Annotated in this window: 66 protein-coding genes (2 of these 66 only partly in view); 27 read left to right on the forward strand and 39 right to left on the reverse strand. The window is 33.9% G+C overall.

From position 1 onward, the window contains the following. The 4 genes from IEW45_RS00475 to IEW45_RS00490 form a co-directional block, all read left to right on the forward strand. A protein-coding gene (locus IEW45_RS00475) for a PhoH family protein (protein ID WP_188619256.1) crosses the window boundary here: on the forward strand, positions 1–49 show its 3' end. Its footprint begins 896 nt before the window's first position; only the last 49 of its 945 coding nucleotides appear in the window; its start codon lies beyond the left edge, outside the window; it ends in the stop codon at positions 47–49. A gap of 4 nt (positions 50–53) precedes the next feature. Continuing rightward, positions 54–497 (forward strand): hypothetical protein, encoded by a 444-nt coding sequence (locus IEW45_RS00480; RefSeq protein ID WP_188619257.1) that lies wholly within the window; start codon positions 54–56, stop codon positions 495–497. Between the two features lie 41 nt (positions 498–538). Next, entirely contained in the window at positions 539–1,486 is a 948-nt protein-coding gene (locus tag IEW45_RS00485) for a phosphoribosylaminoimidazolesuccinocarboxamide synthase (protein ID WP_188619258.1), read from the forward strand. 265 nt (positions 1,487–1,751) lie between these two features. After that, positions 1,752–2,141, forward strand: coding sequence for an ankyrin repeat domain-containing protein (locus IEW45_RS00490; protein WP_188619259.1), 390 nt, complete (start codon positions 1,752–1,754; stop codon positions 2,139–2,141). A gap of 80 nt (positions 2,142–2,221) precedes the next feature. Here the strand turns inward: IEW45_RS00490 and IEW45_RS00495 are convergent, their stop codons facing one another. Then, complete coding sequence (locus tag IEW45_RS00495) at positions 2,222–3,313, reverse strand: M42 family metallopeptidase (RefSeq protein ID WP_188619260.1); 1,092 nt, start codon at positions 3,311–3,313, stop codon at positions 2,222–2,224. Positions 3,314–3,397: 84 nt separating this feature from the next. On the opposite strand from IEW45_RS00495, the gene IEW45_RS00500 reads away from it, so the two are divergent. After that, complete coding sequence (locus IEW45_RS00500) at positions 3,398–4,060, forward strand: DUF4294 domain-containing protein (protein ID WP_188619261.1); 663 nt, start codon at positions 3,398–3,400, stop codon at positions 4,058–4,060. Positions 4,061–4,260: 200 nt separating this feature from the next. Next, positions 4,261–6,468 carry a T9SS type A sorting domain-containing protein gene (locus tag IEW45_RS00505; RefSeq protein ID WP_188619262.1) on the forward strand — a complete coding sequence of 736 codons (2,208 nt, stop codon included), beginning with the start codon at positions 4,261–4,263 and terminating at the stop codon, positions 6,466–6,468. A 59-nt stretch (positions 6,469–6,527) separates the two neighbouring features. Here the strand turns inward: IEW45_RS00505 and IEW45_RS00510 are convergent, their stop codons facing one another. From IEW45_RS00510 to rlmD, 3 genes are read right to left on the reverse strand one after another with little or no spacing between them, the layout of a single operon-like run. Then, complete coding sequence (locus IEW45_RS00510) at positions 6,528–7,289, reverse strand: DUF6048 family protein (RefSeq protein ID WP_188619263.1); 762 nt, start codon at positions 7,287–7,289, stop codon at positions 6,528–6,530. Next, on the reverse strand, positions 7,261–7,788 hold the full coding sequence (locus tag IEW45_RS00515) for a DUF6452 family protein (RefSeq protein ID WP_188619264.1): 528 nt from the start codon (positions 7,786–7,788) through the stop codon (positions 7,261–7,263). Before IEW45_RS00515 ends, IEW45_RS00510 begins: the two co-directional genes overlap by 29 nt. 36 nt (positions 7,789–7,824) lie before the next feature. After that, positions 7,825–9,237: a 23S rRNA (uracil(1939)-C(5))-methyltransferase RlmD gene (gene rlmD / locus IEW45_RS00520; RefSeq protein ID WP_188619265.1), complete on the reverse strand. Its 1,413-nt coding sequence runs from the start codon at positions 9,235–9,237 to the stop codon at positions 7,825–7,827. Positions 9,238–9,309: 72 nt separating this feature from the next. On the opposite strand from rlmD, the gene IEW45_RS00525 reads away from it, so the two are divergent. From IEW45_RS00525 to IEW45_RS00560, 8 genes are all read left to right on the forward strand, one after another. Next, positions 9,310–9,861, forward strand: coding sequence for a DUF1697 domain-containing protein (locus IEW45_RS00525; RefSeq protein WP_188619266.1), 552 nt, complete (start codon positions 9,310–9,312; stop codon positions 9,859–9,861). 94 nt (positions 9,862–9,955) lie between these two features. Continuing rightward, complete coding sequence (locus IEW45_RS00530) at positions 9,956–10,372, forward strand: OsmC family peroxiredoxin (protein WP_188619267.1); 417 nt, start codon at positions 9,956–9,958, stop codon at positions 10,370–10,372. Between the two features lie 123 nt (positions 10,373–10,495). Then, complete coding sequence (locus IEW45_RS00535) at positions 10,496–11,458, forward strand: helix-turn-helix transcriptional regulator (RefSeq protein WP_188619268.1); 963 nt, start codon at positions 10,496–10,498, stop codon at positions 11,456–11,458. Positions 11,459–11,521: 63 nt separating this feature from the next. Then, positions 11,522–12,019: a DinB family protein gene (locus IEW45_RS00540; protein WP_188619269.1), complete on the forward strand. Its 498-nt coding sequence runs from the start codon at positions 11,522–11,524 to the stop codon at positions 12,017–12,019. A gap of 183 nt (positions 12,020–12,202) precedes the next feature. Then, positions 12,203–13,447, forward strand: a complete 1,245-nt coding sequence (gene rocD / locus IEW45_RS00545; protein WP_188619270.1) for an ornithine--oxo-acid transaminase — start codon at positions 12,203–12,205, stop codon at positions 13,445–13,447. Between the two features lie 48 nt (positions 13,448–13,495). After that, on the forward strand, positions 13,496–13,960 hold the full coding sequence (locus tag IEW45_RS00550) for a hypothetical protein (RefSeq protein WP_188619271.1): 465 nt from the start codon (positions 13,496–13,498) through the stop codon (positions 13,958–13,960). 91 nt (positions 13,961–14,051) lie between these two features. Next, a complete protein-coding gene (locus IEW45_RS00555; protein ID WP_188619272.1) occupies positions 14,052–14,237 on the forward strand; it encodes a hypothetical protein in 186 nt (61 codons plus the stop codon). Then, complete coding sequence (locus IEW45_RS00560; protein ID WP_188619273.1) at positions 14,218–14,787, forward strand: DUF8465 domain-containing protein; 570 nt, start codon at positions 14,218–14,220, stop codon at positions 14,785–14,787. Before IEW45_RS00555 ends, IEW45_RS00560 begins: the two co-directional genes overlap by 20 nt. A 54-nt stretch (positions 14,788–14,841) precedes the next feature. Here the strand turns inward: IEW45_RS00560 and IEW45_RS00565 are convergent, their stop codons facing one another. Then, positions 14,842–15,870, reverse strand: coding sequence for a hypothetical protein (locus tag IEW45_RS00565; protein WP_188619274.1), 1,029 nt, complete (start codon positions 15,868–15,870; stop codon positions 14,842–14,844). A 110-nt stretch (positions 15,871–15,980) separates the two neighbouring features. On the opposite strand from IEW45_RS00565, the gene IEW45_RS00570 reads away from it, so the two are divergent. Then, the gene (locus IEW45_RS00570) at positions 15,981–17,126 is read left to right on the forward strand and encodes a cysteine desulfurase family protein (protein WP_188619275.1); all 1,146 of its coding nucleotides are present in this window, start codon (positions 15,981–15,983) and stop codon (positions 17,124–17,126) included. Positions 17,127–17,208: 82 nt separating this feature from the next. Here IEW45_RS00570 and IEW45_RS00575 read toward each other — a convergent pair whose 3' ends face one another. From IEW45_RS00575 to lpdA, 4 genes are all read right to left on the reverse strand, one after another. Then, positions 17,209–17,892, reverse strand: a complete 684-nt coding sequence (locus tag IEW45_RS00575) for an OmpW/AlkL family protein (protein WP_188619276.1) — start codon at positions 17,890–17,892, stop codon at positions 17,209–17,211. Positions 17,893–18,041: 149 nt separating this feature from the next. After that, positions 18,042–18,836 carry a hypothetical protein gene (locus tag IEW45_RS00580; RefSeq protein ID WP_188619277.1) on the reverse strand — a complete coding sequence of 265 codons (795 nt, stop codon included), beginning with the start codon at positions 18,834–18,836 and terminating at the stop codon, positions 18,042–18,044. Then, on the reverse strand, positions 18,833–19,363 hold the full coding sequence (locus IEW45_RS00585; RefSeq protein WP_188619278.1) for a glycine-rich domain-containing protein: 531 nt from the start codon (positions 19,361–19,363) through the stop codon (positions 18,833–18,835). The genes IEW45_RS00580 and IEW45_RS00585 overlap by 4 nt, the downstream gene beginning before the upstream one ends. Before the next feature lie 105 nt (positions 19,364–19,468). Then, complete coding sequence (gene lpdA, locus IEW45_RS00590; protein WP_188619279.1) at positions 19,469–20,857, reverse strand: dihydrolipoyl dehydrogenase; 1,389 nt, start codon at positions 20,855–20,857, stop codon at positions 19,469–19,471. 157 nt (positions 20,858–21,014) lie between these two features. On the opposite strand from lpdA, the gene IEW45_RS00595 reads away from it, so the two are divergent. Then, the gene (locus IEW45_RS00595; RefSeq protein ID WP_188619280.1) at positions 21,015–21,515 is read left to right on the forward strand and encodes a hypothetical protein; all 501 of its coding nucleotides are present in this window, start codon (positions 21,015–21,017) and stop codon (positions 21,513–21,515) included. Here the strand turns inward: IEW45_RS00595 and IEW45_RS00600 are convergent. The 4 genes from IEW45_RS00600 to IEW45_RS00615 all read right to left on the reverse strand — a co-directional run bounded on the left by IEW45_RS00600 (position 21,502) and on the right by IEW45_RS00615 (position 25,281). Beyond that, positions 21,502–21,771, reverse strand: coding sequence for a hypothetical protein (locus IEW45_RS00600; RefSeq protein ID WP_188619281.1), 270 nt, complete (start codon positions 21,769–21,771; stop codon positions 21,502–21,504). The two genes, IEW45_RS00595 and IEW45_RS00600, sit on opposite strands and share 14 nt — an antisense overlap. 2 nt (positions 21,772–21,773) lie before the next feature. Next, positions 21,774–23,537, reverse strand: coding sequence for an ABC transporter ATP-binding protein (locus IEW45_RS00605; protein WP_188619282.1), 1,764 nt, complete (start codon positions 23,535–23,537; stop codon positions 21,774–21,776). A 13-nt stretch (positions 23,538–23,550) separates the two neighbouring features. Then, a complete protein-coding gene (gene truA / locus IEW45_RS00610; RefSeq protein WP_188619283.1) occupies positions 23,551–24,285 on the reverse strand; it encodes a tRNA pseudouridine(38-40) synthase TruA in 735 nt (244 codons plus the stop codon). 87 nt (positions 24,286–24,372) lie between these two features. After that, complete coding sequence (locus IEW45_RS00615) at positions 24,373–25,281, reverse strand: hypothetical protein (protein WP_188619284.1); 909 nt, start codon at positions 25,279–25,281, stop codon at positions 24,373–24,375. An 82-nt stretch (positions 25,282–25,363) separates the two neighbouring features. On the opposite strand from IEW45_RS00615, the gene IEW45_RS00620 reads away from it, so the two are divergent. Beyond that, entirely contained in the window at positions 25,364–25,864 is a 501-nt protein-coding gene (locus IEW45_RS00620) for a metallophosphoesterase family protein (RefSeq protein ID WP_188619285.1), read from the forward strand. On the opposite strand, the gene IEW45_RS00625 is transcribed toward IEW45_RS00620, so the two are convergent. The 3 genes from IEW45_RS00625 to IEW45_RS00635 form a co-directional block, all read right to left on the reverse strand. Then, the gene (locus tag IEW45_RS00625; RefSeq protein ID WP_188619286.1) at positions 25,861–26,481 is read right to left on the reverse strand and encodes a hypothetical protein; all 621 of its coding nucleotides are present in this window, start codon (positions 26,479–26,481) and stop codon (positions 25,861–25,863) included. The genes IEW45_RS00620 and IEW45_RS00625 overlap by 4 nt on opposite strands. 2 nt (positions 26,482–26,483) lie before the next feature. Beyond that, positions 26,484–27,191 carry a hypothetical protein gene (locus tag IEW45_RS00630; RefSeq protein WP_188619287.1) on the reverse strand — a complete coding sequence of 236 codons (708 nt, stop codon included), beginning with the start codon at positions 27,189–27,191 and terminating at the stop codon, positions 26,484–26,486. Between the two features lie 116 nt (positions 27,192–27,307). Next, positions 27,308–27,721, reverse strand: coding sequence for a DUF4293 domain-containing protein (locus tag IEW45_RS00635; RefSeq protein WP_188619288.1), 414 nt, complete (start codon positions 27,719–27,721; stop codon positions 27,308–27,310). Between the two features lie 198 nt (positions 27,722–27,919). Here IEW45_RS00635 and rho point away from each other — a divergent pair, with 198 nt between their 5' ends. Continuing rightward, on the forward strand, positions 27,920–29,686 hold the full coding sequence (rho, locus tag IEW45_RS00640; protein WP_188619289.1) for a transcription termination factor Rho: 1,767 nt from the start codon (positions 27,920–27,922) through the stop codon (positions 29,684–29,686). A gap of 76 nt (positions 29,687–29,762) precedes the next feature. Here the strand turns inward: rho and IEW45_RS00645 are convergent, their stop codons facing one another. From IEW45_RS00645 to IEW45_RS00695, 11 genes are all read right to left on the reverse strand, one after another. Continuing rightward, complete coding sequence (locus IEW45_RS00645; protein WP_188619290.1) at positions 29,763–30,446, reverse strand: hypothetical protein; 684 nt, start codon at positions 30,444–30,446, stop codon at positions 29,763–29,765. Between the two features lie 186 nt (positions 30,447–30,632). Continuing rightward, positions 30,633–30,800: a hypothetical protein gene (locus IEW45_RS00650; protein WP_188619291.1), complete on the reverse strand. Its 168-nt coding sequence runs from the start codon at positions 30,798–30,800 to the stop codon at positions 30,633–30,635. Between the two features lie 236 nt (positions 30,801–31,036). Next, complete coding sequence (locus tag IEW45_RS00655) at positions 31,037–31,399, reverse strand: hypothetical protein (protein WP_188619292.1); 363 nt, start codon at positions 31,397–31,399, stop codon at positions 31,037–31,039. 31 nt (positions 31,400–31,430) lie between these two features. Beyond that, on the reverse strand, positions 31,431–33,428 hold the full coding sequence (locus IEW45_RS00660; protein WP_188619293.1) for a Shedu immune nuclease family protein: 1,998 nt from the start codon (positions 33,426–33,428) through the stop codon (positions 31,431–31,433). A 37-nt stretch (positions 33,429–33,465) separates the two neighbouring features. Continuing rightward, on the reverse strand, positions 33,466–33,975 hold the full coding sequence (locus tag IEW45_RS00665; protein ID WP_188619294.1) for a hypothetical protein: 510 nt from the start codon (positions 33,973–33,975) through the stop codon (positions 33,466–33,468). A gap of 427 nt (positions 33,976–34,402) precedes the next feature. Next, a complete protein-coding gene (locus IEW45_RS00670; RefSeq protein WP_188619295.1) occupies positions 34,403–34,867 on the reverse strand; it encodes a hypothetical protein in 465 nt (154 codons plus the stop codon). Between the two features lie 9 nt (positions 34,868–34,876). Then, positions 34,877–35,083 (reverse strand): hypothetical protein, encoded by a 207-nt coding sequence (locus IEW45_RS00675; protein WP_188619296.1) that lies wholly within the window; start codon positions 35,081–35,083, stop codon positions 34,877–34,879. 151 nt (positions 35,084–35,234) lie between these two features. Then, the gene (locus tag IEW45_RS00680; RefSeq protein ID WP_188619297.1) at positions 35,235–36,104 is read right to left on the reverse strand and encodes a hypothetical protein; all 870 of its coding nucleotides are present in this window, start codon (positions 36,102–36,104) and stop codon (positions 35,235–35,237) included. A 7-nt stretch (positions 36,105–36,111) separates the two neighbouring features. Further along, positions 36,112–36,585: an SH3 domain-containing protein gene (locus IEW45_RS00685; RefSeq protein WP_188619298.1), complete on the reverse strand. Its 474-nt coding sequence runs from the start codon at positions 36,583–36,585 to the stop codon at positions 36,112–36,114. 134 nt (positions 36,586–36,719) lie between these two features. After that, positions 36,720–36,986 carry a hypothetical protein gene (locus tag IEW45_RS00690; protein WP_188619299.1) on the reverse strand — a complete coding sequence of 89 codons (267 nt, stop codon included), beginning with the start codon at positions 36,984–36,986 and terminating at the stop codon, positions 36,720–36,722. Between the two features lie 11 nt (positions 36,987–36,997). Beyond that, entirely contained in the window at positions 36,998–37,573 is a 576-nt protein-coding gene (locus IEW45_RS00695) for a hypothetical protein (protein ID WP_188619300.1), read from the reverse strand. 117 nt (positions 37,574–37,690) lie between these two features. Here IEW45_RS00695 and IEW45_RS00700 point away from each other — a divergent pair, with 117 nt between their 5' ends. Both IEW45_RS00700 and IEW45_RS00705 read left to right on the forward strand, forming a co-directional pair. Continuing rightward, complete coding sequence (locus tag IEW45_RS00700) at positions 37,691–37,939, forward strand: helix-turn-helix domain-containing protein (protein ID WP_188619301.1); 249 nt, start codon at positions 37,691–37,693, stop codon at positions 37,937–37,939. A 2-nt stretch (positions 37,940–37,941) separates the two neighbouring features. Further along, positions 37,942–38,178: a hypothetical protein gene (locus tag IEW45_RS00705; protein WP_188619302.1), complete on the forward strand. Its 237-nt coding sequence runs from the start codon at positions 37,942–37,944 to the stop codon at positions 38,176–38,178. Here IEW45_RS00705 and IEW45_RS00710 read toward each other — a convergent pair. Next, entirely contained in the window at positions 38,175–38,426 is a 252-nt protein-coding gene (locus tag IEW45_RS00710; protein ID WP_188619303.1) for a hypothetical protein, read from the reverse strand. The two genes, IEW45_RS00705 and IEW45_RS00710, sit on opposite strands and share 4 nt — an antisense overlap. Before the next feature lie 172 nt (positions 38,427–38,598). Here IEW45_RS00710 and IEW45_RS00715 point away from each other — a divergent pair, with 172 nt between their 5' ends. Beyond that, on the forward strand, positions 38,599–39,537 hold the full coding sequence (locus tag IEW45_RS00715; protein WP_188619304.1) for an IS1595 family transposase: 939 nt from the start codon (positions 38,599–38,601) through the stop codon (positions 39,535–39,537). Next, positions 39,531–39,773 (forward strand): hypothetical protein, encoded by a 243-nt coding sequence (locus IEW45_RS00720; protein WP_188619305.1) that lies wholly within the window; start codon positions 39,531–39,533, stop codon positions 39,771–39,773. Before IEW45_RS00715 ends, IEW45_RS00720 begins: the two co-directional genes overlap by 7 nt. A gap of 108 nt (positions 39,774–39,881) precedes the next feature. Here the strand turns inward: IEW45_RS00720 and IEW45_RS00725 are convergent, their stop codons facing one another. The 5 genes from IEW45_RS00725 to recG all read right to left on the reverse strand — a co-directional run bounded on the left by IEW45_RS00725 (position 39,882) and on the right by recG (position 45,410). Beyond that, positions 39,882–40,748: a bestrophin family protein gene (locus IEW45_RS00725; protein ID WP_188619306.1), complete on the reverse strand. Its 867-nt coding sequence runs from the start codon at positions 40,746–40,748 to the stop codon at positions 39,882–39,884. A 54-nt stretch (positions 40,749–40,802) separates the two neighbouring features. Next, a complete protein-coding gene (locus tag IEW45_RS00730) occupies positions 40,803–41,711 on the reverse strand; it encodes a mechanosensitive ion channel family protein (protein WP_188619307.1) in 909 nt (302 codons plus the stop codon). A gap of 177 nt (positions 41,712–41,888) precedes the next feature. Further along, positions 41,889–42,680: a glucose 1-dehydrogenase gene (locus tag IEW45_RS00735; RefSeq protein WP_188619308.1), complete on the reverse strand. Its 792-nt coding sequence runs from the start codon at positions 42,678–42,680 to the stop codon at positions 41,889–41,891. Between the two features lie 127 nt (positions 42,681–42,807). Then, entirely contained in the window at positions 42,808–43,221 is a 414-nt protein-coding gene (locus IEW45_RS00740) for a lipocalin family protein (protein WP_188619309.1), read from the reverse strand. An 89-nt stretch (positions 43,222–43,310) separates the two neighbouring features. Then, on the reverse strand, positions 43,311–45,410 hold the full coding sequence (recG, locus tag IEW45_RS00745) for an ATP-dependent DNA helicase RecG (RefSeq protein WP_188619310.1): 2,100 nt from the start codon (positions 45,408–45,410) through the stop codon (positions 43,311–43,313). Positions 45,411–45,531: 121 nt separating this feature from the next. Between recG and IEW45_RS00750 the strand changes: the two genes are divergently transcribed. Together IEW45_RS00750 and IEW45_RS00755 are read left to right on the forward strand one after the other, a co-directional pair. After that, positions 45,532–46,812, forward strand: a complete 1,281-nt coding sequence (locus IEW45_RS00750) for a hypothetical protein (RefSeq protein ID WP_188619311.1) — start codon at positions 45,532–45,534, stop codon at positions 46,810–46,812. Positions 46,813–46,825: 13 nt separating this feature from the next. Then, on the forward strand, positions 46,826–48,940 hold the full coding sequence (locus IEW45_RS00755) for a M1 family metallopeptidase (protein WP_188619312.1): 2,115 nt from the start codon (positions 46,826–46,828) through the stop codon (positions 48,938–48,940). A 77-nt stretch (positions 48,941–49,017) separates the two neighbouring features. On the opposite strand, the gene IEW45_RS00760 is transcribed toward IEW45_RS00755, so the two are convergent. Continuing rightward, positions 49,018–49,542, reverse strand: coding sequence for a DUF7935 family protein (locus tag IEW45_RS00760; protein WP_188619313.1), 525 nt, complete (start codon positions 49,540–49,542; stop codon positions 49,018–49,020). A 143-nt stretch (positions 49,543–49,685) separates the two neighbouring features. Here IEW45_RS00760 and IEW45_RS00765 point away from each other — a divergent pair, with 143 nt between their 5' ends. Beyond that, complete coding sequence (locus IEW45_RS00765) at positions 49,686–50,078, forward strand: ribosomal maturation YjgA family protein (RefSeq protein ID WP_188619314.1); 393 nt, start codon at positions 49,686–49,688, stop codon at positions 50,076–50,078. 52 nt (positions 50,079–50,130) lie between these two features. Further along, positions 50,131–52,464 (forward strand): ATP-dependent helicase, encoded by a 2,334-nt coding sequence (locus tag IEW45_RS00770; protein ID WP_505692156.1) that lies wholly within the window; start codon positions 50,131–50,133, stop codon positions 52,462–52,464. Positions 52,465–52,475: 11 nt separating this feature from the next. Here IEW45_RS00770 and IEW45_RS00775 read toward each other — a convergent pair whose 3' ends face one another. From IEW45_RS00775 to IEW45_RS00790, 4 genes are all read right to left on the reverse strand, one after another. Then, positions 52,476–53,012 carry a hypothetical protein gene (locus tag IEW45_RS00775; protein WP_188619316.1) on the reverse strand — a complete coding sequence of 179 codons (537 nt, stop codon included), beginning with the start codon at positions 53,010–53,012 and terminating at the stop codon, positions 52,476–52,478. A gap of 6 nt (positions 53,013–53,018) precedes the next feature. Next, entirely contained in the window at positions 53,019–53,678 is a 660-nt protein-coding gene (locus IEW45_RS00780; RefSeq protein WP_188619317.1) for a hypothetical protein, read from the reverse strand. Positions 53,679–53,861: 183 nt separating this feature from the next. After that, the gene (locus IEW45_RS00785; protein WP_188619318.1) at positions 53,862–54,365 is read right to left on the reverse strand and encodes a PRC-barrel domain-containing protein; all 504 of its coding nucleotides are present in this window, start codon (positions 54,363–54,365) and stop codon (positions 53,862–53,864) included. Positions 54,366–54,381: 16 nt separating this feature from the next. After that, on the reverse strand, positions 54,382–54,999 hold the full coding sequence (locus IEW45_RS00790; protein ID WP_188619319.1) for a hypothetical protein: 618 nt from the start codon (positions 54,997–54,999) through the stop codon (positions 54,382–54,384). 223 nt (positions 55,000–55,222) lie between these two features. Here IEW45_RS00790 and IEW45_RS00795 point away from each other — a divergent pair, with 223 nt between their 5' ends. Next, positions 55,223–55,843, forward strand: a complete 621-nt coding sequence (locus IEW45_RS00795) for an L-threonylcarbamoyladenylate synthase (RefSeq protein ID WP_188619320.1) — start codon at positions 55,223–55,225, stop codon at positions 55,841–55,843. Between the two features lie 86 nt (positions 55,844–55,929). Here IEW45_RS00795 and IEW45_RS00800 read toward each other — a convergent pair whose 3' ends face one another. Next, a protein-coding gene (locus IEW45_RS00800; protein ID WP_188619321.1) for a D-2-hydroxyacid dehydrogenase crosses the window boundary here: on the reverse strand, positions 55,930–56,713 show its 3' portion. Its footprint extends 167 nt past the window's final position; 784 of the gene's 951 nt are visible here — the last part of the coding sequence; the start codon falls outside the window, past its right edge; the stop codon is at positions 55,930–55,932.

The raw sequence follows: 56,713 nt of genomic DNA on the forward strand, positions 1-56,713 counted from the left end.
TGTTAAAAGGGTTATAGCAGCATATAAGAGTATAGAAAACCACGATTAAAAATATGGGTAAAAGAACTCTTAGGTTTATTGTTTTTTCTATAGCTGCGATTGCATTATTCTTTCTTTTATTAAAGTTTGCTTATAAAAATAATCCCGGTTTATTTGCTATTAACAAGACTATAGGATGGGCATGGACGGTCTCAGGCTTTGTGCTTCCTGTTATATCTTTTTCTTTTATAAGCTTTATAATAGGTTATTTTTTATTATTTGCTTTAAAAGCTAAATTTAACCTACGCTTTTTCTGGTATAATCTTTTGTTTTTATTGGGAAGTATAGCTCTTTTTGTAATGATTAGTATGAAGGTTTTTTTAAGTTCAATGTCTTTAACTTATATAATTTCTTTTGTATTGAGTTTTATAACTTTATTACTCATGTGTATTAACATAGGTATTTCAATAGTAAATTTTATAGCTGATAAAAGAAATAATAAAAGAAGCATTCAATAACTTTCTTATTTTTGCGGTTTAACTAACAACACAACAACTACATGAACACGATAACCAGTACAGATTTTAATTTTCCGGGGCAAAAATCCGTTTACAGAGGTAAAGTAAGAGAGGTTTATAATATAAACGACGAACTTTTAGTAATGGTGGCTACTGACAGACTTTCAGCTTTTGATGTTATTATGCCAAAAGGAATACCTTATAAAGGACAAATATTAAACCAGATAGCTACTAAATTTATGCGTTTAACGGAGGATATAGTACCTAACTGGTTAATAGATACTCCTGACCCAAATGTAGCGGTAGGGCACTTGTGTGAGCCTTTTAAAGTAGAAATGGTTATACGTGGTTACCTTTCGGGGCATGCTGCCAGAGAATATGCTGCGGGTAAAAGAGTACTATGTGGTGTTGAACTACCTGATGGAATGAAGGAGAACGACAAGTTCCCTGCGCCAATAATTACACCTACTACAAAAGCCGATAGTGGTGAGCACGATATGGATATTTCTCGTGAGGATATTATTAAAAAAGGAGTAGTAACTGAAGAGGATTATAAAATACTGGAAAAATATACCAGAGATTTATTTAACAGAGGTACTGAAATAGCAGCATCAAGAGGTTTAATACTGGTTGATACTAAATATGAGTTTGGTAAAACAAAAGATGGTAAAATTGTATTGATTGATGAAATACATACTCCTGATTCATCTCGTTATTTTTATGCTGATGGTTACGAACAACGCCAGAATAGAGGAGAAGCTCAAAAACAGCTTAGTAAAGAGTTTGTAAGACAATGGCTTATAGCTAATGGCTTTCAGGGGAAAGAAGGGCAGCAGATACCTGAAATGAATGAAGAGTATATTAATAGTGTTTCGGAACGATATATTGAGTTATATGAAAATATAATAGGGGAAAAATTCTCTAAAGCAGATATATCTGACATACACAGCAGAATTGAAAAAAATGTTTTAGCATTTTTAAATAAGTAATTCTGATAAAAAATAGTTTTAAAAAAGCCTCTTATTTTAATAAGAGGCTTTTTTTATGTAAATCATTGTAACTACTATTGCTAAGGTTGATTTTGCAGTTTCGGAAAGCTAGTTAAAAATGTTAAGTATTTGTTAAAATTATGTTTTACAGTAACGTTTAGTACTTTGTATGCGTCTATTGTAATAGACAGTCTAATCAACTGTTTTTTAATTTCCTAACTAGAATATTTAACTAAATATATAAATCAATCAAATCAAAATCATCATGAAAAAAACGATCGTTTATTTAAGTTTAGCTTTAGTAACTTTAAGTAGTGCTACTTTCGCATCAACAACAAATTTAGAAACACCTCAAGCTGTTTCTGCTGTAAATTATCTAAAAGTAACCCCTTTAGCTCAGGCTATTTGTAAAGGAGATATGGTTGCTGTTAAAAAGTTTATAGAATATGGTGTTGATGTAAATGAAAAATCAAACGGTGTAACGCCACTTATGCTGGCTGCCCGTTATAACAACGTAGAGGCAATTAAATTGCTTATAGAAAACGGTGCAAGACTGAAAACCGAAGATAAAAACGGCTATACTGCGGTTAAGTATGCGGAAATGTCTAACGCTACAGAAGCACAGGCATACTTGCAAAAAGCACTTGATGCATAGTAGAACAGAATAAAAAACTCCAAGTAAATAAAAAAGCACCTTAGTTAAGGTGCTTTTTTATTATATATCAATTTACTTTTTTACTTGAAGTAAGAGAAATCTTCTCCGTTTTCTATAGTAAGTAATGATTCATAAATTAATTTAATAACGTTTTCTACATCATCACGGTGTACCATTTCTACAGTAGTGTGCATATAACGTAACGGTAGCGATATAAGTGCAGAAGCCACGCCGCCATTGCTGTAAGCAAAAGCATCAGTATCAGTACCTGTAACACGAGATGAAGCTAACCTTTGAAAAGGTATTTCATTTTTAGTTGCCGTATCTAAAATATGCTCACGCAGGTTGTTTTGTACTGCCGGTGCATACGTTACAACAGGACCTTTGCCTATGTGTGTTTCCCCTTCCATACGCTTATCAATCATAGGCGTGGTAGTATCATGGCATACATCAGTAACTATAGCTACATTAGGTTTTATAGTGTCGGTAATCATTTCAGCACCGCGCAAACCTACCTCTTCCTGTACAGAGTTAGTTACATATAGCCCAAAAGGTAATTTCTTTTTGTTTTCGTGTAATAATCGCGCAACTTCGGCAATCATAAAACCGCCTATACGGTTATCTATAGCACGGCAAACAAATTTATTTTCATTAAGAATCATAAATTCATCAGGGTAAGTAACTACACAGCCTACGTGCGCACCAAGTGCTTCAACCTCTTCTTTATTAGTGCAACCTACATCAATAAAAATATTTTCCAGTTTAGCCTGTTCTTCTTTACCACCTTTATTACGGGTATGTATTGCCGGCCAGCCGAATACTCCATTTACAATACCTTTTTTGGTATGGATATTGACACGTTTAGAAGGAGCAATCATGTGGTCTGAACCTCCGTTACGAATAACGTGTAACAAACCGTTTTCTGTAATATAGTTTACATACCATGAAATTTCATCAGAATGTCCCTCTATAACTACCTTGTAAGGAGCATCAGGGTTAATAACACCTACGGCAGTACCATAAGTATCGGTAATAAAAGTATCAACGTATGGTTTTAGGTACTCCATCCATATTTTTTGCCCTTCGGCTTCAAACCCGGTAGGAGAGGAATTATTTAGGTATTTTTCCAGAAATTTAAGTGAATTGTCGTTTAAAACAGTTTTTGAAGACATATTTTGTTGTATTTTTCAGCTAAAATATAAATTTGAAAACAGAGTTATGTATAAATGTATAATTTTGGTGTAAATTTTTTACATATGAAAAAATGTTTTCTATTCTTTTTGCTGTTATTTTTCAGCCTTTCGGGTATTGCTCAGGAGGTTGTAAAGGATACTGTAAAAAATACTGTTGAAAATGACTCTGTTGTTTTTAATATGCAAATGGAGGAAATAGTAATTACTAATGTAAAGGACACTATTTCTAAAGAAGAGCGAAGAAAACTTTATATATTAAGAAGAAGAGTTTTAAAGGTATATCCGTATGCTAAAATAGCTGCCGACCGCTTAACGTTACTTAAGCGCAATATGGAAAAACTGAAAACTAAAAAAGAAAAGAAAAGATACGCTAAAATAGTAGAAAAATACCTTGAAGAAGAGTTTGAAGAGCAACTAAAAAACCTTTCGCGTAAAGATGGGCAAATACTCGTAAAACTTATATACAGGCAAACAGGAGAGACCACTTTTGATTTGATTAAAGAACAGAAAAGTGGTTGGAAAGCCTTTTGGTCTAATAAGGTGGCTAAAGTATTTAGCATAGACCTTAAAGAAAAATATGACCCTGCTACAGTGCCTGAGGATTATCTTATAGAAGGTTTTTTATTAAAAGCATTCCAAGAATACAGATTGCCCAGACAAGAACCTGCATTTAAAATTGATTACAGGCAAATAACTAAAGATTGGAGAGAAAAAAATAAGTCTTAGTTTTTTTGTCCTTACATAACTTTTACTACTTATAACAAAAGCCTATAAATACTGACTTTAAAGGTTATTTCTAATAACTTAAATAATCCGCAAAAAATTAATTTAAAAAATACGGTATTTACAGAAATATAAAATTAAGGGTAGGGAATTTCTTTTTTAGATTGTTTCACATACAAACAATCAAATAAATAACTTTAATTATGAAAAAGAAATTACTAACCTTATTAACCATTGTCCTATTTTCAGTTACAGCAGGATATTCACAAGCTACAGCTTATGATGTTCCTGATATTTTTATATGTAATGATGATGTAGATGTAGACTTAACTCAGCAAAACCCTATTGTATTGGGTAATCAAAATCCTGAAGATTTTTATGTAGTTTATTTTCACTCACAAACAAATGCTGAGGAGAATGTAAACCCTATTGATGAACCTACTTCTTATTTTAATGAACTTGAAGTAGAAGAAATTTTTATCAGAGTAACTAACATTGCAGATGGTAGCTATGATATTGCAAGCTTTACTGTAGGCTATATCTTTACAAATGTATCTTATTTCGCTGATTTTAATGTATGTGGAGGAGAATTTACCTTACCACCCTTGTCAGACGGTAATTATTACACGCAACCCGGAGGGCAAGGTACAATGCTTTCTGCAGGAGATGTACTGTCTACATCTCAAACAGTGTACATTTACAACCAGAATGAAGAAGTACCAAGCTGTACAGCTGAATCTGATTTTGATGTAATAATGACAAACTTAGTGGAAATAGACCCTGTACCGCCACTTGAAGCATGTGATGAAGATTTAGATGGCTATGCTGTTTTTGATTTGAACTTAGTTATTAATCAGGTGTACGATTTTTTATCAAATCAACCAATGGATTTCTATGTGTCTATTCATGAAAGTGAAGCAGATGCAGCAGAAGGGGTAAGCCCATTACCACCGGGACAGTTCCAAGCGTATACTAATACAGCACCTTACCAGCAAACACTTTATTTGAGAATATATGCAGCAGGAGGTGAGTGTTATCAAATTATGCCTTTTACTATAGTAGCGTCTGATTGTGAAAATACATTTTTAACAGGTACAGTTATGTATGATGTTGATGATAACGGATGTGATAACAACGATATACCGGCTACAGGATTAACAGTGGTGTGTACCAACAACGGATACTCATATTACAGTGTTGTAGATAATAACGGTAATTATGCTTTTAACTATATACCTGCAGGACAAACTACAGTAGCTGTAGCACCTGATCCTTATGTTGATTTCATTTCATCGCCTTCAGAATATAATATTACTACTCCCTCAACAGAAGATGGGTTAGATTTCTGCCTGCTTGCTGAAGATGTTAATGATGTATTAGTATGGTTAATGCCAACATCAGCAGCATTACCTGGTTTTGAGACTACTTATACTTTAATATATGCAAATTATGGTACTCTGCCATCAAGCGGTGTTATATCGTTAAACTTTGATGATACTATGCTAACTTTTGATAGTGCAATGCCTGCAATGCAACAAAACGGTAACGTTTTATCAGTAGCGTATAATGATTTACAGCCATTTGCTACAGAATATGCCTACATTACATTTACAGTAATGCAACCGCCAACAGTAAACATGGGAGATATTTTAGATTTTGAAGCTATTATAGATGCTCAGGTGGATGATAACATGGCTAATAATACGTATGAGATAAGCCAGATTGTTACAAATAGTTATGACCCGAATGATATAACAGTGCGTGAGGGAGCTTCCATAACTCCGGAACAGGCAGAAGATTATTTACACTATACTATACGTTTCCAGAATGAAGGAACAGCAAATGCACAAATAGTACGTATAGAAACGCAGCTTGATGCTAATTTAGACTGGGATACATTTATGCCGATGAACTCAAGCCATAGTTATGAAATTGTAAGAGACGAAAATGGTGGGTTAGAGTTTATTTTTGATGGTATAGATTTACCTTATACAGATGCTGATGAAGCGGGTAGCCAAGGTTATATCATTTACAGAATTAAACCAAAAAGTACTGTAGAGTTAGGTGATTCAATGTCAGCAACAGCAGGTATTTATTTTGACTTTAACGAAGCTGTTATGACTAATACTGCAACTACTACAATAGAGGCTGCTGCAAGTGCAGATAAATTTGAAAATAATTTATTCACTGTATACCCTAACCCGGCTTCAGGGAATGTAAATATAGCTGTTAACAACTTTACAGGGGAGGCACAAATAAATGTAACGGATGTGTTGGGTAAAACAGTATTAAACTCAACAATATCAGATGCTAATACAAACATTGATGTATCAAGTTTAAAAACAGGGGTTTACTTTATAACGCTGCAAGCACAAGATAAATCGGCAACTAAAAAAGTTGTAATTAAATAAATAAGAGTTAGTGCCCTAATAAAAAATAGTTTTTGCCTCGGTGTAATGCCGGGGTTTTTTTATTTGTCTTTTTTAGTTTTTGCAGCTTTTTTATAAAGCGGAATAAAGTAAGAAACAGTGTAGTTAAAACCGGCACCAAAGCTACCTGCATAGGTTCGGTTAAAGCCCGGAATATAAAGGTTATCAAAATTATCAGGCTTATTTTCAGAAAGTAAAATGTTTAACCTTACACTAAAACCTATAAATAAATTATCAAATACTTCGGCTTTAATTCCTCCTATAACTTCCACCCAGTGTGCACTCAGGCTGCTATATTCTCTGTCAGGATATATGGTAACGGTTTCAAAATAGCTTTCATTATCTTGTATAGCCCTGTTATCATATATTTCATAAGAGTTGAGGTTTTGGCTAAATGATGATATTCCGTAACGCATACCGGCATATATCATATTTTCCATATCCAGCCAGTTTTCATAAGCATTATAATCAAACCCTATTTTTAGGTAAGAACCCTTAGCAGTAAAGTTTACCTGATTATCATCAATAGTATAATCTTCACTACCAATTTCGCCGGCTACATAAAACTTTTTGGTTAATCGGTAATCCGCAACCAGTTCAATACCACTGTAATCATCTATATAAAACCTTCGGGATAGTTTATTAAGGTCTACACCAACACGTATTCCGTATCTTTCCTTTTTTACAAGTTTTTCAGCGGCTATTGTATCAGTGGTAACAATAGTGTCAGCCTCCTGTGAAAATGCCGAAAAAGCAGTTAGTATAACTATAGTTTTAGTAAAGTATTTTAATATGTGCTGCATTTTCGTTTTCTATATTTTTTTGCAATACTATCACCTCATCAATCCATATATTATTTTCAGATGCATCATCTGTAAGTATAGGGTTAGGATTTTCAGGCTCTTCATCATTTAAATAAAAAAGTGATTTATAACCACAAGCTCTGGACACATAAATTTCATTATGCGTGTATTTAAATTCAATGTAATCAACATTTTCATTAGTTGTGCCACCAACACCACTTGTTACTAAAGTAAATTTCCACTTTGCCATTTCTGCATTAGTGGGTAAGGGAAGGGCAACACTATCAATACTTGTTTTACTTATTTCTTTATCAGAGCCTTCTATAGAAAATTTAAAACTCCCCGGTTTTGGCAGCTCCGGATTTTCTTTGTTATAAAAGGTAACAATCATGTTAGGGGTAGTTGCAGTTCCTTCGGCACAAATATCATCTTTCTCACAACTCCAAAAGTAGCAGGCTATTATACTGGCAAAAAAAGCGGTTACAAGTATCTTTTTCATATATTTTTTTACAGAGGTTAATCTGTTTTCTGATTTTTATCTCTTCTCCAAAAGTACAACATTTTCCACATGGTGTGTTTGCGGGAACATATCTACAGGGCGCACACGTATAACTTTGTACATTTCGTCCATCAGTGCAAGATCTCTTGCTTGTGTAGCCGAGTTACAACTTACATATACTACACGTTTTGGTGCTATGTTTAGTATTTGCGCTACAACATCTTTATGCATACCGTCACGTGGCGGGTCGGTAATAATTACATCAGGCTGACCATGTGTTGCTATGAATTCTTCATTAAACACATCCTTCATGTCTCCTACATAAAACTCGCAGTTGGTAATATTATTACGTTTCGCATTTTCTTTCGCATCTTCAATAGCCTCAGGTACAGCTTCAACACCAACTACCTTTTTAGCTTTTTTCGATACAAATTGTGCAATAGTACCTGTACCGGTATAAAGGTCATAAACCAGTTCTTCTCCTGTTAAGCCTGCAAAATCACGTGTGATTTTATAAAGCTCGTAAGCCTGTGCTGAGTTAGTTTGGTAGAACGATTTGGCATTAATGCTGAATTGTAGTCCTTCCATTTCCTCTAAAATGTAATCCCTGCCTTTGTATAACACCACATCCTGGTCGTATATAGTATCATTAGCTTTTTGGTTTACTACATATTGTAAAGAAGTTATTTGTGGGAATACATCTGCAAGATGGTCTAATAATAGTTCTCGCTGTTCTTTGTTATCATCAAAAAACTGAATAAGCACCATTATTTCTCCTGTAGAAGCAGTACGTAACATTAAGGTACGTAATAAGCCCGAATGTTCTCTTGGGTTGAAAAACTCAAGGTTATGTTTGTTGGCAAAGTCTCTTACCTCATTACGTATAGCATTACTTGGGTCTTCCTGTAACCAGCAGTGAGTTATATCAAGAATTTTATCCCACATACGCGGTATATGGAAACCAAGCGCATTACTGTTATCTATTTCTTTATCGCTGTTTATTTCTTCTTCAGTCATCCAGCGACTGTTAGAGAATGAAAACTCCATTTTATTACGATAGTAAAATTGCTTTTCACTACCTAAAATAGGTTCAAATTCAGGAAGTTCAATTTTACCAATGCGGGTAAGGTTATTAAAAACTTCTCTGTTTTTGTAGAATAGCTGGCGGTCATACTCCATATTTTGCCACTTGCAACCTCCGCAAGAACCAAAATGCTGGCAAACAGGTTCTGTTCTGTACTCCGAATATTTATGAATTTTTGTCGCTCTACCTTCATAGTAAGCTCTTTTTTTCTTCATGGTCTGTATATCTACCACATCGCCCGGTACTACATTTGGTATAAAAATAACCTTTCCGTCGGGTGCTTTAGCAACCGAAACACCTTTGGCTCCGGCATCAATCACCTCAATATTCTCAAACTGGATTTTCTCTCTTCTTTTTCGTCCCATGCGGCAAAAATAAACTATTGCTAATTAAATTTAAATAAATTTGTTAGCAATCGTCATAAATCAAAAACTTATATGAATGTTTATGCAGTTCTTTTTCGCGGAATAAACGTAAGTGGTAAAAATGTTATTAAAATGGAAGCGCTTCGAAACCTTTTGACTGAAGCAGGTTACGAATCGGTAAAAACCTATATACAAAGCGGGAATGTAGTTTTTAAAAGTAAGGAAGAAGATAAGGCTACTCTGGCTAAAAATATAGAGCGGTTAATAAAGGAGCATTATAATTACGACATTATCGTGTTTGTATATAATAAAGCGGATATAGCAAAAGTACTGCAAAACAGCCCGTATGCTACTGCTGACTATAAAGAAGAAGGTGTGAAAAAGTTGTATCTTACTTTCCTTTCTGAAATACCTGCAAAAGAAAATATAGAAAAATTGCACCAAGCACCTATAGGTAATGATGAAATAACGCTTACGGATGATATAGTATACTTTAAATTGGCTACAAAAGCATCAGAGTCTAAACTATCTAACAACCTGATAGAATCTAAACTAAAAGTAAAAGCTACCACTCGTAACTGGAATACTACTATAAAGCTGTTTTCTATGCTTGAAGCCTTATAAACTAAGGTTTTGTTAAAGTTACCTATACAGTTATGGTATTATATTTTGTATTGATTAATTTTAAGTTAGATACAAACAAAAAAACTATAATTATATGAAAAGAAATGCCAAAGCCGTATGGGCAGGTTCCCTAAAAGAGGGAAATGGAGATTTAACTACAGAGAGCAATGTATTAAATAACACACAATACTCTTATAAAACCCGTTTTGAAGATGGTAAGGGAACAAACCCTGAAGAGTTGGTAGCTGCTGCACATGCAGGATGCTTTACAATGCAGTTGACAGCTTATTTAACTGAAGCAGGGTACAGAGTAGCATCATTAGAAACAAAATGTGATATAGATTTCCAGAATGGAAGTGTAGTAGGTTCGCATTTATCTGTAATAGGCAGAGTAGATGATATTTCTACTGAAGCCTTTCAGCAGCATGTAAAAAAAGCAGAACAAAATTGTCCGATGTCAAAATTACTGGACACTAAAATTACATCGAATGCTACTTTAGTAGAAAACTAAAATACAGTTCGTTATATACCTTATTTGAAAGCTCCTGTTTAGGAGCTTTTTTATTTTTTGCATTTTTTCCTGATTATTATATAAAACAAAATGGTTTAAATTTGAGCACAAAACCAGCTTGCCATGAACCGCTTTGACAGGATAACCTCCATATTAATACAACTCCAAACCAAGAAAGTTGTAAAAGCACAAGACCTTGCCGAAAAGTTTGAAGTGAGCTTGCGTACTATTTATCGTGATATCAGAACGCTGGAAGAAGCCGGTATACCCTTGTATGGAGAAGCGGGGGTAGGGTACTCCCTTGTTGATGGTTATAGGTTGCCACCTGTTATGTTTACACCTGAAGAAGCTATGGCTTTTGTAACTGCCGAAAAGTTAATGCAACGGTTTAGCGATGACGGATTACAAAATAATTTTAGTTCGGCAATGGATAAGGTTAAAGCAGTATTGCGAGGTACAGAAAAAGATTTAGTAGAAAACTTAGAAGGCTATATAGAGGTAAAGGAACATAAAAGGGATAACAGACCTCCTGTAAACACACTGGACATGTTGTTAAAATCAATATCCGAAAAGAAGGTTGTAAAACTGGAATATCGTGCTTTTGGTAAAGATGATAATACAGAAAGGCATATAGAGCCTATAGGTATATTTCATGAAAATGATAATTGGTATACTATAGGATATTGTCACCTGCGCGAAAGCTACAGGCAGTTTAGGATAGACAGGGTTAAAAATATACAGCTTACAGACCAAGACCAACAGGAAAGAGAAAGTTTAAAAGAATACCGGTTAAAACAACAGGCTAAACCTGACTGTGAACTAAAAAAAGTTGTTATACGAATTGACAAAGGAGTACTGCGCTTTATACAAGAACGAAGGCATTATTATGGTTTTGTATCCGAAGTGGTATATGATAATTATATTGATATGACATTTTTAACACCTTCTATGGAAGAGGGTATAGCACGTTGGGTACTTATGTTTGGTGATTATGCTGAGGTGCTGGAACCGGACTCACTAAAAGAGCGTATAACGGAGCTTTTAGATAAAATTTCAAAAAAAATGCAGTTATCCAAAACCTACTGACAAAGGGTTGTCACTATCCGTAATTTACTTTGTAGTGTCAAACAATAAAACGAACAGTTAATTATGGATTTAATTACATTACTACAAAAGGAAATGGAAGCAGAGGCTGCTATAACCCGTAAAATGCTTGCAAGAGTACCGGCAGAAAAATTTGACTGGCAACCACACCAAAAAAGTATGAGTTTAAAAGCTTTAGCTACACATATTGCAGAACTCCCGGGATGGGTTCAATCGGCAGTACATGCTAACGGGATAGATTTTGCCGTTATCCCATACAAACCACAGGAAATAGCGAGTACAGGTGAATTACTGGACTTTTTTGAAGAAAAACTAGGCGTGGCACGAGAAGCTTTAAAAACAGCCGATGTAAGTACTTTTAATGAAGAGTGGGTGTTGCGTGATGGTGATAAAGTTTTCCTAACCAGTACAAAGTATGAAATGTTACGTACAACCTTTTGCCAAATAGTGCACCACAGAGCACAATTGGGAGTATATTTCAGATTACTTGATATACCTGTACCAGCCAGTTACGGACCAAGTGCTGACGAACCAAACTTTTAAGTTAAAAACCTTTTACATTGTGTATAAAGCCTCATTTTTATTAAGTGAGGCTTTTTGTTTTGCAATTAATGTAAATTAAACATTAAATAATTTTATTTTTAGTAATTTGCATCAATAAAACAGGATGATTTCTCTCCTTAAGAAGGAATTGTTATTACAAAAACATGAAAAAATAAAATTACAATGTCAGTTTTAGAGAAATTAACTTCAGCAGATGCTATTACCTTAGAAGACAAGTACGGAGCGCATAATTATCACCCGCTACCGGTAGTACTAAGTAAAGGAAAAGGTGTGCATGTATGGGATGTTGAAGGTAAACAGTACTATGATTTTCTTTCAGCATATTCAGCAGTAAATCAAGGACATTGCCACCCAAAAATTGTTGGTGCTATGATGGAGCAGGCACAAACGCTTACTTTAACATCTCGCGCATTTTACAACGACCAGTTAGGCCCATACGAAAAGTATGTAACAGAATATTTTGGTTTTGATAAAGTGCTACCAATGAATACAGGTGCCGAAGCTGTTGAAACAGCGATTAAAATCTGTAGAAAATGGGCTTATGAAAAGAAAGGTATAGAAGAGCATAGCGCTAAGATAGTAGTGTGCGAAAATAACTTCCACGGTAGGACAACTACTATTATTTCTTTCTCTAATGATGAAGATGCAAGAAAAAACTTTGGACCGTATACCCCGGGGTTTATAAAAATACCTTATAACGATGTTGAGGCACTTGAAAAAGTACTAAAAGAAGAAGATAATATTGCAGGTTTTCTTGTAGAACCTATACAGGGTGAAGCAGGTGTATTTGTACCGGATGAGGGTTACCTTGCTAAAACAAAAGCACTTTGTGAAGAGCACGGAGTACTGTTTATAGCAGATGAGGTACAAACCGGTATTGCAAGAACAGGAAAATTACTGGCAGTAAACCATGAAAATGTACAACCGGATATATTAATATTAGGTAAGGCTATTTCAGGGGGAGCATACCCTGTATCGGCAGTTTTAGCTAATAATCATATAATGAATGTTATTAAACCGGGACAACATGGTTCAACCTTTGGTGGTAACCCTGTAGCTGCGGTAGTGGCAGTAGCAGCATTGGATGTTATTAAAGATGAAAACCTTGCAGAGAACGCTGAAACATTAGGACAACTTTTCCGCGATAAAATGAATGAATATATATCAGGTAGCACTATAGTTACCTTGGTTAGAGGTAAAGGTTTATTAAACGCTATTGTTATTAACGATACTGAGGATAGTTCAACGGCTTGGGATATTTGTGTTAAACTAAAAGAAAACGGACTTTTAGCTAAGCCTACGCACGGTAATATTATACGTTTTGCTCCGCCATTAGTAATGAACAAAGAGCAGCTTTTAGAGTGTGTAAGTATTATTACCAATACAATTAAAGCATTTGAAAAGTAATATTATACAGGTAAATATTATTCAAACTATTAATACTAAATTTTTTGTATGGAAGAGAATTCAAATTTTGCCTCTTTTGAGATACAGCTACCGGTTGAAGCTAAAAACTTTTTAAATACGGCTTCAGGCTGGGCTTTGTTCTTGGCAATAGTTGGTACAATAGTAATATTATTTTCCCTGCTTGGTTCCTTAGGGATGTTAATAGCCAGTAGCACGATTGACTCTGCTCCTGGAAGTTTAGCAAGCATGGGAATAATGTCTGGCGCTACAATGGGATTACTTTTTTTATTGTTTACAATAACAATGTTTTTCCCTGTGCTGTATTTGTATAAGTTTTATTCTTCAACACAAAAAGCAGTTAAAAGTGATGATATCAATGGAATGACAAAATCTTTTAAAGATTTAAAAGGTTACTTTTTATGGTCCGGTATACTTACCATATTATCAATTATTCTGTATATCGTGCTTATAGTAATTACAGTATCATCAGCCTCACGACTGTCAGGAATGTAAAATTGTAATACTTAAAATATGCAAATCCCGCTTTTGCGGGATTTTTTATTACAGGCAATATCTGTACTTTTGTTTGGTAAAGTTTACTGCTATGAAAACTATATATATTATATTAATGTTTATTGCTGCATTTGTAGCGTTATATGAGCAATCTAAAGCAGAGTCTAACGTAATTGTTATGATTATTGCTATGGTTATTTTTGTAATAGGGTTAATGCGACTTATGAATAAAGTGCCAAGTAAAAGCGAGCGAAAAAATGAAGACGACGAAATTTAATATAGGAGATAGCGTAGCAGTACTTGATGATTCTTTTAGCGGTAAAGTAAAAAGCTTTAAAAATAACAGAATTATTATTGAAACTGATGAAGGTTTTGAACTTGATTTTGATGAAAAGGAATTAATTATTGTTCAAAATAATTCTAATGACCTATCAGGGTTGTTTTCTTCGCATAACCTTACATCTGTTTTAAAGGATAAAGAGGAGCCTAAAAAAAGAAGTTTTACCAAAGAGAAACGTTCTAAAAAGGAGACGTTTGCACTGGAAGTAGATTTACATATAGAAAAGTTGGTAAAGAGTAAAAAAGGGATGTCTAACCATGATATTCTTACACTGCAAACCGAAACAGCTAAACGCCAGATAGATTTTGCTATACGAAACCGAATACCTAAAGTGGTACTTATACACGGCGTAGGAGAAGGAATACTAAAAGCAGAGCTTGATTTTCTACTTGGGCGTTATGAAGGTATAACATTTCAGGATGCTAACTATCAAAAGTATGGGCTTGGCGCAACTGAAGTGTACATAAAACAAAATCCTGACAGATAATAAAAAAAGCGGCTAATGAGCTGCTTTTTTTATCAATTGTATGGTTGTTGTATATTATTCTTCTACTTGTGTTACATAGGTGCCCAGTATAAACCCTCCGTTATCTTGCACTTCCTGCCTTATTTCAGCTTCAAGCATTTCATATACTTCAAAATTTTCACCACTGTTCACGTCACTTCTTGAGAATATAATGTCTTTAAGCTTTATTTCATGTAAAAAAGTGCCTGGGCTTGCTTCATCTTCAGTAGTTGTAACTATTAAATCACCTTCAGCTACTCTCCATCTTTGCTGTATAACAGGAGTTACAGGCCGGTTATCACTACAAATTACACTGTTAGTAACACTACCATTATACTTTTCAAAAAGTATTTCAAATACTTCTGCCTGTTCTTCATCTTCAATAGGGAAACTTATTATTTGCTGACCTTCGGTATTTTCTATAAAATCAGGGGCTAAGTTTAGTATGATAACCTCTTGGCCACTTATTTTATATAACCTTTCGCTTATATCTTCGTTACAGGCTTGTATTAACGGGTTCTCTTCATTACCATAACCAAAGCTTACAGTTTGAGTTTCATAAGAACCAAATAAATTATCATTTACAATAATTGTACTCTCACCATTTGTAAATACTATTTCGTCAAGATTTATAGTGTGTATATAATTAACCAGTTTACCATCATCATTAATATCCTTAATGGTTGTAACAGATATAGTTCCTTCTCCTGTCCACTCTTCAATAATTACAGGGTCATTGGCACTCGTACTACCACCGCATATAATAGGGTTATTGTCATTATTATTTACTTCTCCGCTATAGTTTCGGTAAGTAATAGTATTAGCTCCACTCCCTAAAGAAACCGTTACAGGTTCTTCACTGGCAATATTATATAATACAGAAGGACTTAATTCAAGTATTATAACCTCTGTACCGTTTACTATATAATAAAGGTTACTGTCATTACAATGCTTTACACCATTAGATCCGGAAAAATCAAAGTCGTTAAACGTAATATCTCCGTCATCACAACCTGTAAGGGTTAAAAGTAATATTGTAGCCATACAGGCAAAAATCTTTTTCATAAATAGAAATTTTAAACAAAAATAATGTTTTTACGCGCTTGGCAAAATGTTTTATATACAGCAATAGCTTAATAATGTAGCTTAAGTGATTTTTAAGTAATTTTGTCCTGATGGAAAAAATATATCTCGATAACGCCTCAACTACTGCATTACTCCCCGAAGTAATAGAAGAAATTACTACTATACTTAGTACACAGTATGGTAATCCTTCGTCTACCCATAGTTTTGGGAGAAGTGCAAAAGTAGTACTGGAAACCAGTAGAAAAACTATTGCCAAACTATTAAACGCCGAAGCTCGTGAAATTATTTTTACTTCGGGAGGAACAGAGGCTGATAATTTAGTTATTCGTAGTGCTGTAAATGATTTAAAAGTACAGCGTATTATTACTGCCAAAACAGAGCATCATGCTGTTTTACATACTGTAGAGGCTGTTAGTAAACAATATGGTACGGAGGTAGTATATGTAAACCTGAAAGCCAATGGCTTACCCGATTTAGAGCATCTGGAGGATATTTTAAAAGACAATAAGCCTACTTTGGTTAGCCTTATGCATGTTAATAATGAAACAGGTACTATTTTCGACTTAAATGCTATAGGTACATTATGCCATCAATATAATGCTTGGTTTCATTCAGATACTGTACAGTCAGTAGGGAAGGAGTTATTAGACCTTAAAAATTTACCTGTAGATTTTGCTGCTGCCAGCGCACATAAATTTCACGGTCCTAAAGGTGTGGGTTTTGCATACATTAAAAAGAATATAACCCTGAAAGGAATGATTACAGGAGGAGAACAGGAAAAAGGTTTACGCGCAGGTACAGAGGCAGTGCATCAAATAGCAGGAATGGCTAAAGCACTTGAAATAGCTTATAATAATTTGGAAGAGGAAAGAAACTATATTTCAGGTTTAAAAAATTACTTGCTTGAACAACTAGAGGTAGCTTTTCCCGATTTTAAAGTAAATGGAGCAGATGAGGGTGATAATAATAGCTCACATTTGTTTTATAACATAGTAAATGTAATGCTGCCATTACCCGATGAAAAAACAGCTATGATATTATTCCATTTAGATATGAAAGGAATAGCTGTTTCCCGTGGTAGCGCATGCCAGTCCGGTAGTGTAAGACCATCGCATGTATTACAGGAATTATTAAGTGAAGAGGATATTAAAAAACCTTCCTTACGTATATCGTTAAGTCACTACAATACAAAACAAGATATAGATAAACTTATCGAGGCTTTAAAGGCAGTTTAAGAAATATAGGTAAGTTATATATAAAAGTAAAGGGCTGCTTTAACCAACCAAGCAGCCCTTTTCACAAAAACTGAAAAGAAAATTAAAATTTCATACCTACACCAAAGCCTACCAGCCATGGATCTATATCTACATCTGCAGGTATGCTAAGTCCTTCCGCTAAATTAGAGGCATCTACTGTTACATCTGTATTAAGGAAAAGCCTTTTAGCATCTACGTTTATAAAGAATTTATCGTTAAGCATAAGGTCAAAACCAGCCTGGAAAGCGTAACCAAATGTATTATCATAGTCTACATCTCTCACTGTATTTCCTTCATCTACACTGTAAAAAATAGTATAGTTAACACCGGCACCTACATATGGTTTAAACACATCACCTGCATAAAAGTGATATTGTAATGTAAGGGTAGGAGGCAATAAGTAAACACTACCCAAATCTACATCTGTACTGCTTGGTCCTCCAATAGCCGAAATATCAGAACCTGTAGTTTTTACATCATGTTTAGTAGTACCTAAAATAAGTTCAGCAGCAATATTTTTTGTAAAGAAGTATGTAAAGTCAACTTCAGGAATAAATGAAACCGAAATATCAGCATCACCACCTATAATTCCTATATCAGCACTTTCGCTTGGTGCCACAGCCACCCCACGAAGGCGAACCTGCCATTTTTTAAAATCAGTTGTGTTAGTGTCATCCTCCTGAGCGTTAACAAAAGTCGTACTGAATAATGCCATTGACAATACAGTTAAAAATATCTTTTTCATGTTTGTTGGGTTTAAAATTACACTTCAAAAGTAGGTAAGATAAACACCACAAAAACTGACTTAAATCATGGTTTGATAATTATTTTTTGTAGAATATAAACTGAAATAAAATTTAATTTTTTAAAGATAGATAGAGGGGATTAATCATGTTAACCACACCCGCCGCAACCTCCGCAGCCACCACATCCTGAGCATCCGCTGCTGCAACCGGCATCTCCACATCCGCTAAAGCCACCGCAACTGCTGTCAAAATCACTCGAAATATGTGTGAAATCATATCCATCATCCATGCCTACACAGCCTGCAACACCTATAAATGCGTGATTATTATAAAATTCACTTAGTAAACTTTTATCAACGTTCTTAAGCATTCCCATATCAAAGGTTTCTATAAGTGCAACGCATCCTAATATAGAATATACTATGGTATATGCCTTGTTAGGGTTACTAACAGCCAGTTCAGGGAGCTCTTTTTCAAGTGTTTCTATTTCGTGTTTAATCTCTTTTCTGTATTCGGCTCCACTATCACTAATTGTAGCCTTGCCAAATATTTTTTGAAAAATATTTCTTTTAAAAGCTTTTTTTATCAGTATACTGTCGTATATACTGTTTTTATATAAAGCTTCAGTTCTGGCATTTTGATATGCCATTTTTACAAAGTTCCTAAACAGAAACTCACTGTTTTTACCTTTTAAAAATGGCGTTACGAAAATCTCTTCGTGTTTGGCAAAATTATATTTGTGAAAGTTCGGTCCTTCCTTTACATACGTAAAAATCCAAATTCCATCTCTGCTTGTTATTTCTCTTTCAACTTCAAAAGTTTCAAGCACCTGTTTCATTAACAAGTCTATAAAAGTTACTTTAAGAAGTTCTTTTAGTTTAACCTCTTTATTTTTACTTATAAGTAAAACCTCGGCAGGGCTAAGTTTAGTTAAGTGTTTCATTTTTTAAATAGGAATGGAATTTTTTTAACAATCCAGAATCGGTGCATGTTCACTCTTCTGAAATTAATTTCTGAAAAGCGTATACTGCTCTCCGGCCATATATCTTCAGGAGGAGTATGCCCGAAAAGTTGTTTGTAAGTCTCTTTTGTTTTTTTGTACCAGTTAGTAAATTTATCGCCTTCCTGTTTTCCGCCTTTAGTAGGACCATGGTGAATTTCTCTTCCAATGGTTTTTTTACAGAAATCTATCCAGTAAGATTGTGTGTATAAGAGATGTAAATGCCACACCTGATCCACCTGGTCAGAAGGGGTGAGGGGGTGGTTACCAACACAAATAAGGAACATAAATTTTTTATATTCAATAACTGTTCTTACAGCAAACTCATATGTCCAGCCGTTTTCGCGGACTAATCTATCAGTAAAAGAAAAAGCAGATGTAGGGTCATCTATTTCAAAAGTGCGTATTTTGTCCCAAAGTACTTTTTGGTCAGCAGTTAAATTAGTTGTCGATTGGTTTTTTAAATTCACTATATAAATATATAATGCTCTAAAAATACAAAATCCGCTTTGAATATTTCAAAGCGGATTTTTTTATTTAATTGACTGTATACTGTTACTGAAAACTGTTGACTATTACAAGTGAATTACTTCATCATAAGCATCAGCTACAGCTTCCATAACCGCTTCACTCATTGTTGGGTGAGGGTGAACAGCTTTTAGTATTTCATGTCCTGTAGTTTCCAGTTTACGTGCTACAACTGCCTCAGCAATCATATCCGTAACACCGGCACCAATCATGTGGCAACCTAACCATTCGCCATACTTAGCATCAAAAATAACTTTTACAAAACCGTCAGGCGTACCTGCTGCTTTTGCTTTACCCGATGCAGAGAATGGGAATTTACCAATTTTAAGCTCGTAACCTTTTTCTTTAGCTGCTTTTTCAGTAAGTCCTACCGATGCAATTTCAGGAGTAGCGTAAGTACAGCCCGGTATGTTCCCGTAATCTAACGGTTCTACATGCATACCTGCTATTTTCTCAACACAAAGTATACCTTCGGCAGAAGCAACGTGTGCCAGTGCCTGCCCAGGTACTACATCACCAATAGCGTAGTAACCCGGTATGTTTGTTTGGTAATAATCGTTTACCATTATTTTATCTCTGTCTGTAGCAATACCAACATCTTCAAGACCTATGTTCTCAATGTTTGATTTAATACCTACAGCAGAAAGTACGATATCCGCTTCAAGTACTTCTTCGCCTTTGGCTGTTTTAACGGTAGCTTTAACGCTATCGCCACTGGTATCAACTTTCTCAACAGATGAGTTTGTCATTACTTTAATGCCTGCTTTTTTAAGCGAACGTTCAAATTGCTTTGATATGTCCTGATCTTCAACAGGTACAATGTTTGGCATAAACTCTACAACAGTAACATCAGTTCCCATTGCGTTATAGAAGTGAGCAAACTCAACACCTATAGCTCCTGAACCTACAACAATCATAGATTTTGGTTGCTTAGGCAATGTCATTGCCTGACGGTAACCGATTACTTTTTTACCGTCCTGCGGTAAGTTAGGTAATTCACGAGAACGTGCTCCTGTAGCAATTATAATATGGTCGGCACTAATTTCGCTAGTTTTACCATCAGCATCAGTAACATCTACTTTTTTGCCCGGTTTTACTTTACCAGTACCGTATATAACCTCTATTTTATTCTTTTTCATAAGGAACTGAACACCTTTGCTCATACCTTCGGCAACGCCACGGCTACGCTTAATTACAGCGTCAAAATCCTTATCAAATTCATTTACGGTCAGTCCGTAGTCAGATGCGTGCTTCAGGTAATCAAAAACCTGAGCGCTTTTTAGCAACGCTTTTGTTGGGATACACCCCCAGTTAAGACAAATTCCGCCTAAGCTTTCTTTTTCTACTATGGCTACTTTAAAGCCTAACTGAGAAGCCCTTATGGCTGTAACGTAACCGCCGGGGCCGCTCCCTAAAACAAGAACATCGTATTTCATGAGTATGTAGTTTTTTCGCGTTTATTTTTCTGTCCACGAAAATAGTCAATATTTTATTAAGAGGGAAATGTTTTGTAATACTAAAAGAGAACAGGGTTTTATTATTATATTTAATTACTAAATTGCCTAGTTTTGCTATATATATTCTACACAGTTTATGACCAAGCAAGAGTTTTTCAATTTCTATTATAATCAACTGGAAGATGCTGTTTATCTTACTGAGAGTGTAGATGAATTAAAGGAAGAAGTATCTCATAATTGCTGGTATATTAGTATTCCAAAAGAACTTAATTCAGAAATTACAGTAGATGAAATTTCTGATCTTATAAAATCAATAAAAGAAAAATATACAAAAGAGTTAAAAGCATCAGGACTTAATATCGGTTTATGGTTTTACTTATGGATTGATGAGCAGGCAGGACAATTGCGATTTAATTTTATTAATTCAAATCATAAAGAGTTGCCTTTTGGATGTAGTATTGTAACAACTGATAATATCAAATTTATTATCAGTGAATATATTGAGTTTCCCGATAAATATAAAGGCTTTATTGACTTTTCTGACTTAATAGATATAGATGATGATTTTTCTGATTCAGAATATGACCCTTCTAAATTTGTATTGACTGTTTATAGTGAGATGATTACTTCTTCTTAAAAATCAACCTAAACAGCAATGTATGTATAAATACATTTATAGCAACCAGAGCCAATGCTGTAAATAATGGTACAGGAGCGTAAAAGGGGTAACTCCTGTCAATTAATGATATAGGCAGGCTGATAATAAGCATAAGGTAATAACCAATGGTGTTGAGGAAATTTACATACACACCCTGCGTTAAAAACACACCAAGCATTCCCAAAGCTATTTCGGCAATAAAAAGGAAAGTGAATAGTTTTAAAAATGATTTCATTATTATATATCTTCTTCTGTAGATTCTACAGCAAACTGCGAGTAATACAGGTTTTTGTAATAGCCTGACTCTTGGTTTATTAAATCGTAGTGGCTACCTTGTTCAACAATTAAACCTTTATCCATTACAATAATTTTGTCAGCATTTACTATAGTTGCCAGTCGGTGTGCTATAACTATTGAGGTACGTCCTTCGGTAATTTTTTCGGTAGCATTTTGCATTAGCTCTTCCGAATACGTATCTACCGATGAAGTAGCTTCATCCAGTATTAATATACTTGGGTTACTTACATACGCACGCAGGAAAGCAATAAGCTGCCTTTGCCCGGAGGATAACATTACACCGCGTTCTTTTACGTTGTAATCGTACCCGCCTGGTAAAGTTTCAATAAAGTCGTGTACGCCAATTTCCTTTGCTGCGTCAATAACCTGCTCGCGGGTAATGTTTGGGTTGTTTAGTGTAATGTTGTTTAAAATACTGTCGGCAAACAGGAAAACATCCTGTAATACTATGGCTATCTGCCTGCGTAAGCTTTCCAGTGTAAATTGGTTAATGTTAGTGCCATCAACTGAAATAGTACCGCTGTCAATTTCATAAAAACGGTTCAACAGGTTTATAATAGTTGATTTTCCTGCACCTGTAGCACCTACTATAGCAATGGTTTCGCCTGCTTTTACATTCAGGTTAATACCTTTTATTACTTCTTCATCTTCTATATAGCTAAAACGTACATTTTCAAAATCAATATCACCTTTAAAATGACCTGCTACAGTAGTGCCTGTATTTTGTATTTGGTTTTCGGTATGCAGCAGTCCCAAAACCCTGTCTGAAGCTATAATACCCATTTGCAGTTCGTTAAACTTGTCGGCTATTTGCCTAAGCGGGTTAAACAGCATACTGATAAGCATTGTGTAGGCAAACAAGTCTCCGAATGTGGTTGTACCACTACCTGAAAGGATATCAAGCCCGCCATACCATATTATAAAGCCCAGTGTAAGCGATGATATAATATCGGCAATAGGGAAGAAGATAGAGTTGTATAATATGTTTTTAAGCCATGCTTTGTTATGCTTGGCGTTTATTTCCTGGAACTTTTTATACTCGATTTCTTCACGGTTAAAAAGTTGTACTATTTTCATGCCGGTAAGCCTTTCCTGTACAAAAGTATTAAGGTTGGAAACTTGTGTACGTACTTCTTCAAAAGCACCTTTCATTTTAATCTGAAAAATCCGGGTGGCGTAAAGCAGTATAGGCATTGAAATGAGTACAATAAGGGTAAGCTCCCAGTTCATGTAGAACATAAAGGCAAGTACTACAATCATTTTAAGCAAGTCGCTTATTATCATGAATAACCCCTGACTGAATATTTTAGCAATCGATTCAATATCAAAAACAGTACGGGTTACCAGTTTACCAACAGGTTCGTTGTCGTAAAACTTCATTTTAAAGGCAGTAATATGCCTAAAGAGTTTTTCGCGAATGTCTTTTACAATATCCTGCCCCAGCCAGTTTGCCCAATACACAAAGTAAAACTGAGAGGATACTTCTAAAATTAATACCAAGCCCATTAGCAATATGTAGTTAAGTAAGCCTTCTTTATCGTTAGTGCTTATATAACCGTCTACTGTTTGCTTTAAAAGGTAAGGGCGCAATGCTGCGAAAAGTGATAGCGCTATGGCAAATAGTATAACGCTTATATATCGTGTTTTATAAGGTTTTGCAAATTGCAGCACCTTTTTTAATGATGTAGATTTTATCTTTTTCATGTTTATTAGTGCCCTAAAGGTAAGGATAAATTACCTTGGTTAAATATAGCCCGTGTGCAGGTACCGAAAAGCCTGCATTACCTCTGTCACGGCTTTCAATTATAGTCCTGAAATCATCAAGGCTTACTTTTCCTAAACCTACGTTTACCAATGTTCCTACTATAGCGCGTACCATATTGCGCAGAAAACGGTCGGCTGTTACTGTAAATATCAGTTTAGTACCATTTTGTACCCAAAAAGCCTCTCTTACGTCGCAATTGTAGGTTTTTACATCGGTATTTGTTTTAGAGAAGCATTTAAAATCGGTATAGTCAAATAGTATTTTAGCTGCCTCGTTCATCTTGGCAACATCCAATGGCTTAGCATTATACCAACTGCCATCAAAATCAAAAGCATCTTTATAGGTAGTTATGTGGTATTCATAGGTGCGACTTGTAGCGTCGAAACGTGCGTGCGCATCTTCCTCTACAGGTAGTATACGGTAAATAACAATATCTTTTGGCAGGAAAGAGTTTAGTTTGTGTACTAGTGAGTCAATAGTAAACTCCTCTTCAAAATCAAAATGCCCATACATTTGTTTGGCGTGTACGCCTGTATCAGTACGTCCTGCACCGGTAATGTCTATTTCTTGCCTTAGTAGGGTAGAGATAGCTTTATTTAAAGTTTCTTGTACCGAGGGACTGTGTGGTTGATATTGCCACCCACAATAATTTTTTCCGTTATAGGCAAACTCTATAAAATACCTCAAAGCCGATTGATAATTTTAGAAGTGCAAAGATACAGTTTTACATTTTTGTAACTAAGACCTTTTAGCGCAATTTTTAGATTGAAATTACTAACAACCGTACATGATTTTGACAACAATATACTTAGTACAGATTTTTGTATTATTACGATATTGTTCTATTCGGAGTATATAAGAATCAAACACATAGTTGAAGAGTTTAACATTTTTTGTAAGCGTAGCATATTCAGTAAATTCTATAGGGATTTCTACAAGGGTATCACGCATTCCATATTTTTGTTTTACTTTTTTAAACTCTTCAGTTAATGATATAATTTTCTCATGTTCTTGCTGTATGGTATCTGTTTCTTTATCCCGCCTATCTTTAAGTAAATTTAGTCCTAAATTATCATCAGGTAATAATTTAAAGTTTAAATTACCGATATCTGTAAGTGCTATAAATTTTGTAGCTTCATTAATACGTAAACTATTTTCGTAAGCTTTATTAATGGCTTCCAGTTCCATTCCTTTTACGTTAAACTGCTCATATATTAAACCTATATAACCACTATATACTTTAAAAGTATCTCCGTTGGTATTGGGTAGTATCTGTATAATGTTTTCGCCTATTCGTTCATCCATTGTTTCGTATAGAAACAATGTGTCCTGTATTGCTAATACATACTCATGTTCATTATCAATAACTAATGATGCATTTTTTTCGGTTAAGCCTAATATCTCACCATCATAACTATCTATTTCATACCCCTTATAGCCGTGAATTATTACTTTAAAATCCGGGAAATGAATGTTAGTTTTAGATATGTTAGTAGTATCATTTGTATAATTTATTTCTTCTTTGCTTTCTTTTAATTCAGCTTTATTGCTAGTAGTATTAACATTTGTTTCAGGTATTTTGTTGTTTTCTGGTGCACTAATATTGTTGTTGTTTTTACAACTGGATATTAATAAAACCATTAGCGTTAATACTTTTAGATTGATTTTCTGTATTGTATTCATAGTTGGCAATATATAAAAAACTCTAATGCTTTATTATTACAACGTGTTATTTATGACAAGTGAGTTTTATTACTTTTGTGTTATGAAGAAAATTCTATTATTATCGGACACACACAGCCATATTGACGATACTATACTTAAATATGTAAAACAGGCTGATGAAGTATGGCATGCGGGTGATATAGGTGATTTAAAAGTTACTGATACCATTAAGGAATTAAAACCTCTGCGAGCTGTATATGGTAATATAGACAATAGTGAAGCACGACAGGAGTTTCCGCTGAATAACCGATTTATGTGCGAAGGGGTAGATGTATGGATAACTCATATAGGCGGTTATCCCGGCAGGTACAGTGCTGCTGTTAAAGAGGAAATTAAAATTAACCCTCCTAAACTTTTTATTTCGGGACATTCTCATATTTTAAAAGTACAGTTTGATAAAAAGCTGGACTTATTACACATGAATCCCGGAGCAGCGGGTGTGCATGGTTTTCACCAAGTGCGTACGATGCTGCGTTTTGAGATTAATGATGCCAAAATAGAAAAGCTGGAGGTTATTGAACTAGGGAAGAGGGGAGCTTAAAACTTAATTCCTGCAATAAGGCTAATCATTTGAATTTTACCAAAGAAGTCTTTGTATTCGGGATGGGTATTTGTTCTTAGAAATGCTATATTATAATTGAGTCCTATAAAAAAACTTATATTGGTAAGTCTTAAATCAGCAGTAACTGTAGGTGTAATACAAAAGCCATTTTGCCTGCCAATACTTTTAGAATTTCTTTTTTGGTTTACTCTAATTGTACCAATAGACAGCCCGGGGTTTACTTCAAACATTTTATTTACAGAAAATTTATACAGCCCTAATAAATACAGTTGCTGTATGTTAGTATCATTTGCATTACCGGCAAGCGATTTATCTGTTATGCTAAAAGTAGTTAATTCCCCTCCGCCAATAATATGTACCTGTCCTATAATACCAAAAGTAATGCCTACACCTATGCCTCCTCCCGGTTCGTTTGCCTTTGCTATAACATTGTCACCTATCCCATTAGGATGGATATAATATAAGCGGAAATATTCCTTAGGTTTTATTTTCTCTGCACTTTCAGTTTTTTCTTTTTTTTCAAGTGTTTTTTCATCCTGACTATAGCAAGCTATTGTAATAAGAGTAATAAAGATGATTAAGTAATTTTTAGCCATTTTTAGTAGGTAATAGTACGTTCAACACTTTCTTCGCCAATATATACTTCTGTTTCATGTACAGAATAATCGGAGAGCATATATTTGATTTTAATGGTTTGGTTCTTAGCGACAAGGTATGTACGGCTATATTCATAATACAAGTTTGCATCATATTGAGCATTATAGTTGCTAGGGCTGTCACTAGGTATATTATCAAAATCATAATCAATATAATTATCATCTGCTATTCCTATAATATTTACCTTTATAATACCATCATAATATGAAGATGTTTTATTAATGTTAACCCGAAGATTTACTGAATTGTCATCATTTAAATCATATAACTGTATTGTACTAAAATTAATTTTATAATCATGTGCTCTAATTACAGATTGTGTTATATTACCGATAGACAATGTTGAATAACTATTTTTATTATAGTTGTTCATGTAGTCTAAATGATTGATTAATATATTTATATCTACATTTTCGTTGGTTCCCGGAAATATAATACGGAAGTTTCCATTACTGTCTGTTTCTCCAAAACCTGCAATATCAGTAATATTACCGTTATAATATTTAGCTCCAACAGTAATGTTTGGTAGGGGAGAACCATTGTAGTCAGTAATATTACCCTCAAATATTATTTTAGTTTTTCCGTCATAATCTATTCCGCAACTGCATAGCGAAAAAGCAAAGATTAATAATAGTATAGTTTTATTCATTATAGTTGGTATCTTCGACTAAGATACACTTTTAGTTAAGAGGTTGCTTAACAAAATAAAAAAGCCGAGCAAATGCTCGGCTTTTTACGCACTAAAATAAACTAAGTTAAAAGGTTTTATCGTAATCTGTCTACTGATTTTACAAGATCTTCGTCCTTTTTAATAGCCTTGTTTGCAAGGAATAAAAATACGATAGAAATAATAGGAAGAAACATCCCAATACCCTTCTCTGAAACTACAGTAGCTTCTCCGGATAAGTTTAGCGACTGATAAACGAATAAGCCTATTAATATTAAATTTAATATCATGTTCAGCCTGTTCATAACAAACTGATTTTGTCTCTTTTTGTAACTGAATATACTTACCAGTGCAAGTGTGGTACTTAAGCCAAATAAGGCAGTGTATGCCATATTAGACATAAAGTAGAAATCTTTACCTTCTTCTGTAGCCCATAAAGGGAATATAAAAGGTAAAACTCCGTTTACAATAAAAACTATAAGTAAGTATACTGTTTGTATTCTTTGTAACATTTTGTATTGTTTACACCACAAAAATATGGTTTCTTTTTAAAAAATACTATTGTACAGTAAAAATAAATTTGTAATATTGCAATGCTTAATCATAACTACTTCATTCTACGAAGTGTTACATCTCCAAAACAAAAATTATACTTCCATTAATTACATTTTGAAGACTCACCTATCTAAAATAATTTATTAAAAACATAAATGTTTGATATTTCTGAATTAAAAAAAATGAAGCTCGTTGAGCTTCAGGAAATAGCTAAAAAAGCTAATATAAGTAAATACAGAGGCCTGAAGAAGGAGGATTTAGTATATAAAATACTAGACCATCAGGCTGCAGACCCGACTACCGTGAAACCTCTTTTTGAAGAAGAGAAAGTAGAAAATAATAGTACCAAGCCTACACAGGATAAGCCTAAAAAAACAAGGGCACGAATAAGTAAGCCTGCAGGTGATGATACTAATAAGCCTGAAAGCAATAAAAGCGAAAGCCAGGCAGTAAAACAAGCTGTTAAGCCCGCAAATGTTAATGCTAACGTTAATAAAACCGTTACAAAGACTAAACCTGCTGCAAAAGAAGATGGTCAAGCTTCTACAGACAGTAATAAAAGCGAGCAGCCTAAAAAAGACAGGCAAAACACTCCCACTGATAATAGCCAAAAAGATAACAGAAGAAAGAATACCAAAGAGAGTAAAAAGGCTCAAATTTCTGAAGAGGAAAGACTGGCACAGATCGAAAGAGCAAATGCCAACAATCCTAATCATCCCAGTTATAAGAAGAATCAGAATAATCAGAACAATAATAACCATCACAAACAACAAAAGAATAATTACCGAGAACCTGATTACGAGTTCGATGGAATTATAGAAAGTGAAGGTGTACTGGAAATTATGCCTGATGGTTATGGTTTCCTTCGTTCTTCTGATTACAATTATTTAGCTTCACCTGATGATATTTACTTATCTACTTCTCAAATACGCCTTTTCGGATTGAAAACAGGTGATACAGTAAAAGGAGTTGTACGCCCGCCAAAAGAAGGAGAGAAATATTTTCCTTTAGTGCGCGTATCAAAAATTAACGGGCATGATCCACAAGTGGTTCGTGACAGGGTTTCTTTTGAACACCTTACTCCGCTTTTCCCTGAGGAAAAATTTAACCTTGCCGATAAACAAAGTACAATATCAACACGTATTATAGACCTTTTCTCACCTATAGGTAAAGGGCAAAGGGGTATGATAGTAGCACAGCCTAAGACAGGTAAAACAATGCTACTTAAAGATATTGCAAACTCTATTGCGGCAAACCACCCTGAAGTGTACTTAATAGTTTTACTTATTGATGAACGTCCTGAAGAGGTAACGGATATGCAACGTAGTGTTAGGGGAGAAGTAATTGCTTCAACTTTTGATGAACCTGCTGATCGCCATGTTAAAGTTGCTAATATAGTACTGGAAAAATCTAAGCGTTTAGTAGAGTGCGGGCACGATGTTGTTATACTATTAGATTCTATTACACGTTTAGCACGAGCATACAACACGGTACAACCTGCATCAGGTAAAGTATTGAGTGGTGGTGTAGATGCTAATGCATTACAGAAACCAAAACGCTTCTTTGGTGCGGCACGTAATATAGAGGGCGGAGGTTCTTTAAGTATTATAGCTACTGCATTAACTGATACCGGTTCTAAAATGGACGAGGTTATATTTGAAGAGTTTAAGGGTACCGGTAACATGGAACTTCAGTTAGACAGAAAAATTGCTAATAGAAGAATATTCCCTGCTATTGACCTTACATCTTCAAGCACACGTAGAGATGACTTATTACTTGATGAAAGTACAGTACAACGTATGTGGATAATGAGAAAATACCTTGCAGATATGAATCCTGTAGAGGCTATGGACTTTATTAATGACAGGTTTAGAAAAACTAAAAATAACGAAGAGTTTTTGCTGTCTATGAATGATGGTTAATAGTAATAGTATTACTTTATAAATAAAAATGCCTGCTTACTAAGCAGGCATTTTTATTTACTCTATATTTTAAAAATTATTTTTCTTCACTATCATTACTAACTTCTTCCACTTCCTTTACAATAATTACAGTTGCTTTAAAACCTGTAGCTAAGTTCCATTGGTTTGAAGATACCAGTTTCTGCTGGTCATCATATACCCTAAACTCAGCAGTATTAGGTCCTGATGTTCCTTGGTTTAACGCTTCAAAATCTATTTTATTAAAGCCCGGTTGCAGTTGTATTTGTAACCCTTTAAAGTCATTAGTAAGCACAACATTAGCAATTACGGTTCTGTCGTTTACCAATACCTTTATGCGGTCGCCATCTTCATATTCAAAATCGCGAGCCATAACCTCTACATAAGCGGAGTTACTTCGATACTCCCCAAAAAACTGATTTCCTCTAAATGCTTTGTTAGATTCTCCTCTGGGCTTAACCTCAACTCTGTCCATATATTCAGCACCACGATCTACAAACTCATCTGTTTGATACATGCTAAAACTATTATTGTTATTAGCGCCTACTTGGTAAGGTTCTGTTACAGTAGGCTTAGGTGGTACAGTTGTAAAAGGGCTAACAGTGCTAATAGAGGGTGCATCAGTATCATCAGAAGTTGTATCTCCCTTAGGTACTGATATACTGCCCGTATTAGTATCAAACTGAGCATTAGCCTGCACAGTTATAAAAAGTAAAAATGTAAAAACAAATAGTTTTTTCATAATGCACTGTATCTTATATAGCAAAATAATAAAAATTAACTGACTTTTCAATATGCTTATAACGTGTTTTTATATTGAAAATTTTAGCCAAATTATTTTACATAAAAACAGTATAACAAAAATAAAGCCAATTTATGTTTACTTTATTTTTTAGTAGATAATAAGTTTATATGTAAATAATACTGATTATTTATGTCGCGAAGTACGACTTTTTTCGGCATTCCAGTCCTCTGTACTGTCTTTTTCATCACGTGTATCCAGTTGAGAAGGTCTGTCCGTTTCCTCGTAATGCGCATTATGGCTTACATCATCATTAGCCTGTCTTTTACCTGTCTTTTTATCTGAAGTATTCATTAGCTTAATTTTTAGTTGAAATTACCTAATAATTAGCAAGATACCCGTTAATAGAATTATAAAAAAGAAAATTAATTTAGGTAAGTATATACAAGTTTACACTAATACTAAATAATCTATTTTAATGTTTCCATTAATTTATTATTTTTAAGTTTCTCATGTCAAAGAGAACTCTTCTTTCAATGGCAGGTATGATTTTTTAGCTACTTCTCATTAGTGAAGTTCTATAGTATAATTTAAAAATCAAAGTTGTCATTAATATAGTTTTTCGTTCTTAGCATTGATTCATTCTGTGTATCAATATACTGATTATTATTTATCCATTCTTTCACATCATTAATGAGTGCTACTATTATAGCAGGTTTAATAATTCCTGCCGAATACTCTAAATCGGTTAAAGTATCCTGTGTGCCATCTTTCCTAGTAATTACTCTCTTGATTTTGGTATAATGATTATAATCTTCAAAGATGAACAAGATATTTTCAGCATAAATATCTCCTAATCTAACAGCAGGGAAATTTATGTCTAATGGTATTGACCAATAATAATCCGTGTAATTTTCAAGCAAATGACTTAAAGCATTGTTTATCTTACTCATAATAATTCGGTTTCAAGACATACTTAAGAATTTATGCCGTGGGAAGATTCAATTTCTCGAAAAGTACTTTATTTCGCTTTTTGGAATCTTTGATTAATTTATCAAAACTAATTATTTCGATATATAGATTATAATTACGGTTAAAACTAAAATATCCATCATTATCAGGAAATTTGGTAAAGCTTTGGTCTTCCGCAAATTGTCTCATCTTATTGGTCAAGTCACAAATAATATATGCATAAAGAGGAATACCATCTCTTAAATCAAAGGGTCTATCATATTTATCGAGTACTTTATTAGCTAATAACTCTCTTGCATATGTATTAATTTGTGAGATTGGGTTTTCACTATCTGTGTAATCATTACGCATTGGTCTTTTAAATTCAACTATTACAATTGAAGAGTAAGGCTTCTCATCTTCATTCAGAATATGTGGTTTATTAAAAACAATCAAATCAGTTTCCTTGGTTGACTTTGATGCTATGCTTTCAATTGAATTAAAAGTTTTATCTGATGCTAAATAATCATGAAAAGATAATCTTTCATCAATAACCCAAAGATTGTGTTCCTCAAGTTTAACATCATCAGATGTTTTCCTTAGAGGGAAAATTAACTGATGTACTGCATCCTCTTTCGAATACTTCCCTTCGTTTGATTTTCTTAATTGGACTTCAAGTAGTTCTAATATTTTTTTTCGGTGCAGTATATATTCGGCCAACTTACTATTACCTACTTCTAATATTTTGTTATATAGTTCATCAGCAAATATATTTTCACTATCTGAATTCTCAATATTAGATAAAATTTGTTCGGTTTCAGAAAGAACTTCTAGTTCTAATTTTTGTTGAACTTTAAACAATTCTATTTCAAGTTTGGAATCAGAGAGCTGACTAGGAATATGACGGAGTTCTTCGGGTTTATATTTTAATAAATATCTGTATCGTGGATGGTCTTTTACAAATTCTCTTACTCGATTTACCCTGTTTGCTGAAAGTTCGTCGATATAATCTTTAAAATTTTCTCTTACAACATCAATAATTTTAGTTGTTATCTCTTCTTCTGTTACTTCGTCAGGGAATAAACTGTTCTGTTTTGAAAACCCAATTTCTGTTCTCTCTTCATTAACTTTTTCATCTAAGAAGTTTCCAGAGACATACACACATATTGAAAATAGCTCGTTATTATTATCAATAAAGAATTTTTGAATCTCAGGTATATAATCACTTATTTTTTGATTGTAGACTTCTCTTTTATGAGCTCTAAAGTGTATTTTATTATCTGGCTTAGGACTATAAAGCTTTACAATATCCAGTTGGAAACTGTTTTTGTTAATTGTAATATCGCTTTTTATTATTGATTTTTTAGTGTATAACCCAAATAAATCATTTACTACTATTTCATCATCTCCATCAACTATTAATATTCTTGGGCAGTTTTCAGTATCTAAGAAATATGAAAAACAATGTTCAATTATTTTTAGGGCGATATCTTCACTTTTAGTATTACACCATTTTCTGTAATCTTCCTTTAAATTATTGAGATGAACCTTTGTATATCTGTTAGGGTTAGATTCTTCTAAATCCTCCAACTTATGATTCTCGATTCCTTTTTTTGTCTGTTCAAAAGAAAAAGTTCTTTTTTGGAAGATACCGTTGTGACGAAAAACACTCTCAATTTTTGCTCTCTCAAAAGCTCTTAACCAAGTTATCCTACCAATTCCTTTCCCTCCTTTATCTATTTTATATGTAGAATGAGCAAAATTGAATGATTCATAATTTTGCTCATTAAACCCTATACCATTATCTGTAATTATAAAGTCTGTAATTAGATTTATATTTTCTTCTTTGCTATCAAGCTCTAGTTTTCCTTGATAAGACCTAATTAATTCAACTTTAATTATACCTGGCTTAGTCGAACTTTCTTCTTCAATAGCATGAATAGAATTTACAATTGCTTCAAATAAAGGCAATAATGTATTGCTATAAGCAAGTCTTTTTTCACGAACTTTTCCCAGTATATCAATCTGCATATTATATATCTATATGGTTTTTATGTTAAATTTGAATTTACTCTTCGTTTGTTAACTCATCTTGACAATTATTACAATATTCATCAAAAGAGATTTTATAACTGCCACAACGCGGACAGACGCTTTCTCTTTCTTCCGTACATGAATAACATAAATCTTCATATACATCTTTATTACCGCCACAATTAGGACATGTAGTATCTTCTATGTCAATATTTACGTCATTTTGTAATTGCTTCCCGTCGGAATAACAGCCACCTCCATAATCTCCCAAAGTTACGACATATTCACATCCTCTGTCACTGATGAATGATATTTCTCCATATGAAATATTTTCTGGTGAAAAATGTGTTTCATCTAACCAACCACCATTAGGCCAATGTATAACAGTTAAATCTCCATCTTCTACATCTACATTTAAGGTATAAGTATTCCTTGTACCTGTATTAGGGTTATAATATTCAACTTCCGCACAATATGTTCCGTCAGGATAGTCTCCTGTCATATTATGAAATATTTCTACATCATAATCGTCGGTTATAACCATTAAATAAGGGTCAAAATTTTCCCTATTTATATCTTCTTCTTGAAGATTAGAATAATCTATTTCTCTTTTGCAAGCTAATAGACATATTATAATTACAATAAAATAAACTTTTTTCATCCTCATTGTCTAAAGTAAAAGAAGGGTATAACAATAGCTCTGCTTATTCTCGGTTAATATTCTTAAACCAAGATAGGTTCTTACCCGTTATATCTTTATATTCCTGTAAAGTAACTTCCCTATGAATTGGAATTACTGGTGCTAAAATTGAATTTGGATAAAACTCTTTAACCATATTATATGTTGTACTTTTTAATTATGCTAGGTAAATAGTTGCCTTAAACGGATATAGTAATGGATTGATGTAATTTACCATTAATTATTACATTCACTTCATGTATAAAATGTTTTATAAACTCTATAGGTAGTCTTATATAATCCCGTTTGTTTTTATAAGTACTTTAACATCATCAATTATTTGATTTGCCCTAGTATCTAAGATTATCGTTTCGGTTTCACGATTAAATCTATCCCAAATACCTGAACCATTAGAATTACTAAGGTCATATCGTAAAATATGATATCCTTTTGTATTCAAAAAATTAAGAGTATTGTGGTATTTATTTCCATTTAATTGTTCAGCAACAATCAAAGTTTGTGGTATATTATCCCAATCTTGGAATCTATCCTTTAAATCGATTCCTGTTTCCGTTGGCGAAGCAGGGACACAGTAAGTAACTAATTCTAAACATTTAAAATCTTGATTAAGAAATAACCATGAGAATCCTCGACGCATAACCGTTAAAGACTTTCTACTATATAGATTAATCAAATTTCTTATTGTTGCTGTTTTTCCTGAGTTTTGTTCTCCAACGATTAATATTGCTAATCTCATATTCACAAGTTAAGAAGTATGACAAGCAGAACAACATGTAGCACATCCATTTGACTGTCTATAGGTCTTTTTAGCCTCCTGTACAGCACTATGACACCCGTCATGATACCCAAGGTCTTTTTTGCTATATATTCTGTCAAAATAGGGGCAAGTAGTTCTATGAACTTCATGGTCTCCATTCGATTGAGCATTGTTGTTTACATAAAATTTTTCCATAATTATAGTTTTTGTTTAAAAATTAATCATTTAGCTTATGTTTGTGAGGTTTTAATTTAGGATGTTTAGATTGATTTTGACCTAACTCTTGTCCTTTCGTCAGGTGTCTCCATCTTCTTTTTTGTTTAGGATTGAAACTTAGTTATAATAATTAATTACTTTCATTTAAGTTAATTTTAAGTGGAAATCCTCCAATAAACCTTACACTATACAAAAATTGTGTATCGGTGAGCCCAGATATTGAATTTTTATTGCGGAAAGAAGGTATTTGAAGTTCAAATCTTAGATTAGCTAATCGAAACCCTAAGTTAAATTCTAAACCACTAAAATTAGTTTCATCTGAACCTAAAACATTTTGTCTGAATTCACGATTTCCATCTGAACTAATATCACCGATAATACCTCTATAAGAATAATTTGCGCCAAGGAAAATAGAATATTTTGCTCGTCCGTTATGAAGTCGATAATTATCAGGAATAAATTCATGAAAAATACCAGCCCTAAATGAAAGCACTCCCATATCAATTATACTTTCTTGATATTTCCAAGAATTATTGGATGTTAAAATCCTAACATTTATACCACTGATAACTTTAGAAAAAAAATCATCATAATTTCCAAAATACAAATTTGAATTAAAATACATAGATTGTTTTTTTCCAATCGGGTAAAGAATAAAATTTCCAAAATCTCTTCTATTTGTAAATTTACCTGCCTCGTTAAATTGAGCAATAATTGAATCAGAAGTGGATGCAATGTTTATCACAAGTTCCACTTCTAATGTTTGAATAAAATTCTTTGTGCCTTCTCCATTAGCTTCGTCAATAGTACCAAAGTAACGTTCAAAAATTATTCCTGCACCTGTGCTGGCTTTAGTATCACTACCTGACGAAACTGATTGTTGTAAATCCCCTGCGCCAACTACATCTACGAAAACTGGATATTCTGTTGGAGCAGCTAAACTTTGACCGATGGAATAAGTACAGCATAAGAATGCTGTTAATAGATATAAAGTTTTCATATTAGTACTATTTTACATATTTAAAATACACATAACCCTTATTGCCCGATTCAACAACCCTAACCTCTATCCAATCACCATCATAAGACAGAAATGTTAGTATATCACCTTTGGTTAACTTTTCTACAACATCATAAGAAGTACCTGCGCCTGCTCTGAGATTTAAAGCTTCTGAGGATATAATCAATTTGTCTCCAAATGAATAAGATGAAGGCAGCTTATAATTGGTAGTAGATGAATAAGATTTTGAAGTTGTTTTTTTGGGTTTGTTATATGATGCACATACACCACAAGTACCACCGTTATTGCAATGTTTACAATATCTACAGTTAGTGCATGCAGTACAATATGCATTTCCTGAACATCTCCCAAAAGATTTAGTTTCTTTATTTTCGCAACAACTTGCAATTAATTTAGATTCCTGACTAAATGAGGTAATTGATAAAAATAGGAATAATAAGGTAAGGTTTAGTAATTTCATATTAATTGTTAATTTTTTACTAAAAAACAAATATAAAAAATTGATTTATATGAAAATACGCGTATTTATACTAATTTTAACAAACAGGTAAAAATACCCATTAATGGGTATTTTATCAAACTGTACTGTTCAAACTATTTGATTATATATTCACCTTTACTTTTTAATCCCCTTCCCTCGCTCCAACATGTGTTACACATTTCACCCCATGTGTCTTTGTTATATAACTTACCACATTTAGGGCAGCTTACAATATTGTGGGGATGAGTATTAGTTTCATAATCAGTTTCGGCTTGAGGTTTTGCTAATCCTCGGTCTTGGCGAAGAGAATTATCACATTGATTTGCTAAAACAAATAAAATGATTAAAACACAGATAATAGTGTAAAATGTATTTTTCATATCCTGAAATATTATTTTTGAACATATATAAATCGATTGTAATCACCTGTTACAGGAATTAGTGTATTACCACCTTTATTAAATCTTAATGAGAATGAACCTTTAACAGCATAAGTAATCTCATTTGAATCCTCATCAATTTTATTAATACTCTCAATAGTATTCATATTAGTAAATGAATTATCCAGATTAAGCTTTTCATCATTTTCGTTATCATAATATTCTACAATAAAATCGAAATTATTATAACAGGATGACAGTGGATTGTACTCTTGTTTTATAACTGTGTTAGAGATGTCATATTCTTCAAATTGGTATTGATAACTTCTATAAATAAACACTATCCAAATATCAAATTGAGCATTAATAAAATCACCGAATTGTTGTACACTTAGGTCTATATTTGAATTACAGCTAGGTGCAACGGTACTTGATGTAGCATATGGATAATCTGTATAAGATTCTCCTAATATGTTGATTGTAGTATATTCTACAATGTCAGGTTGAGATGAATTATCATCATTTGAGCATGAAATAGTTAAGAGGCTAATTAAGAGAATAATGATTTTGGTTAAGTGTTTTTTCATAAGTGCTTTATTTAAAAGTTAATATCAGCAAATATAGAAGTTATTTTTATAAAATGATACATGTGTCATGATTTATATATCATTGAATACAATTCATTATGATTTTACCTTTATCCTATGCGAGAAAGGAAATCAGAAATACCAGAGAATATTAAGATTGTAGCCAAAAACATTAAACGCTTAATTGAGGATAAAGGATTAAAAGCTACTGAGGTTGCCAATAAAGCTCAAATCGATATTGAAACTTTCCGCAGATATATCGGTGGTCCAAATGGTCCATCAGTAGTAATGGGCACGGATAAATTAATCCGTATAGCTTTGGCTTTAGGATTGGATGATTACAATGAAATTTTTAAAGGAATATAAGTATGACTAAAGAAGAAGCTGAAAGCTTAATAGAAACTGCTCGTCCACTTGTAGGTAGAGAATTAACTTACAGCAATAGCAGATACACTTTTGTTGAAATTGGTACCTTAGTTGGAACTGGTGAAGATGGTAATATGACATATAAGATTAACGGCACGATTAGAAGCATTACTCCACCACCACACCAAAAAATACCTTTACCTTTGCAAACTATTGTTCGATTAATTAATGCAAGTTAATCATCAAATTTTTCTAATCTAATATCATTTAGATATTGCTTGATAAGCCAAAGCTTATCTTCAACATTTATATCTTCTTCGCTTAAGAGGTTTCTTATATTTGTTGAAAGGTCATACATATCTTTCTCAGTTAGGAATGAGATTTTGAGTTGTTCGTTTTCAAATTTATAAGTATAACTCTCATATTTATTTAGAAGTTCTCGATAATTGCCTTTACCATTAGGCAGAATTATAGTTGCTGTTTTCATATCGCTTTTTTATTAAATCTAATATCTAAATAACCAAGAGTAAATATTAATGTAAAAAAAATTAACAATTATTTTTTATTACAAAATATTAATTATCAAATAGTTATAGTTTGTTTAGGAAAATTTTTAGAAACGAATTTTTACTTTTGTTAGTAACTCCAAACTATCGCTTATGTTTGATACTAATATCCAATCTATGTTTGACCTTGCTAGAGCATTCCCTGATGAACAATCCTGCATAAAGTACCTAGAACAGCTTAGATGGGCAGGAAGACCAATATCACCATTTGACCCCACAAGTAAAGTTTATACCTGTGCGGGTGATAAATACAAATGCAAAACTACAGGTAAATATTTCAATGTACGTACAGGTACGATGTATGATAATACTAAGATATCTCTCCAGAGATGGTTTCTGGAAGTATGGATTATTACATCTCATAAAAAAGGAATCAGTTCAATACAACTTAGTAAAGATATCGGAGTGACCCAAAAGACAGCTTGGTTCATGCTGCAAAGGATAAGAGCTTGCTTCGGAATAGAGAACAATCCTGCCGAAAAATTCGAAGGTATAATTGAATGTGACGAAACCTTTGTTGGTGGAAAGAATAAGAATCGTCACAAGGATAAAAAGGTTAAGGCATCCCAAGGTAGGTCATTTAAAGATAAGACACCTGTAGTCGGAATCCTGCAACGTGGAGAAGTAAGTAAAGTTAAATGTATTGTGGCCCCTGACACTAAGAGAGAGAGTATACAGCCATTTATTGATAAGGTGTTAGAAAGAGATGCCGTAGTCATTTCTGATGAATGGCACGCCTATAAAGGATTAGAAAGCAGATATGACCATCATGTTGTTGACCACGGAAAGAAGCAATATGTCGATTATGACAACCCTGAGATTCACAGTAATTCAATCGAAAGCTTTTGGGGAATATTAAAGAGAGCATACAATGGAATCTATAATTGGTGGAGCAGGAAACACATGCAGAAATACGTTGATGAATTCGTCTTTCGATTTAATTTAAGAAAGTTAAAACAAAATGAGCGGTTTAATTTCTTAAATTTGAATTCAGGAGTACGAACCAAATTTAAAGATTTGATATCATGTTGACAGAAGCAGAATTATTGGAGAAAAATATTAGTTATATCGAGCATTATGGAGTGCTTTACTTCGATATACATGAGATTCGAGAAGCTTTCCCTAATACCAAATTTCCTCCCGACAAGGTAAGGCATTTGGCATTGGGGTCATTTATTAAAGATACAATCCCTAGTGATGATGTAGAGGAAATGACCGATTTCGACTTAAAGATAAAGCAAACGCTCAACTTTAATCCACAGAAGTAATAAAAAACCTGGTCCTAGCCAGGTTTTTATCTAACATTAGAGAGCTATTATTTACTAACGATTTTACTTACTTATATTTGGTGTAAACTTGTATATACTTACCTTAATTTAATATATAAGCTCCTCTACGTTTTTACGGATGTTATCGGCCATTTTGGCGGTAGGTAAATCGTTAGGGTCATTACCAAACGGATCCTCAATTTCTTCTGCAATAAGCTCAAGGCTGGCAAGCACATAAAACACAAACATTACTACAGGTACTACATAATACCCAAGGTGAAATGAGTAACCAAATGGTAGCGACATTACGTAAAAGAAAATAAACTTTTTAATAAAAACACTGTAAGAGTAGGGTATAGGTGTGTTTTTTATACGTTCGCAGGCACCGCAAATATCAGTAAGCGATTGTATTTCAGCATTAAGGACAATAAGTTGGTCACCGGTAATTTTTCCTGCTTCGTACAACTCATTTATTTTACCCATAATAGTTTTAGCTATTTGGTTGGGTTTGTGGTTATATACATCTTCAGGTAATGTTTCTTCCTCAAATAACCAGTGGGTTATTTTTTCATCTTTAAGGTGCAGACTAAGCACATGAGCATAAGCAGGTATAAGGCTTCGTAACTCTGCCTTATCACTACTCCCTTTAATCATCGATGCAACTTTTATTGCCAGGTTACGGCTATTATTTACCAGTGCTCCCCACATTTTTCTGCCTTCCCACCAGCGATCGTAAGCTGTGTTGGTACGAAAAACCAGTAGTAACGATATTACAAACCCAAGTAAACCATGTGCTATATTCAAATTACTGATATGGCTTTTTCCTGTTATTTGCCAGTATTCTATTTCAAGATAGGCTATTAAACCCGAATACGCTGCCAATACAAGCATTAAAGGAAGTAGTTTGCGAAATGTATCGGCTTTATGAAACTGAAATATAAAGGCAAACCATTCTTTTGGGTTATAGGAAATCATTTAATGATGTTGATTTAATTAAGAGCCGAAAATTACAATTTTTATTATAAAATGCTACCCATTTTTACTATCAGCAATATTTACCTGCATTTCGCTAAGTTTTTCGCCACCTTTAATACCAAAATCCAGTGTACGAATAGGGAATGGAATCATAATATCGTTAGCATCATATGCCTTCTTAATTGCTATAATGGCTTCACTCCCTACTTTTTTATAAGTAAGCTGTTCAGGAGAGTTAACCCACATTCTTATACTGAAATTAATAGAGCTGTCGCCAAACTCTTCAAAAAAGAAAGTCGTTTCTTCGGTTTTAGAAAGTTCCTTAATATCTTTTACAGCATCAAGTGTAATTTGTCTTACCCTCTCTAAATCCTCTCCATAAGAAACCCCTACAGCAAGGTCAAAACGTCTTCTGTTTTGATAGGAGTAGTTTTCTATTGGGTTTTGAAAAACTTCTTTATTAGGAATTATAACTGTTTGCCCGCCAAATGTACTTATAATAGTATCGCGAAGGTTTACTTCAACCACTTTACCCATATAGTCTTTAATTACCACAATATCGCCAACTTTTATTGGCTTACGGAATGATATAAATATACCTGACATAAAATTGGTAGCAATATCCTGAAATGCGAAAGCCAACGCCAAACCTAATATACCGGCACCGGCCAAAGCTGTAGTTACCGCTTTATCAAGTTGTAATACGCTAAGGGCTGTAAAAAGGACAACACCAATAAACACAAAGTAAATTATGGTGCTGAAAAGGTTATTTAAGGTAATGTTATGGGATATTTTGCTTATAAACTTTAAAGACAGTTTCTTTATCCATTTACCAATAAAAAAACCTATAACAGTAATTATAACAGCTAATACCAGATTAGGTAGTATTTTTATAAGTGCCTCGGTCCAGCCTGCTAGTTTTTCTGTAATAAGCTCTGATATACTGCCAATATTAAAATCCATATATTTTAGGTTGTAGGTTTTCCGCTGTTATAATTCAAAACACTAAAATATCAATTACAGAGTAGTTATGCACACATTTTTATAATTATTTTAGAAAGTGTCTGAAAGTGAAGTTACAAAAAACAGCGGTGTTACATCATAACACCGCTGCTTCTTTATTATTATTGTTTTTGCTATTTATGAATTACCGTAGAGGTTTGACTCCCCACCATCTATTGCTATAGTTTGCCCGTTTACATACTGGCATTCATCACTCAATAAAAAGGCAACTAAATTACCTACTTCTTCCGGTTTACCTAAACGCCTTGTAGGGTTACGTTGCGAGTATTCTTTTTCAGCAGCTTCAGGATTATCAGGATTTACCTGCTTGAATGATGATGCTACCATTGGTGTAAGGATGGCTCCGGGCGCAATGGCATTAGTAAAAATATTATCCTTACCATACTCTATAGCTGCATTTTTTGTCATACCCGATACAGCATGCTTACTGGCAACATAAGGTACCTCGTTAAGTACACCCCTTATACCTCCAACAGAAGCTACATTTACTATCTTGCCGCCACCTTGTTTTTGCATTACAGGAATTACGTATTTAAGACCGTAATAAACCCCCATTAGGTTAATGTCAATTACTTTTTTAAACATTTCAACATCATAATCAGCAATCAGGGCTTGTTTCCCTTCAATACCGGCATTGTTATAAAAGCCGTCAATTTTACCAAAGTGGTCAACGGTTTTATTTACGTAGTTTTTAACTGCTTGCTCATCAGAAACATCAGCTATAATGGTTAATATTTTTGTATCAGGAGATTCTTTACTTATTTCATCTTTAGCCTTGTTAAGTGCCTCTTCATTATAATCTATAATAGAAAGATTAGCACCCTTTCTCGCTAATACTTTAGCTGTTGCTAACCCAAGCCCCATGGCTCCTCCTGTAATAATTACTGTTTTATCTTTAAATGTGCTCATAATTTATATTTTAATTTCATATAAAATTATAAGTCATGTAGTATTATTAGAGTTAATGAGGCGTTAATTAACAAGTGTTAAAGCATGCGTTTAAGTGTTTCTTTACTTACTATAATATGTGATTTTACTAATTAACTTTTGAATATTTAATTTGACATGCCTCAATGCATGGGTAGTTAAGTATAAGATATGAACCATTTATTTCATAAGTAATTTGAGGAGTTCCTTCGCTAAAATTACAGTTGAGGTTCAATGTATTATCGTTTTCAGAATATGTGCCGCTTGAAGCAGTGCTAGCCTCAATTTCCATAGTACACAAATCCCCGTTAGAACTAACAGTAGCGTCAGTATTAAAAGTTATTGTTTTATCACTGTCTACTGCTGTAAAATCACCTGAACCATCACCTGGGTCAAAGTATACCTCTACAAGTTGCCATGTACCTATAATAGTAGATTGTTGGGGTGTAGTTTTGTTGTCATCATCATCACTACAAGAGACGGTTAAAAATAGCAACGTTAACAGAAAAACAATTTTTTTCATAACTGTATAATATTAAATGGTTAGCATTTTTATTATACAGATGATAAAAAAGTAGTTGGGTTGCGTTGAACACAACTATAATATAAAAGCTACGATATATAATTCCAGATGTTTTGCTTTTTGGTAAGCTCTAAATACGTGTGTTTTAAAGCAGCGTGTTCCGGTTTAGATAGGGAAGGGTCTTCTTTTAAAGTTTTAATAGCGTATTGCCTTGCCAGTGATAGTATATCCCTGTCTTTTACCAAATCGGCTATTTGCAGGTTGAGCACACCGCTTTGCTGTGTACCCATAATATCACCGGGACCCCGTAGTTTAAGGTCTACTTCCGCAATTTCAAAACCATCATTAGTACGGCACATAGTTTCCATACGGGTTTGACTGTCATTGCTCAGTTTATGACCTGTCATCATAATACAGAAGCTCTGTTCTGCACCACGCCCCACACGCCCTCGTAACTGGTGCAACTGGCTTAGCCCGAAGCGTTCGGCGCTTTCTATAACCATAACACTGGCATTGGGTACATTTACACCTACCTCAATTACTGTAGTGGCTACCATTATATTGGTTTTACCCTTTGCAAAGCGTTCCATTTCGGCATCTTTATCAGCGGGTTTCATACGCCCGTGAACAATACTTACACTATATTCAGGTAACGGGAAATCACGTGAAATACTCTCGTAACCATCCATCAGGTCTTTATAGTCCATTTTATCGCTTTCCTCAATTAGCGGATAAACAATATATACCTGCCTGCCTTTGGCTATTTCTTCTTTCAGGAAAGCCCAAACTTTAAGGCGGTTACTGTCGTAACGGTGTACGGTTTTTATAGGTTTACGCCCCGGAGGTAGTTCATCAATAACGGAAATATCCAAATCGCCGTACAGGCTCATAGCAAGTGTTCGCGGAATAGGAGTGGCAGTCATAACCAATACATGTGGCGGAATGGTGTTTTTACGCCACAGTTTACTGCGTTGTTCCACGCCAAAACGGTGCTGCTCGTCAATTACGGCTAAACCAAGGTTGTGGAACTGTACTTTATCTTCCAACAGCGCATGTGTACCTATAATTATTTGGAGAGAACCGTTTTCCAGTTCTTCATGTATTATTCTTCTTTCGGCTGTTTTGGTTGAGCCTGTAAGGATCTTAATATTTAGCCCAAGTGGTTCAGCAAGTTCTGTAAGCCCTGTATAGTGCTGATTGGCTAAAATTTCGGTAGGCGCCATTAAACACGCCTGATATCCGTTATCAATAGCTATTAGCATGCACATTAACGCAACTATGGTTTTACCTGAGCCAACATCACCCTGTAATAGCCGGTTCATTTGTACGGGTTGCCCCATATCGTTACGGATTTCTTTAATTACCCGTTTTTGGGCATTGGTAAGTTCGAAAGGCAAGTGATTTTGATAAAAGTCATTAAAATGTTCGCCTATTACATCAAAAGCATGACCTTTTATTTTATGTTTCCTGATAAGGTTTTTACTGATGAGCTGTAGCTGAATAAAAAACAGTTCTTCAAACTTTAATCGAAACTGTGCTTTAGCCAACAAATCCTGACTTTTCGGGAAGTGTATGTTAAATAGCGCAGCATTTTTTGGTATTAAGTGAAGCTCCTGCAATAGTTTTTCGGGTAGTGTTTCTTTAAATAAAGCCTGCGTTTCCCTGAAAAGCTGCATCATCATTTTCATTACCACTTTATTGCTTACCCCACGTTGCGTGAGCTTTTCGGTACTAGGGTATATGGGTTGCATGGCGGTGCGCAGGTTCTGTTTGTGTTCCTCCAGCAGTTCCATTTCAGGGTGCGGCATACTGAACCCATTATAATAGTTACACTTACCAAAAATTACATAAGGTGTATTTATTTTAAGGTTTTCCCGAATCCATTTCTGCCCCTGAAACCAAACCAGTTCCATTTCTCCTGTGCCATCGGTAAACGTAGCGACAAGGCGTTTGCCTCGCTTTTGCTCTATTGTTTTTATATTGATGACTTTACCTACTATTTGTACTTCGGTACCGCTGTTTTGTAACTCTTTAATGCGGTAATATCGGGTACGGTCAATATAACGGTTGGGGTACAGGTTAACGAGGTCGGCATATTTATGAATATCTAACTCTTTCCTGAGCAGTTCACCACGTGCCGGACCAACACCTTTAAGATATTCTATAGGAGTTTCGAGAAGGTTATTCATATAAAAGCTTAAAACACGAAGGTAATTTTAAAATTTAATTATAGCAACTTAAGCTTTTTCTTATTATAATTAAGATTTAACTTTTAAATATTATATTTGATTAAGAAAAAATTACTAAATAATGAGTTTACAACAAAAATTGCAAGTTCTTAATCCTACAGTTGAAGTAGAACGAAACGATAGTAAATATGTAATTAAGAAACTTTGGAATGACGATAGTTTTATATTAGAATTTCCTGATAAGTTTAACTTCGAAATATTTAATGATAAATATTTTCCTCCTGAGTTTTCAGCTATTTTACATGAAAAATCATCTTACGAGTTTATTTTTACTATTTTACCACATAATCATAAGTTAATTGGAAGAGAATTATCCTTTATTTATGATGGAAACGAGTATAAAACAAAATTTGCTGAACCGAGTAATTTATTAGTTGAAATTAGTAAGGGTTTTAAAGAGATAGATGCACCTGGAGATGCTAGCTATAGAAATCTTAGTATTATTAGAGATTTTTATAATATAGAAAGCCAGAGTACAGCTTTAAAAGATTTTTTTAAAGACAAAGTTGTTGTTTCCTTTTTCGTAGAGGGTGCTTTGAATAAAGTAAAGGATTGCAATCACTTTTTTAAGCTTTTAAACATATATATGCAATACTATGATAGGGACTCTCCAACAATTATTATACATAATACTTTGTCTGAAGAAGTTGAACATAATAAGCCATGTTTATTACGTAAAAACCCTTTTCCTGAAAAACTTATAATTAATGACATAGATGAAACCGTTGTTGAATTGTTTCATGTTGCAAAAAGTAGCAGTAATATAAGACTTCAATACTTATTTTATTATCAAGTTATAGAATATTTTTCTTATTACTTTATAAATGACAATACTAAGAGAAATATTAATAATATAATTTCTTATCCAAATTTTATAGATAATTCTAGTTACTATTCAAAACTACTTATAGAAGAACTGAGAGAGGGTATTAATAAAGATAGCGAGAAATTTAAAGCTTGTATAAAACATTTTTTAAGGATTGAAGATATAGATGATGAGATTGAGAGCAATATAGAATATTTTACTGAAGATATTATTTTTGATGGAGGTTATAAACTAAAACCAATATTAAAAAGTAGACAGTTCTATGAACAATTATTTTTAAATGCAAATGATAATAAATCTGAAAAAATTAGAAAAGAAAGAGAAACAGGTGAATTATTCGAAAATATAGCAGATAGATTAGACAAAATTAGAAATGTTTTAGTTCATGTTAGAGAAATGAGAGAACGCTCAGCTATAAGTCCAACTCAAAGTAATCATAACAAACTATTACCATATTATTATTTGATAAGAAGGATATCTGAAATAATTGCAATGAAGTATAAATCTATATTCTAATTTTTTACTTAAAATGAAGAGATTCTTTTTTTTAATTTCTTTACTTTATATAAGTACTATTGCTTTTGCACAGCAAAATCAAAATGTTGATTTTAAAGCCTGTAATGCTTCGCTTCGTTTTGATGTACCACAGGAAAAAGTAATCGGTAATGTTACCTATACTTTTGAAGTTCAAAACAAAAAGCCGGATACTATTTACATAGATGCCCGTAATATGCAGTTCAGTGATGTGAAAATTAATGGTAAGAAATCAGGCTGGGTAAATTCCGCTACTGCTTTAAAATTGTATAAAGGTTATAAAAAAGGGGCAAATACTATTACGTTTAGTTACTCCGCTCAGCCTAAACAATCATTATATTTTATAAAACTCGATTGCCCGGAATGCCAAGGCGGAAAAGAGCAGCAAATATGGACACAAGGGCAGGGGAAATACACCAGCCATTGGTTGCCCAGCTTTGACGACATGAATGAAAAGGTAATCTTCGGTTTTGATATTACTTTTGATAAGGATTATACTATACTAGCCAATGGAGAGAAAACTTTTGATGAGGTTATGGAAAATAAGCCTTTACGAAAAGTAAGCTACCAAATGAAGCGACCTATGAGTAGCTATTTGGTAATGCTGGCTATAGGGAAATATAAAAAGAGCTTAGGTTCTATTAGTAAATCAAATACACCGTTGGAGTTTTATATACGTCCTGATGATGTAAGTAAAATAGAGCCTACATACCGCTACAGTAAGCAGATATTCGATTTTTTTGAAGAAGAAATTGGTGTACCCTATCCTTGGGATATTTACAGGCAGGTTCCTGCTATTGATTTTTTATATGCAGGCATGGAAAACACCACTTCCACAATTTTTTCTCAGGATTTTGTTGTCGATTCTATAGGGTTTAACGACCGAACTTATATTAATGTAAACGCGCATGAACTGGCACACCAATGGTTTGGTAATTTAATTACTGCAAAATCAGGTAAGCACCACTGGTTGCAGGAAGGTTTTGCTACGTACTATGCATTATTGGCAGAACGTGAACTTTTCGGGGAAGACCATTTTAATTATGAACTTTATGATATGGCAGAACGCCTGCAAATGGTTTCAGCATCAAAAACAGATACTATTCCCATATTAAGCGAAGAAGCAAGTTCACTAACCTATTATCAAAAAGGTGCCTGGGCATTGCATGTGTTGCGAAAAGGAGTAGGGGAAGATGCCTTCCGAAAAGCAGTAAAAAACTATCTGGAGAAATACGCTTATAAAAATGTAGAAACGGATGATTTTTTAGCTGAGATAAATAAAGTATCGAATTATGATACGGAAGACTTTAAAAAGCGTTGGCTGGAAAGCTCTGTATTTCCGGTAAAAGAAGCGGTTGATATTCTTAATGAGAATAAGTTTATGCAGTTGTATTTTAAGCTGGGTGAACTGGTAGACAAACGTTTTAAAGAGAAAGGACCTATATTTAAACAAATATTGCAATCGGATATGTATTATCCTGTAAAAGAGGAAGTATTATTACAAACTGCCGAAGTACCTTTTGAAGATAAAAAAGAACTTATAACACTTGCTATGAAAAGCGGTAATGTAAAGTTAAGGCAGGCTGTTGCCCGTACGCTTACCACTATACCGGATGATTATTATGAGGAATACAAGTCGTTACTGGAAGATGAATCTTATATAAACCGTGAGATAGCTTTAAATGTACTGTACAGTCGTTTTCCTGAAAAACGAAAAGAACTTTTAGACCTTTCGGATGAATGGGTAGGTTTTAATGATAAAAACCTGCGAATATTATGGCTAACATTGGCATACGCTACTCCTGAATATAGAGAAGCACAAAAAGCAGATATATATGCCGAGTTACAACTATATGCCTCCCCAAGATATGCCAGTAAGGTAAGGCAAAATGCATTAAGTAACCTATTATATATTGGGAAACCTGACCCTATTGTGTGGGCAAATTTGGTAAATGCTACGTTACACCACAGGTGGCAGTTTGCTAAGTTTGGGCGGGAGAGTATCCGTAAGTTATTAAAGCAAGAGGGGTATCGTGAGTTTTTTGAAGGAATTATGCCTGATTTACCTGAACCGGAACAACGAAAGTTACAGCAGCTTTTAGATGAGTAACTTTGATTAACTGATAGATTATAAAAAAGCACTCTTTTAGGAGTGCTTTTTATTGAAATAAGTATTTATGCTTTAAACTATTGCCACATTTCGGCAACCTCATTTTTAAGGTAAGCAACAGCAATACTACTGGGGCTTTGCTTATCAAAAAGGTCAGTAAGCATAACTTCTCTTAACTTGTTAGCACTGTCTACCTTGTCACTCATATTTGATTTTCTAATCAATTGTATTGTGGCATTTTTACTGGTAGTTATTATATCCCAAGCCTCAGACGATACATATATTTGCTGCGTAAGGTTGTGCTCATATTCCTGTTCAATCTGTGCTATAAGGTAATCTTCATAAGCAGCTTTATCTGATGATTGCGGAGCTATTCTTACCAATAGTTTTGCTGGGTTAATACGTTCAGAAAAAAGAACCAGTCTTTCATAAGCTTGTAAACGTAGTGGTGTTGTATCTTTTTGTGCTTCTTTATGTATTAAGTACCTACGGCGACCTTCTTCGTTATCGGTATGCATTTTAAAAAAGTAATAGGCTACTATACCTGTTATAAGTGCAGGTAGCACAGCAAAAAGCATTTCTAAAAAATTGTCTAAATCCATTAAGTTACGTTTTGGTAGTTATCGTTTTTTATAACGTGATTTTACTATAAAAAATTATGAAGGGCTAAAATAGCAATAAACTTTGATGAATATAGGGGCTAAGGCAATATTTTCCGATTATATTTGAAGCAGCTTTAAATTTTATGAAATACTCAAAATATATAGTTTATATACCGGTAATTATAATAACTGTTGGGTTAGGCTTATTTGTTCGTGCAAAAGCAAATTGGTTTCCTGAAGTATTTAATTTATACGCGGGAGATGCACTTTATGCTTTTATGATGCATTATATAGTATGTCTGTTTACTAATAAGACTCCCTTATATAAAGCAGTAATAGCTTTACTTATATGTTATGTAATAGAATTTAGCCAGTTATATCAGGCAGAATGGATAAACACTATCAGGCAAACACCTCCCGGGAAATTAGTTTTGGGTTCAGGTTTTTTGTATAGTGATTTGTTAGCCTATTTAATAGGGATAACGCTAGCTTTTCTATCAGATTATTTTCTATTATCACATAAGTTTAAAAGGTAATTTTCTCATACAAAATCGTTATTTTTGCTACTTTCTAAAAGGCATTATGGAGATTCAGCAGTATATAAGTCAGTTAAATGAAGCGCAACAAGCACCTGTGTTGCAGAAGGATGGCCCAATGATAGTTATTGCGGGAGCAGGTTCAGGTAAAACCCGTGTACTTACTACCAGGATAGCTTATTTAATGAGTCAGGGAGTAGACCCTTTTAATATACTGGCACTTACCTTTACTAACAAGGCAGCACGCGAAATGAAAAGCCGTATTGCTGATATAGTAGGTAAATCGGAAGCTAAGAACCTTTGGATGGGTACTTTCCACTCCATATTTGCTAAAATCCTTCGTTTTGAGGCGGATAAATTAGGCTTTCCGTCTAATTTCACCATATATGATACGCAAGATAGTGTAAGGCTTATATCATCTATTATTAAAGAAATGCAACTTGATAAAGATGTATATAAACCTAAACAGGTATTGAATCGTATTTCCAGCTATAAAAACAGCCTTATAACCGTTAGGGCATACTTTAATAATCCTGAATTGCAAGAAGCAGATGCCATGTCTAAAAAACCACGTTTAGGAGAGGTTTATGAAAAGTATGTAGACCGTTGTTTTAAGGCAGGAGCAATGGATTTTGATGATTTACTGCTTCGTACTAATGAGCTATTAAACCGTTTCCCCGAAGTGTTGATGAAGTATCAGGACAGGTTTAAGTATATATTGGTAGATGAGTACCAGGATACCAACCACTCACAGTACCTTATTGTAAAAGCATTAAGTGACCGTTTTCAGAATATTTGTGTGGTGGGGGATGATGCGCAGAGTATATATGCTTTTAGAGGGGCGAACATTAATAACATCCTGAATTTCCAGAAAGATTATGATGGTGTTGAAATGTACAGGCTGGAACAAAATTACCGTTCTACTAAAAATATTGTAGAAGCAGCTAACTCCATTATAGATAAAAATAAAGTTAAGCTGGAAAAAGTAGTATGGACAGCAAACGACGACGGTCCGCGAATAAAAGTACACCGCAGCCTTACCGATAGTGAAGAAGGTAGATTTGTAGCCAGTACTATTTTTGAACATAAAATGAAAGAACAGCGAAAGAATGGCGATTTTGCTATTCTGTACCGTACCAATGCACAGTCACGTGCTATGGAGGATGCCCTCCGTAAGCGTGATATACCGTATCGTATATATGGTGGGCTTTCTTTCTATCAACGTAAAGAAATAAAAGATGTATTAGCTTATTTAAGGCTGATTATTAACCCCAAGGATGAAGAAGCCCTTATGAGGGTTATTAACTATCCTGCAAGGGGTATAGGTAATACCACACTGGAGAAACTTACTATTGCGGCCAACCATTACGACCGTTCTATATTCGAGGTAATGGAAAATATAGACAGAATAGACTTAAAGTTAAATTCAGGTACAAAAAATAAATTAAGTGACTTTGTTACCATGATTAAAAGTTTTCAGGTAATAAATGAGTCGCAGGATGCCTTTTTCCTTGCCGACCATGTTACCAAGAAAACAGGTTTAGTGCAGGAACTCAAAAAAGACGCTACACCCGAAGGTATTGCCCGTATAGAGAATATAGAAGAGTTACTTAATGGTATTAAAGACTTTATTGAAGGGCAAAAAGAAGTAGACGGTGCAAGAGGTGCTTTATCTGAATTTTTGGAAGATGTGGCACTGGCTACCGATATGGATAAAGATACCAGCGATGAAGACAGGGTTGCATTAATGACTATTCACTTAGCTAAGGGGTTGGAGTTCCCTTATGTATTTGTAGTAGGTATGGAAGAAGACCTTTTCCCGAGTGCTATGAGTATGAATACCCGTAGCGAACTGGAAGAGGAACGCAGGCTGTTTTATGTTGCCTTAACCCGGGCAGAATATCAGGCATATTTAACCTATGCACAGTCACGTTACCGTTGGGGTAAACTGGTAGATAGTGAGCCTTCGCGCTTTATTGAAGAAATAAGTGAAAACTATTTAGAGCATCTTACACCTATTCAAACAGGGTATAAGTTTAAGTCTATGATAGACAATGATATTTTTGGTGACGTAGACAAATCAAAATACAGGCAAAACAAACCCGTTAGCGGTACACCACCAAAATGGGCTACAGACGATGAACCAAAACCTGATGCTAACATTCGCAGGTTAAAACCAATGTCGAGATCTGTACCTTCCGGTAACAGTAACATGCCTGATACTAAACTGGCTGTAGGTAACGTAGTAATGCACGAGCGTTTTGGTAAAGGTAAAGTGCTTAACCTGGAAGGTGTAGGCGCAGATAAAAAAGCTGAAATACGTTTTGATGTAGGTGGTATTAAAAAACTGCTATTACGCTTTGCTAAGTTGGAGGTTATAGGGTAGAGACGATTTAATTAGTCATAAAATAATTCTTTCATTTTTTCAGGATAGCGTAAATAGAAAAAATAAAGAATGCATAGTAACCCCATAGAAAGGAAAATTACAGGAAAGTATCCATTTTCGGTTCTTACATCTTCAAAAGAGAGTAATGTTTTTCTGTCTGTATCTATACCAAAAATTTTAGGACTGTAGTTTTCTATCTCATTTTTCTTTATCCATACGGTAATTGAATCTGCCTGTTTGAGTCCTTTAGCTATTTTTATGTGCTTTTCAGAGTATTTTTCATGTTCAACAAGCTTAAACTCTTTTTTGATCTGATTTAGATAAAAGGTTAAATGTGTTATATAATTAGGCTGACGGGTACGACTGTTTTTTACAGTTTTATAATTCATGTTAACATACCCTACAGTTCCCTTTATAGCTATAAGTTCTGATTTTGATGTGAATGATGAGCTTAAATCTTTAACTGCAACTCCAATAACAATTATACCGATCAATAGAAATAAAAGATGATGGCTTAATGTATCATATTCAGGTCTTGGTCGAAACATTATTTTTTATAATTCAATTATTGTTCCCTGCTTTTTCAATTTATTACTTAACTCAGAATCATCATTTATATTTAAAAACTTAAACTGCATACTTTTATAAAAGTATTTGTATAAGGCTTTTATTAAGTCATTTTCTTTAAGTACATCATCATTAGCCAGCCCTATTGTTATAGCAGGATTATTATCAGCTATATACAGCCCCACTACAGGAGGTGTGCTGAAAGGAACTTTGTTATTATATTTTTTCAGGCACTTTGTAAGCTCTTTCATGGAAGATTTATCTATTGGCATAAATGCTGTAGCAATATTCTTTATTACTACTTTTCCCTGTTTAAAATCTGTTTCTGTAAGGTTGTTGTATACATCTTCCGTTACATCAATTCCTGTTTTGTTATTGCTTAAAGTTTTGGGTATATAAGCAGGTCCGAAAGGTAAACCCCACCAGCCCCATAGCAATGTTAAAACATTATATTTAATATGATAATTAGTTTTCTCCCCATCTCTTATAAAATAAATTTTTGAAGCACCTCTTCCGGGAGCTATAACAGGGCGGGGTATAAGGTATTCATAAAACACAAATCGACCTCCGTTATCTCGTTTTTGTAGTATAGAATCAAAAGTTTCATCTTCGGGTATAAAAAGCTTGTAAGTAGTTGTTTTTTGCACGGGTTAATAGTTTTAACTGAACCTGAATAATGTATAAAAATCAGTATTGTTGTGATAAAAAAATATTTTTTAAATGTAGTAATTTATAAAATTTTATACCGAGAACTTTAATGAAAAGAAAATAGCCAAAGTAGTATACTACTTTGGCTATTTTAAAAGACGTATTATCTAAAAATATAAAAATTATCTTTTATGGTTAAAGTGCCTTTTGTTATAAAAATCATCATCATCCTCGTGGTATTCATTATCCTCGGGGAAATATACCCCTAATATCTTTACTTCATAGTCCCTGTCAATGGCAGCTCCTTTTTCAAATCGGTTCGTATTAGAAAAAGTATCAAAGTTAATAAGATTACTTACTACCTTTTTATTATCATCATCTATAGTAACAGCTCCTATGGGCACAATAAGATGGTTTTCTCCATCTTTATTTAAAAATTCATGTACACCTTCATTAGATGGCGTATTATAGGTCTCATGTCCTTTTTTTATAAGTTCTTCGTTTACTTCCACATCAAGGTACACAACCCTTTCAGTAGCTTTATTCACTAATAAATTGTCTATTTTTCCTATTTTATTGCTATCGGCATCTATAAGGTCCCAATCCCTCACATCTGAATAATGAGATGCCACCTTATAATCAGACAATTCGTCGAGCCTGTATAAATTTCTTTTATCTGTAGTCATAGTTTTTTAATTTAGGTTATTGGTTCATTTTTTCTAAAAGTGTTGAGGCTTTATCAAAAAATGATTTCACCTCGCTTTTTTGGTCGAGCGTAAGCTCATCCGGGTTAATTGCTGATGCCGCTTCTTTCACTGCTGCGGACTCACTAGCAAGGTTACGGTTAGTATGTTCTTGTATATTTTCGAGTATTACCGCAAGTTTATCAAAAGCCTTCTTTATAGTATCGGCATGGCTTGTTTCATATGGGTCAGTAGTTATCTTGTCAGCATATTTCTTAACCTCATCCATGTCTTTTTTAATATCATAATCAGCATCATCAGCGGCTGCTTGGGTAGCGTTAATCAACTTCATTAATGCTTCGTTAGTATACTCATGGTCAAGTCCCATATTGCTTCTGTTTTCCTCTATAAAATCGACATAACTGGCAATTTGTGTGTTACCTGATTCATCATACTGGTTCTGATCGATGTCACTTTGCATAACATCGTTCACAACGGTGGTATTCTCTTCTGCTTCGGTGTTATTTTCCTCATTTTCCCTGAAAAACAAGAAATATACTACCCCTGCAATAACAAGCAGTAATAGCACTATCCAGGGCCATACCGTTTTTTTCTTTTCAATTTTAATTTCAGCCATAGTTTTTAATTTTTAATTTATTGATTAGTATTGTTTTAAGTAAATTTACTGATTAACTAAATCTCCAAATCTATTATTAACAAACTTTGGGTTATTTTTAATATATCGTTTTATTAGTTAAGTGGGAAGTAGGGCAGATAAAGCAGTATTTTTACAGTAGGTACTTTATTACATTAAAATAAAAACTTGTAACTTTAACTTCTCAACTATATACAGTATTATCATGGCTCAATTTATAAAGATATATCCCGAAAATCCTAATGAAAAGGAAATAGCCAAAGTAGTTAAAATACTTCGTGATGGCGGTATTATAATATACCCTACAGATACAGTTTATGGTTTAGGGTGTGATATAACCAACACTAAAGCGCTGGAAAAAATAGCAAGAATTAAAGGCGTAAAGCTGGAAAAAGCTAATTTCTCTTTTGTATGCCATGATTTGAGTAATTTATCAGACTATGTAAAGCAAATTGATACCAGTACATTTAAAATACTGAAGCGTTCCCTGCCGGGACCTTATACGTTTATATTACCGGGAAATAATAACCTGCCTAAAGAGTTTAAAAAGAAAAAAACGGTAGGTATACGTGTGCCTGATAACAATATTGCTTTGGAAATTGTACGCCAATTAGGTAATCCTATAATTTCAACATCTATACACGATGATGATGAGGTATTGGAGTATTCTACAGATCCTGAACTGATTTTTGAAAAATGGCAAAGCCAGGTTGATGCTGTAATTGACGGCGGATATGGTGATAACGTAGCTTCTACTATTATAGACCTTTCAGGAGACGAACCGGAAGTGGTTCGTGAAGGTAAAGGAAACCCTGATGTTTTTTAATGTAAAAAATGATATTATATATAAACTATAAAAAAGGCACTCATTATGAGTGCCTTTTTTAATACTATACTATGTAAGCAAAGTAATTATTTTAAAATACTTATTATTTGCTCAGCAAGCTCAGTACCTATTCTGTCTTGTGCTTCAAGAGTAGCAGCACCAATATGCGGTGTTAACGATACTTTTGGGTGCATTAGTACCTGTATTGCCGGTTTTGGCTCTTCTTCAAATACATCAAGCCCCGCAAAGGCAACTTTACCTGAATCTAAAGCATTTACAAGTGCTACCTCTTCAATTACACCACCACGCGCAGCATTTATAATACCTACACCGTTTTTCATTAAATCAAGTTCTTTAGCACCTATTAAATAACCGTTTTGTGCCGGTACGTGTACCGATATAAAATCAGAATGTTTTAATATATCCTCAAAAGGTTCTGTTTTAATCTCTATGTTTATGGTTTGCCCGTTATAGAAATTAATTTTAATTTCTGCTGTACCCAGTTCTTTATCTGATGCTATTACACGCATACCAAGCCCAAGCGCAATACGTGCTACAGCACGACCTATTCGTCCTAAACCTATAATGCCAAGTGTTTTACCTCTTAGCTCGCTACCGTTAGCATAGCTCTTTTTAAGTTGGTTAAAACTGGTTTCGCCTTCAAGCGGCATAAGCCTGTTAGAATCGTGTAAAAAACGAACTCCTGTAAACAGGTGGGCAAATACCAGTTCCGCTACAGAGTCAGAAGATGAAGCAGGAGTGTTTATTACATTTACCCCTTTTTCGCGGGCATAGTCCACAGCAATATTATCCATGCCTACACCACCACGACCTATAATTTTAAGACCGGGGCAGGCATCTATAACTTCT

Source organism: Flavobacterium suaedae, assembly GCF_014642915.1.
Classification (GTDB): Bacteria; Bacteroidota; Bacteroidia; order Flavobacteriales; family Flavobacteriaceae; genus Flavobacterium; species Flavobacterium suaedae.

Bases quoted from the DNA above. Each gene is read 5' to 3' on its own strand.
- IEW45_RS00580 (WP_188619277.1), bottom strand. From the start codon at position 18,836: ATGAAACACTTAACTAAACTTAGCCCTGCCGAGGTTTTACTTATAAGT.
- IEW45_RS00480 (WP_188619257.1), top strand. From the start codon at position 54: ATGGGTAAAAGAACTCTTAGGTTTATTGTTTTTTCTATAGCTGCGATT.
- IEW45_RS00655 (WP_188619292.1), bottom strand. From the start codon at position 31,399: ATGAGTAAGATAAACAATGCTTTAAGTCATTTGCTTGAAAATTACACG.
- IEW45_RS00725 (WP_188619306.1), bottom strand. From the start codon at position 40,748: ATGATTTCCTATAACCCAAAAGAATGGTTTGCCTTTATATTTCAGTTT.
- IEW45_RS00575 (WP_188619276.1), bottom strand. From the start codon at position 17,892: ATGAAAAAGATATTTTTAACTGTATTGTCAATGGCATTATTCAGTACG.
- lpdA (WP_188619279.1), bottom strand. From the start codon at position 20,857: ATGAAATACGATGTTCTTGTTTTAGGGAGCGGCCCCGGCGGTTACGTT.
- IEW45_RS00715 (WP_188619304.1), top strand. From the start codon at position 38,599: ATGTTTGATACTAATATCCAATCTATGTTTGACCTTGCTAGAGCATTC.
- IEW45_RS00620 (WP_188619285.1), top strand. From the start codon at position 25,364: ATGAAGAAAATTCTATTATTATCGGACACACACAGCCATATTGACGAT.
- IEW45_RS00565 (WP_188619274.1), bottom strand. From the start codon at position 15,870: ATGAAAAAGATTTTTGCCTGTATGGCTACAATATTACTTTTAACCCTT.
- IEW45_RS00645 (WP_188619290.1), bottom strand. From the start codon at position 30,446: ATGAAAAAACTATTTGTTTTTACATTTTTACTTTTTATAACTGTGCAG.
- IEW45_RS00500 (WP_188619261.1), top strand. From the start codon at position 3,398: ATGAAAAAATGTTTTCTATTCTTTTTGCTGTTATTTTTCAGCCTTTCG.
- IEW45_RS00510 (WP_188619263.1), bottom strand. From the start codon at position 7,289: ATGCAGCACATATTAAAATACTTTACTAAAACTATAGTTATACTAACT.
- rocD (WP_188619270.1), top strand. From the start codon at position 12,203: ATGTCAGTTTTAGAGAAATTAACTTCAGCAGATGCTATTACCTTAGAA.
- IEW45_RS00735 (WP_188619308.1), bottom strand. From the start codon at position 42,680: ATGAGCACATTTAAAGATAAAACAGTAATTATTACAGGAGGAGCCATG.
- IEW45_RS00755 (WP_188619312.1), top strand. From the start codon at position 46,826: ATGAAGAGATTCTTTTTTTTAATTTCTTTACTTTATATAAGTACTATT.
- IEW45_RS00670 (WP_188619295.1), bottom strand. From the start codon at position 34,867: ATGAGATTAGCAATATTAATCGTTGGAGAACAAAACTCAGGAAAAACA.
- IEW45_RS00525 (WP_188619266.1), top strand. From the start codon at position 9,310: ATGAATGTTTATGCAGTTCTTTTTCGCGGAATAAACGTAAGTGGTAAA.
- IEW45_RS00530 (WP_188619267.1), top strand. From the start codon at position 9,956: ATGAAAAGAAATGCCAAAGCCGTATGGGCAGGTTCCCTAAAAGAGGGA.
- IEW45_RS00695 (WP_188619300.1), bottom strand. From the start codon at position 37,573: ATGAAAAAACACTTAACCAAAATCATTATTCTCTTAATTAGCCTCTTA.
- IEW45_RS00710 (WP_188619303.1), bottom strand. From the start codon at position 38,426: ATGAAAACAGCAACTATAATTCTGCCTAATGGTAAAGGCAATTATCGA.
- IEW45_RS00765 (WP_188619314.1), top strand. From the start codon at position 49,686: ATGAAATACTCAAAATATATAGTTTATATACCGGTAATTATAATAACT.
- IEW45_RS00495 (WP_188619260.1), bottom strand. From the start codon at position 3,313: ATGTCTTCAAAAACTGTTTTAAACGACAATTCACTTAAATTTCTGGAA.
- IEW45_RS00700 (WP_188619301.1), top strand. From the start codon at position 37,691: ATGCGAGAAAGGAAATCAGAAATACCAGAGAATATTAAGATTGTAGCC.
- IEW45_RS00600 (WP_188619281.1), bottom strand. From the start codon at position 21,771: ATGAAATCATTTTTAAAACTATTCACTTTCCTTTTTATTGCCGAAATA.
- IEW45_RS00605 (WP_188619282.1), bottom strand. From the start codon at position 23,537: ATGAAAAAGATAAAATCTACATCATTAAAAAAGGTGCTGCAATTTGCA.
- IEW45_RS00730 (WP_188619307.1), bottom strand. From the start codon at position 41,711: ATGGATTTTAATATTGGCAGTATATCAGAGCTTATTACAGAAAAACTA.
- rho (WP_188619289.1), top strand. From the start codon at position 27,920: ATGTTTGATATTTCTGAATTAAAAAAAATGAAGCTCGTTGAGCTTCAG.
- IEW45_RS00570 (WP_188619275.1), top strand. From the start codon at position 15,981: ATGGAAAAAATATATCTCGATAACGCCTCAACTACTGCATTACTCCCC.
- IEW45_RS00740 (WP_188619309.1), bottom strand. From the start codon at position 43,221: ATGAAAAAAATTGTTTTTCTGTTAACGTTGCTATTTTTAACCGTCTCT.
- IEW45_RS00720 (WP_188619305.1), top strand. From the start codon at position 39,531: ATGTTGACAGAAGCAGAATTATTGGAGAAAAATATTAGTTATATCGAG.
- IEW45_RS00625 (WP_188619286.1), bottom strand. From the start codon at position 26,481: ATGGCTAAAAATTACTTAATCATCTTTATTACTCTTATTACAATAGCT.
- IEW45_RS00790 (WP_188619319.1), bottom strand. From the start codon at position 54,999: ATGGCTGAAATTAAAATTGAAAAGAAAAAAACGGTATGGCCCTGGATA.
- IEW45_RS00705 (WP_188619302.1), top strand. From the start codon at position 37,942: ATGACTAAAGAAGAAGCTGAAAGCTTAATAGAAACTGCTCGTCCACTT.
- IEW45_RS00540 (WP_188619269.1), top strand. From the start codon at position 11,522: ATGGATTTAATTACATTACTACAAAAGGAAATGGAAGCAGAGGCTGCT.
- IEW45_RS00515 (WP_188619264.1), bottom strand. From the start codon at position 7,788: ATGAAAAAGATACTTGTAACCGCTTTTTTTGCCAGTATAATAGCCTGC.
- recG (WP_188619310.1), bottom strand. From the start codon at position 45,410: ATGAATAACCTTCTCGAAACTCCTATAGAATATCTTAAAGGTGTTGGT.
- IEW45_RS00660 (WP_188619293.1), bottom strand. From the start codon at position 33,428: ATGCAGATTGATATACTGGGAAAAGTTCGTGAAAAAAGACTTGCTTAT.
- IEW45_RS00650 (WP_188619291.1), bottom strand. From the start codon at position 30,800: ATGAATACTTCAGATAAAAAGACAGGTAAAAGACAGGCTAATGATGAT.
- IEW45_RS00675 (WP_188619296.1), bottom strand. From the start codon at position 35,083: ATGGAAAAATTTTATGTAAACAACAATGCTCAATCGAATGGAGACCAT.
- IEW45_RS00775 (WP_188619316.1), bottom strand. From the start codon at position 53,012: ATGTTTCGACCAAGACCTGAATATGATACATTAAGCCATCATCTTTTA.
- IEW45_RS00750 (WP_188619311.1), top strand. From the start codon at position 45,532: ATGAGTTTACAACAAAAATTGCAAGTTCTTAATCCTACAGTTGAAGTA.
- rlmD (WP_188619265.1), bottom strand. From the start codon at position 9,237: ATGGGACGAAAAAGAAGAGAGAAAATCCAGTTTGAGAATATTGAGGTG.
- IEW45_RS00795 (WP_188619320.1), top strand. From the start codon at position 55,223: ATGGCTCAATTTATAAAGATATATCCCGAAAATCCTAATGAAAAGGAA.
- IEW45_RS00665 (WP_188619294.1), bottom strand. From the start codon at position 33,975: ATGGTTATAACCGACGATTATGATGTAGAAATATTTCATAATATGACA.
- IEW45_RS00615 (WP_188619284.1), bottom strand. From the start codon at position 25,281: ATGAATACAATACAGAAAATCAATCTAAAAGTATTAACGCTAATGGTT.
- IEW45_RS00595 (WP_188619280.1), top strand. From the start codon at position 21,015: ATGACCAAGCAAGAGTTTTTCAATTTCTATTATAATCAACTGGAAGAT.
- IEW45_RS00690 (WP_188619299.1), bottom strand. From the start codon at position 36,986: ATGAAAAATACATTTTACACTATTATCTGTGTTTTAATCATTTTATTT.
- IEW45_RS00635 (WP_188619288.1), bottom strand. From the start codon at position 27,721: ATGTTACAAAGAATACAAACAGTATACTTACTTATAGTTTTTATTGTA.
- IEW45_RS00785 (WP_188619318.1), bottom strand. From the start codon at position 54,365: ATGACTACAGATAAAAGAAATTTATACAGGCTCGACGAATTGTCTGAT.
- IEW45_RS00505 (WP_188619262.1), top strand. From the start codon at position 4,261: ATGAAAAAGAAATTACTAACCTTATTAACCATTGTCCTATTTTCAGTT.
- IEW45_RS00555 (WP_188619272.1), top strand. From the start codon at position 14,052: ATGAAAACTATATATATTATATTAATGTTTATTGCTGCATTTGTAGCG.
- IEW45_RS00680 (WP_188619297.1), bottom strand. From the start codon at position 36,104: ATGAAAACTTTATATCTATTAACAGCATTCTTATGCTGTACTTATTCC.
- IEW45_RS00630 (WP_188619287.1), bottom strand. From the start codon at position 27,191: ATGAATAAAACTATACTATTATTAATCTTTGCTTTTTCGCTATGCAGT.
- IEW45_RS00550 (WP_188619271.1), top strand. From the start codon at position 13,496: ATGGAAGAGAATTCAAATTTTGCCTCTTTTGAGATACAGCTACCGGTT.
- IEW45_RS00685 (WP_188619298.1), bottom strand. From the start codon at position 36,585: ATGAAATTACTAAACCTTACCTTATTATTCCTATTTTTATCAATTACC.
- IEW45_RS00490 (WP_188619259.1), top strand. From the start codon at position 1,752: ATGAAAAAAACGATCGTTTATTTAAGTTTAGCTTTAGTAACTTTAAGT.
- IEW45_RS00760 (WP_188619313.1), bottom strand. From the start codon at position 49,542: ATGGATTTAGACAATTTTTTAGAAATGCTTTTTGCTGTGCTACCTGCA.
- IEW45_RS00560 (WP_188619273.1), top strand. From the start codon at position 14,218: ATGAAGACGACGAAATTTAATATAGGAGATAGCGTAGCAGTACTTGAT.
- IEW45_RS00535 (WP_188619268.1), top strand. From the start codon at position 10,496: ATGAACCGCTTTGACAGGATAACCTCCATATTAATACAACTCCAAACC.
- IEW45_RS00485 (WP_188619258.1), top strand. From the start codon at position 539: ATGAACACGATAACCAGTACAGATTTTAATTTTCCGGGGCAAAAATCC.